Raw genomic sequence first — 57,671 nt, forward strand, 5'->3', positions numbered from 1 at the left:
TGAAATGCAACTGGCTTTACAGATGGTTTCGGGTTATGGAGCCGAATTTAGCGCATGGAGAATGCCTGGCACGGATCCTGCAGCTTACACCAATATGGATAGTTATGTAGAACGGGCTAAATTAGCTGAACAAGGAAAGTTTCAAATGATTTTCATCGCTGACACTCCAGCATTATCCAATAATTTAGGCCCACAGACGCCTATGTTCCCTATGGACCCCATGTTGGCACTGATGGCAGTAGCAAGAGAGACACAACACATTGGGCTTGTGGCTACACTCTCTACAACATTTAACTATCCCTATAACATTGCACGTCAGTTCAAAGCACTGGATGTTATCAGTCATGGACGTGTGGGATGGAATGCGGTTACCACATCCGACCCCCTAGCGGCGGCTAATTTCGGTGCCCGGGTTGAAAATCGCCAAGAGCGCTATGACAAGGCACATGAAAGCATACAAATTGTTCAGGCCTTGTGGGGGAGTTGGGAACCAGACGCTTGGACGTTAGATGTAGAAGGAGGGGAATTTGCGGATATGGACAAAATCCAGCCTATTAACCTTCAGGGTCAATATTATGCATCTCGTGGTCCTTTGCCCATTCCGCCCTCTGAGCAAGGGCAGCCAGTGATTTTCCAGGCAGGGGGAGGAGGTGAAGGATTAGAATTAGCTGGGAAATATGCTTCCGGAGTGTACGCCAATCCTTATGATATTACTTCTGCCCTGGAACACAGACAAGCGATAAGGCAAAGTGCTGCCCGTTTTGGTCGAAACCCCAATGATATCAAAATGTTTGCTGGTTTTATGTTTTCTCTGGCTTCAACGGAGGAAGAAGCTCTGGATCGTCGGAAACAGCTTATGAGCTTTAACCCCCAGGAAATCCCCAGCAGGGTAAGTTACCTCGGATCCATGGTTGGTTTACCCTTATCGGTAAACTCAGTAGATATAGATCAACCTTTAGCGGCAGACTTGTTGAAAAATGCATATGCCAACCCCATGGACCCACGTTCTCCGAGAGCCTTAAAGTTATTAAAAGAAGGACTCTCTGTAAGGGATGTTCTCGCTCACGGGGTCATCAACTATCATCCGGTTGTTGCAGGCACCCCGACACAGGTTGCTGACTTCTTGGAAGAATGGTTTTTGGCTGAAGCATGTGACGGATTCTCAGTCGTGCCCGATGTATCTTTTGATGGCGTTGCAGATTTTGTGAATCAGGTAGTACCTATCTTGCAGGAACGCGGTTTGTTCCATAAGGAATATGAAGGAAAAACACTACGCGAGAATATGGGCGTTCCTTACGAATACGGATTGTAGGAACATGGAATCAACGAATAAAGGAGATTTTTTTAATGAATAACACAATTGAATTGCTTCATAACCATACATCGTTTCGTTCTTACACATCTCAACCCCTAACTGAGGAACAAATAGATGCAATATTTCAGGCAGCAAATCAAACTTCATCGTTCAGTCTTCTGCAGGCGGTATCCATTATACGCATCACAGATCCAGTACTTCGAAAAAAACTCAGACATCTGTGTGTCGATCAACCCTATATTGAAGAAGCGGCCGAATTCTGGATCTTCTGTGCAGATTTCAACCGAAATCATGAAATCGCTCCGGATGTGGATATTGAATATATTGAATTTCTGTTGATTGGTTCATTCGATGCTGGCCTGATGGCACAAAATGCGTTAACCGCGGCTGAATCGCTGGGACTTGGCGGAGTGTTCATTGGTGCGGTCAGAGCTAATATTAGCGAACTATCTGACGCATTGAATTTACCTAAATATGTTATCCCTCTGGTGGGGTTATGTATCGGTAATCCAGCTGGAGATAAGCCGGAACTGAAACCTCGACTCCCTCAATCCATGGTATTGCTTGATAATCAATACCAACCAATGGATCAAGAGAAATTAGCAATCTATGATGAGACCATGCTGAAGTACTATGAAAATCGTCCGACGAGAGCCCCTTTCACCGTAAAAAAAGTAAAAGGATGGAGTGACCATATCCAGGATCACCTCGAGAGAAGTATCCAACCGCAAATGATGGCCTATTTGAACAAGCAAGGTTTTGCCAAAAAATAAGGACTAAACCAATATTTCGGGTGAAACTTGGATAGGAAAAGGCCCTTAAAGACGACACTAAGGTGAATTGACACCTGTATATCTCCATGATACATTTAGTCTGCTAAATATAATTCGGATGTTAGGGAGGGATCGTTCATGACAGATACAGTAGATTGTGAAATTCGACAGTCTTTAGATCGAATTTCCTCCCAAATGCGACGAAATTATAGTGAATCTCTTCGGGAACTTAATCTCTATGTAGGACAAGATAATTTGTTGTATCGGCTGTGGTTGGGTGATGGGGTAACCCAGATGCAACTAAGTGAACATATGAAATGCGAACCACCAACGGTTACAAACATGGTCAAATCACTGGAACAGAACGGATTTATATATCGCAAACGTGATGTACAGGATGCAAGGATCATGCGTATCTTTCTAACCGATAAGGGCAAAGAATTAGAAAAACCGGTTGAGCATAAATGGAGAGAGCAACAAGAGAAACTACTTCAATCCATTTCTTCGGAAGATCGGCTGATATTGAGACAATTCATGCAACAAATGGAGCGAAATATCTTATAACTTATGCCAAGATTAACGTAATCTAAATAAATGAACGAAACAGAGCCGCTATTATAGCGGCTTTTTTTATTGCCAATAGCTATATTTTCTTGCCCGGAACAAGAATTTGTACTGTCAGTTTCGGAATTCACGATTACATCTTTAATGCTGGGATAAGATTGTGATAATTCAAGTTAATTTTGTTCATTTAGATGCTTAAGAGATTACAGTACACTGAAAGAACATACAAACGGAACACACTAAACATGAAAATATGAGGAATTATAATTCGTTGGAGGTTTTAACGTGAAGACCAAAAATATCTGGTTTAATCAACCTGCTGGAACATGGGAAGAGGCATTACCTATCGGAAATGGAACTCTTGGAGGCATGATTTTTGGAAAAACACAGATCGAGAGAATTCAGCTTAATGAAGATAGTCTGTGGTATGGTGGTCCGATGCAGCGGAATAATCCTCAAGCACTTGAATCTTTATCTCAGATCAGAAGCTTGATTTTTGACGGTAAGATTAGGGAAGCAGAAGAACTCGCAGCAGATACTCTGGTAGGTGTTCCTGACGGGCAAAGGCATTATGAGCCATTAGGGGACTTCTATATCGCTATGGATCACAGTGAACATGAACCAAATGGATATCAAAGACATCTCGATCTGGAACAAGGCAAGGTAAACGTGAATTATACCGCAGATCAATCCATTTACAGCCGAGAATATTTTGCTAGCTACCCGGATCAAGTGCTCGTTGTTCATCTCAAATCTAGCGTGCCTGGAAAGTTATCTTTCTCCACTGTTTTTGGCAGGGGAACCGTTCTGGAATCAACATCCTATTCCGATATTCTTAAGCATCCTGTTGGTTTCCAATCCTATCTGGACCGGATCGAGAAGCGTGGAACGAATGACTTGATCATCCGGGGAAGAAGTGGGGGAGAAGAAGGAATCCGTTTTTGTTGTGCGATTCGCCTTATATCTGAAGGAGGGCAGGTTCATTATTCAAGCGGCCAGCTTTCTCTGAAAGATGGTAATTCAGCGACTATTCTAATCACGGCTTGCACGGATTTCCGAGTACCTAAGGAACAACTTGAAGCGGAGTGCCTCCGAAGAATTGAGGCCGCTTCAACAAAGCCATATAGCGAACTGCTCGCCGATCATGTCTCGGACTATCAATCCTTATTCGAAAAGATGGATATACATCTCGAAGATAAAAATAAAGATGTGAGATGTTCCGAACTTCCAATCGATCAGCGCCTTGAGCGGCTTAGAGCTGGTAAGCATGATCCAGAACTGATGAGTCTATACTTTCAATTTGGTCGCTATCTGCTTATCTCAAGCAGCCGTCCAGGTTCTTTACCGACAAACCTTCAAGGGATATGGAATAAAGACATGCTTCCTGTATGGGATAGCAAATATACGATTAATATTAATACACAGATGAACTACTGGCCTGCAGAAAGCTGCAATCTGTCTGAATGTCACGTTCCATTGTTTGATTTTATAGATCGACTGCAAGTCCGGGGAAAGGAAACCGCTAGAACCATGTATGGATGCAAAGGGTTCGTTGCTCATCACAATTCGGATATCTGGGCAGACGCTGCTCCGCAGGATGTATGCATGACATCGACGTTTTGGACCATGGGGGGAGCATGGCTTTCATTACATCTATGGGACCACTATGAATACAATAAGGATGTTCAATTTCTCAAAAAAGTTTACGCCACGATGAAAGATGCGGCTATCTTTATTCTGGATTATCTAATCGAGGATCCTTCCGGCAATTGGGTGATATGTCCTTCGTCCTCACCGGAAAATCGCTATATATTAGATAATGGAGAGTCGGGAGCTTTATGTTTTGGTGCTTCAATGGACAATCAGATTATTAGAGAACTCTTCACGCGTTGCATTGAAAGCACCCAAATTTTGCGAGAAGATCAGGAATTCGGAGAATTACTCCGTAGTGCTTTAACCAAAATTCCGGAGACCTCCATTGGAAAACATGGTCAGATCCAAGAGTGGAGTAACGATTATGATGAATTGGAACCTGGTCACAGACATATTTCCCATTTATTCGCTTTGCATCCTGGAACGCAAATTACGTTGCAATCAACGCCTGATCTCGCCAAGGCAGCTCGAGTAACACTCGACAGAAGACTGGAACACGGTGGTGGACACACAGGATGGAGCAGGGCGTGGATTCTCAACATGTGGGCACGATTAGAGGAGTCGGAACTTGCACACGATAACATCGTGGAACTTCTACGTTCCTCCACGTTACCCAATCTGTTTTGTGACCATCCTCCATTTCAAATTGATGGGAACTTTGGAGGTACTGCAGGTATAGCAGAGATGCTTCTTCAGAGTCATAACGAAGTAATCAGATTGTTACCTGCTTTGCCATCAGCTTGGCCAAAAGGATATATTCGTGGTATTCGGGCTCGTGGCGGATTTGAAATAGATCTGGAATGGAATAATGGTCGTCTATTCAATACCAGAATTCGCTCTATTGCAGAATCAAGAGTAACCGTATCCTATCTGGACCAAAAGATAGAATTAACCTTTCCTGGCCCCAATTCAATAATTGAACTAAGAGGATACGACTGGAATAACAAATAAGAACTTACTGATTACCTGAGCGAATGCCGGCTGACAAAACTGTCGTGCGAATTCGCTCTTTTTATTTGCTGAGATAAGATTTAGGCAAGAGTTGGCGTGTTTTTGCTCAATGCAAATAAGATTTCGACAGCTCTATACGGCGACTAGCGACGAAGATAACAACAGCTCATTCTGGATTGGATCAAACAGGTATTCTGAGGTCATATCAGATATATGACCTCCTTATCGTTTCGCGCAATAAATATAGCCGTTTGTGCAATGAAATTGCAGACATGAACCTATAAAATGTAACCATCCTAGCATGATGGACACCATCGGGTGGGGTTGTCAGACCTATAATCGTTATGATCAAGAATTCGGCTATGGCAAAAAAGGATGGATGTCTGAACGCTTCTGTCATTCGGAAGGACTGGTCACTGAAAAATATGCGGATGGTACACCAGCCAGCACCTGGTTTTGCCTGATGCCATGGGCCAGTGGATCGATCATCGAAGGCCTCGTTGGCGACTATTGGGATTATGCACGACATGAATGAATGTATTTTGCAATAACTACAACAGTCACCATATTAGATTCATTCCGCCGATAGGGAGAGACGCTACCGGCGGTTTATTTTCGTTGGAGGAAAGGGGACAAACGGATGTTAAAAGTATTACTGGTAGATGACGAGATGTATGTACGAAAAGGGCTGTATGAACTCATAAATTGGATGGATCTTAACATGGAGATTATCGGAGAGGCAGAGAACGGTGCAGAGGCATTAAATCTGATTAAATGCCTGCAACCAGACGTGATTATAACAGATATCCGCATGCCAATTCTGGATGGACTGGAACTTATACGTGCCGTAGAGAAAATGCCACATCTGGAACCTGTGTTCATTATCATCAGTGGTTATCATGACTTCAAATATGCACAGCAGGCAATCAGGTACGGCGTTCATGACTATATCTTAAAGCCTATTGATGATGAAGAACTGACGGCGACGTTGCAGAAGTCGGCAAATCTGATTTGCAATAAAAGAAAACATATTCTTTTGGCTGAGGGACAGGCCAGTAACATCATGCTGGAGGATGTGATCAAAGGCCATGTACAGAAGGAGGATGAACATCGATATGCTGAGATGCTTGGGATCAATCGTAACTCCAGTCTGCTCATGACTTTGATTGAACTTCAGACCGGATTAGATGCAATTAAAATTACGATTGAACAGCTACGTGAAGCAGTACATTCTCTGGAGAGTAATTTATGCAAAATGTTCATCAGTGAGCAACAACGCGGCACGTTTGCTTTATTACTGTTGTGGCCTGATCATCATCAAGGGGGCTCGGCGTTACAAGATAAACTGCTTAATATTCATATAACACTGAGCAAAAGGTTTAACCTGGATATCGGTCTTTACGCAGGAACACTCGTCAAAGAAATTGGTGATGTCCCACAATCCCTTATGGCGGCTGAAGAAGCAGCCAAGCATAAATATGCTGAAACTGGTGGTGTCGTACGTTATACGGAGATCAAGGACAAACCACTGTTTGTTTTCAATGTATACCAGGACGAGGTGGATCAATTAATTCTGAGCCTGGAAGAGGGGAATAGGTCAGCTTATCACAAGATTGTAGAAGAGAAATTCAAATTGTTTCATATGAATCGATTTTCTACTCAGGCTGTATCGGGTTCTCTTTTGCGTTATATAACGGGTATTCTCGCTGTGGTCCATGAAATGGGTGGTAATGATGAAGGGTTACAGCAGCTGAAGAAGCTAGCACAACAAAGTCATGACGGTTGGAATTTACGACTATTGAAGAATGCATTTCTCACCGCGCTGGAGGAAGCCGAGGATTATGTCTCTCATCTGCGGATGGAACGATCCAAAGGGGATATCAGCAAGATCAAACGATATATTGATGCAAATTATACGGAGAACATCAATCTCAAAAGCATTGCTGCGCTCTTCTACATGAATCCCGTTTATCTAGGGCGATTATTCCGCAAAAGTTACAATCAATACTTCAATGACTATCTGCTGAACCTGCGGATTCATGAGGCGAAGAAGTTACTGCGCCAAACGGATCTGAGAATGTACGAGGTCGCTGCACGTGTAGGATTTCAGAATGCGGATTATTTTGTAACCCAGTTTGAGAAATTGGTTAAGTTATCGCCTACAGAGTATCGCAATCTCCTTATGGGAAATGAGCAGCGAGGTGCACAATGCCAAGATGGAACCTGAATTACATGAAGCTTCGAGATAAGCTACTGCTCATGTATGTCTTATCTGTGTTTATTCCCATCGTTGTCACCAATGTGGTGTTTTACAATGTCACATCCGCCAATATTCGTAGTCAGAAAACTCGTGATGCCGGCATGGCCTTGAACAATCTGAAGAACGACCTTCGGGTAACCATTGATCAGGGCGTCGGACTCTCTTATTCGTTATATACTGACCCTGTATTCAATGACACTATTTCCCGTTCATTTCAAAGTCATTTTGAGTATATTGACGCTTATAATTCCTATCTAAAAGGGCAATTCTCCGGTCAAATGAATCAGGGAATTCGCTGGTATCAAGTGTATACCGATAATTCTACCATTTTATCTTCCGGTTATATTGATCGTTTAACTGACGATGTCCGCAACTCGGACTGGTACGTTCAATTTCAGGCATACTCCGCCCCTTATCCGGCATTGATCTCATCGGATCAGATGTTAAGTCTGGTTCAAAGGCTCGACAATCTGGACACTGGGGGGAGAGAGCAGTTACTTAAAATTGACCTGAATATGGATATGATCAAGCAGTATTTCCACAACAGCGGATTTGATGGAAAAGTGTATCTTCTTGATCCGGGGGGACACATCCAATTTTCAAATGATCCTACAGCAGAAGAAGCTCAGATAGGGAAACGTTACAGCGAGATCCAGTTTCCGAACAAAATGATTCCCTTTGAACTTACGTTTACAGGTATTAACTATCTGGAAGGGTGGTCCCTACATGGAGTGATGGATGAAGAAATTGTGTTGAAGGAGGTGCGAAAGTCCCGTTCCTTCGTCGTATGGCTGGCTTGCATTAATTTTGTCTTGCCTTCTATTATCATCGCGGCGATGTCCAGATCCATCCATGTCAGGCTGGTACGTATTCTAAAACATATGAAAAAAGTGAAAACACAGAATTTTCAGACGATTCCGCCTGAAGATGCAAGAGATGAAATAGGTCAACTCACGATGGAATTTAATCGAATGACCGAGACGATCCATAACCTGATTCATGAGGTATATCTCGCCGACATCCAAAAGAAAGACCTGGAGTTGAAGCAGCAGGAAGCACAACTTCATGCGCTCCATAGTCAGATCAACCCACATTTTTTGTTTAATACGCTGGAGTCGGTACGTATGAGGAGCCTCATCAAAGGTGAGAAAGAGACTGCCAAAATCGTGCATAACATGGCCAAGATGTTCCGAAAGTCGATTAGTTGGAATCAGAATGATGTGACAGTGAAGGAAGAATTGGAACTCATCGAGAGTTTTTTGCAAATTCAAAAATACCGCTTTGGAGAAAAACTCCAATATACCATTGAGGCAGATCCTGCGGTACTGATGTACCGAATCCCCAAGATGGTTATCCTTCCCTTTGTTGAGAATGCAAGTATTCATGGAATTGAGTCATCTCCGGGAGTAGGCATCATTCAACTCTTCGTTTCAATGGAAAATGACCAGCTCCATATCAGACTAACGGATAACGGTATAGGGATGTCACAAGCTAAATTGGAAGAGTTGCTAAGTTACCTAGATCAAAACACCGATATGGGAGAGCATGTTGGCATGAAAAATGCGTATAGTCGCTTAAAACTTTGTTATAAAAATCACTTTACATTCGATATCCAGACATGGGAAGGAGAAGGTACGCGTATCCAAATTAAGCTTCCACTTGATCCATCAGCCATGCCAGGCGACTAAATACGAGGGATATACTTTTCTAAGTAGGAGGTACACTTTCATGGGTAACTTTGAAAGCGCTATCTTGATATATTGAGAAGGCTTAAAGACACAAACAATACTTTAAGGGGGCATTTGCTACATGTTTAGAAAAAAAAACATTATAACAGGTCTGGCCATTTTACTGGCTGTAACCCTGGCAGGTTGTAATAAAGCCAGCCCGGAAGCCTCCTATCCTGACAGTAATGACAACACCCCGGTCACCTTTAAATATTTCACGTTTGGCGGTGGCAAGAAGGACATTCTGGCAAGCAGCACGACCATTGGCAAGAAGCTACAGGAACAAACGGGCGTTGACTGGAAGATGGAATATCTGGTGGGCGACGGTGCAACCAAGGCAGGTGTAATGATTGCGAGTGGGGATTACCCCGACATCATCGACTCCAGTGGTGAAATGGCCAAATTGATGGATGCAGGTTCTTTTATCCCGCTGGATGAACTGATCGATCAATACGGGCCTAACATCAAGCGGGTATACGGGTCTTATATGGACAAATTCAGACAGGAGGATGGAAAGATATACTTCTTGCCATACACTGCCAACATCGGTTATGTGTCAGAGCCTAATTTTCAGACCGGCTTTTATATTCAGCGTGCTGTGTTAAAAGAGTTTAACTATCCCAAGATCAAAACGCTGGACGAATATTTTGACTTGATTGAGCAATACAAGCAAAAGCATCCGCAGATCGATGGAAAAGAAACCATCGGCTTCGCCACACTTGCTGGTGAATCGGGCAGCTTTTTCACCCTGCTAAATCCGGCTATGCATCTGGCAGGTTATCCAAACGATGGCAGTGTGATGGTGGATATGCAGAGTCATGAAGCCAAACTGGTAGCCGGATCTGATTATCAGAAACAATGGATTCAGAAGCTGAGCGAGGTTAACGCACAGGGGATGTTTGATCCAGAATCCTTCACAATGAACCAGGATCAGTATCTCGCCAAGTTGACGTCCGGTCGGGTGCTGGGATATTTCAGTTACTCCTGGCAGGTTGGAGACGCAACGAACAACCTCAAGAAGGCTGGTATTGACGATAAACGATACGTATCTCTACCGATCGTATTTGATGACAGTGTCAAAGACCAGTATGTGGACCCGCCAGGTTTTGTGAACAACTACGGTGTCGGAATTACCGTAAATGCCAAAGATCCCGTGCGAATTATTAAATATTTTGATAATTTGCTCAAGGAAGAAAACCAGATTCTGGTTCAATGGGGTGTTGAGAACGAGACGTATAGTGTGAATGATGAGGGTCGCTTTTACTTTGAAAATGATGACCAACGCAAGGCACATGAAGATCCGGAATTAAGTCGTAAATTCGGCTTTGACTATTTTAATTACAGCTGGCCTCGTTACGGCAATAACTCCGTGCTGGAGGATGGCAACGCCTATGGACCGGGCAATCAACCAGAAGTGGCTACCTTTAGTTACACGGACGGTGACAAGCTGTTGTTAGAGAAATATGGTGTGGAGACATTCACAGAACTATTCAGCACACCGGATGAGCGTCCTTGGTCTCCTGCTTGGTCCATTGCACTGGAGCAGGGCTCTCCTGAACAGATTTTTATCACCAAGGCAGAAGACCTCCAGAAGAAATATTTACCCAAAATGATTATGGATTCGCCTTCCACTTTCGAGAACACTTGGAATGAATATATGAGTCAATTGAATCAACTCGACAAGAAAACATACGAAGCTACGATAACACAGGCAGTTAAGGATCGTGTAGCTGGCAAATGGTGAGTGCAATCCATAAGGGAAAACACGGAACGGGGGAATATTCACATGTTAAAACCAAAATTTAGAACAGCGGGTTTAGCTGTATTACTAACAGCTTTGCTGGCTGGATGCAGTCAGAACAACTCGTCATCATCACCTTCAGACACAGGTGATGATGAGAACAGTCCAGTCACGTTCTCGTATTACATGTTCTCTCCAGGCAAGAAGGATGTTCTGGCAAGCGAAACTACCATCGGTAAAGCGTTGCAAGAGCAGACGGGTGTGGACTGGAAGATGGAATATCTGGTAGGTGATAGTGCTACAAAAGCCGGTGTCATGATTGCCAGTGGAGACTATCCTGATGTCATTAGCTCCAGTGGTGAGATGTCCAAGTTACTGGATGCAGGTGCCTATATTCCGCTGGATGATCTGATTGAGGAATACGGTCCTAATATCAAAAGGGTGTATGGACCATATTTCGATAAAATGAAAAATGCCGAAGATGGAAAAATCTATGCCCTGCCTTATACGGCTAATCAGGGTGAGTATTCAGGTAGTCCAAATGTGGGCGGAGGAGCTTTCTGGATTCAACGATCTGTGCTCAAAGAGTTTGATTATCCCAAGATCACTACACTGGATGAATATTTTGATCTAATTCAGGATTATAAGGAAAAACATCCAACTGTCGACGGTGCAGACACAATCGGATTTGTGTCACTTGCGGGTGTGGCCAATAACTTCTTCACCTTGCAAAATCCAGCGATGCATCTCGCCGGTTATCCGAACGATGGCAGTGTCATGGTGGACATGACAACCCATGAAGCAAAAGTCGTCGCGGGAACAGATGCTCAGAAAAAATGGATTCAGAAGTTAAATGAAATCAATGCTCAAGGCATGCTTGATCCAGAATCCTTTACGATGAACAAAGACCAGTATTTGGCCAAGCTGACTTCGGGTCGTGTGCTAGGATACTTCAATTACGGCTGGCAAATTGGAGATGCGTCGAAAAACCTGCTCTCGGCAGGCATTGATGAGAAGCGCTACGCTCCACTTCCGATTGTGTTTGATGAAGGAATTAAGGATCAGTATGTTGATCCTCCGGGCTTTGTCAACAACTATGCAACAGGCATCTCGGTGAATGCCAAAGACCCTGTTCGTATCATCAAATATTTTGATAATTTGCTGAAGGAAGAGAATCAGGTTCTGGTGCAATGGGGAATCAAGGATGAGACGTACAGTGTGGATGAAAAGGGCCGATTCTATTATGCAAATGAAGATCAACGCAAGGCTCATGATGATCTGGAGCTCAGCCGTAAATTCGGGTTCACCTACTTTGGGACAGACTGGCCGAAATATGGCGGTGAATCTACACTAACCGATGGTAACGCTTATAGCCCTGGCAACCAGCCGGAAGTGGCCGCTGCATCTTACACCGAGGGAGATAAGAAATTCCTTGAAGCCTACGGTATCCAAACCTTTAGTGAATTGTTTAACAAACCGGAAGAGCGGCCTTGGTTCCCGGCATGGTCCATCGCATTGGAGCAAGGATCACCTGAACAGATCTTCACGACCAAATCGGATGATCTGCAACGTAAATACTTGCCGGAGATGATCTTGGGAGCGCCATCGAATTTTGATAAATTGTGGGATGCCTACATGGCTGAACTGAACAAATTGGATAAAGCTGGTTATGAAGCGACCATTACCAAAGTTGTGAAGGATCGTGTAGCAGGAAAATGGTAATACGAACACTTTAAGTGCGTGTTCAATAAGACCGGTTTTCAGTACCAAGAAGATGGGATGAAGCTAGAAATGGAGTAGCGGAGCGGAGGGAAAACTACGTGAGCAACGGACATTTCGGCTGAATTCCATATTCGATGCTGATGATGCCGCAAGGCGTCTTTCGTAATCAAAAGCGGACTTTTTGAACAACCTCTTTAAAACAAACTGTTACATGCGCAGGAGAAGACGAAAGAGCATAAACTCCGGCTTCTCCTCGCATGAATAACAGCACAGGAAAGGAGCAGGTTCACCGTGGAGAAACCTAATGTCTCCCTTAACTCGATGCCTCCGGCCTCGAGTCCGAAGGGAACCAGAGCACACTCGTTCTTTAAGCGACTTGTGCAGCAACGAACGCTTGCCTGGATGTGTATTCCTTTTGTCATCTGGGCTTTTATCTTCAAGTACCTGCCGTTATGGGGATGGACCATGGCTTTTCAGAATTTCAAACCGGCAAGGTCCTTCTCGGATCAGCAATGGGTAGGTTGGCAACATTTTAGTACGTTATTTGAAGACAATACCTTCTACCGGGTGCTGCGAAATACACTCGTTATGAGTTCCATTAAACTGGTGTTGGGATTTGTGACAGCAATTACGCTGGCTCTCTTGTTGAATGAGCTGAAAAATGTCATATTTAAACGTTTTGTGCAAACCGTCAGTTATCTGCCTCACTTTATCTCGTGGGTTGTTGCTTCCAGCATTGTATTAACAGTCCTGTCACCAGACGGAATTATCAATCTGCTGCTGATGAAGCTTCACCTGATTGACAGTCCGGTACTATGGATGGGGAAAGGAGAATACTTCTGGGGTATTCTGGGGGCAACTGAGGTCTGGAAAGATGTCGGTTGGAACACCATTATCTATCTGGCAGCAATTACGGCAATTGATCCTGCGCAATATGAGGCTGCCGAGATTGATGGAGCCAGTCGCTTCAAACGGATGTTATATATCACCCTGCCTGGCTTGAAACCGGTTATTGTGATCTTGTTGATCATGAACATGGGAAGTATTCTTGAATCCGGATTCGAACCGCAATATCTGCTGGGTAACGGGATGAATATGGACTATTCGGAGAATCTGGACATCTTTGTACTCAAATATGGATTAGGGATGGGGAACTTTTCCTTAGGTACAGCAGCTGGCATATTCAAAACGGTGGTCAGCTTCATCTTCCTTTTCTCAGCGAACTATATAGCGAAAAAAATGGGAGAGAGCAGACTATTCTAAAAGGAGGCCTATGCCATGCGTAAAGGAAACACATCTCGCTTGCGGAATAGCAGCACCGGGGATCGAGCGTTTGACACTTTTAACATCATCTTCATGGTATGTCTGATGATTGTGACGATCTATCCCTTTGTTAATATGATTGCCGTATCTTTCAATAATGCAAATGATGCCATTCGGGGTGGAATATATCTATGGCCTCGTGTATGGACACTGGACAACTACAAATACATTTTTGGCGAATCCGATATTTATCACGCAACTCTGATCTCGGCGCTGCGTACGATCATTGGAACCGTGGTGTCCGTCTTCTGTACAGCCATGCTCGCGTATACGGTTAGTCGTCAGGAATTTGTGCTTCGCAAGTTTGTTACAATGTTTTTTGTATTCACCATGTATTTCAGCGGGGGGTTGATCCCCGGTTATCTGCTGATTCGAGACCTTGGATTGATCGGTTCCTTCTGGGTATATATCATTCCGGGTGTAATCGGTGTCTTCAATATGATCGTCATCCGTTCATTTATTGAGGGTCTTCCTGAAGGCATTCTGGAGTCAGCCCGTATTGACGGGGCAGGGGAGTTCACGACATTTATCCGCGTTGTCCTGCCGCTAACAATTCCCGCAATGGCAACCGTATCACTCTTTGTAGCTGTGGGACAATGGAATTCCTGGTTCGATGTATTCCTGTACAACTCTTCCAATAAAGAATTAAGCACATTGCAATATGAGTTGATGAAGATTCTGCAAACTTCGACAACCTCAGCGACTTCATCAGCAAGTGATGCTTATCAGTCTGCCGAAAGCAATGCAACGGCGGTCACACCAACCTCGATTCGAGCGACCATGACCATTATTGCAAGTGTTCCTATTCTGATGGTGTATCCGTTCTTACAGAAATACTTTGTCCAGGGTATGACGATTGGTGGCGTGAAGGGATAGTCATGACCTGAATATAATTTCATTGAACTTATGAAAACGCAACAAACTATACCGTAGTAACGTCTATTCATCCATAGAATACAACAGGAGTGAAACAAATGCATGTAAAATGGATGACGATTATTGGTGCCGTTGTTGGCTCTATGCTTATAGGGGTGGGAACGGCAGCTGCGGAAGAAACGTTTGTTGATCTAAAGTATTCAAAGTGGGCAGAGGATGGCATCACGTATATGGCGAAACGGGGAACAGTAGCCGGATACGGCAATGGGATCTTCAAGCCAGAGGCACTTGTGACAAGGGCACAAGCTGTCACTTTTATGGTGCGCGAGCTCTATTCAGATCAGCTTCAAAGAGCAGTGGAAGGCACAACTTATTCCGATGTTCCAACTACACATCCTTTCCATCGAGAAATCATGATAGCTGCTAAAAATGGACTTGCAAGTGGTTTTCCTAACGGAACTTTCCGTCCGGATGTACCACTTAGCCGCGCAGAGACTGCGGCCTTCCTTACACGGGCATATGCACTCGTGGAAGGTAAGAACGCCGCAAAATGGACAGACACGGACAGGCATTGGGCAGCAGCACCCATTCTTATTATGAGTTCAAACGGCTTGGTCGGCGGTTATTCAGATGCCACCTTCCGTCCGAACCAAGCTGTCACGCGCGCTGAATATGCCGTATTTATGGCGAGAGTAATTCGCTTCGAACGTGAAGTGGCCATTCGGACACAAGATTGGGACAAACTGATATCCTATATGACGGTAAGTGAGCAAGTTGGTCAGATGCTTATGCCCGACATTAGGCAATGGAATAATAAAGCGACAACGACTGTCAATGAGGGGCTGAAGCGCACTATTCATGATCAGGACTTAGGCGGACTCATTCTATTTGACAAAAATATTGCAGACGTGACGCAGCTTACAACGTTCACACATGATATACAAAGAGAAGCAGGTGACATTCCTCTATTTCTTAGCATTGACCAAGAAGGAGGCGTTATTAAACGAATACCAGGAGGTACGAACCTTCCCGGTCAGATGGCGCTTGGCGCAACTGGAGATGCAACACTAGCCGAAGCAGCTGGTCAGCTGACAGGGAAGGAGCTGAAGGCACTGGGACTGCAGATTAATTTTGCGCCAGTGCTGGACATCAATAGCAATCCAGATAACCCCATCATTGGTATACGGTCGTTTGGCTCGGATGCGGATTTGGTGACACGGCTTGGTCTGGCAACAATAAAAGGGCTACAGCAATCAGGGGTGATGGCGGCAGTTAAGCATTTTCCGGGACATGGAGATACAACGGTAGATTCCCATCTTGGTATGCCTGTGCTTGCCCATAACCGAGAACGGCTTGATGCGGTCGAATTAAAACCGTTTCGGGCTGCGATTGAAAATGGGGTAGAGATGATTATGACCGCGCATATTGCTTTCCCTGCCATAGACAACGAACATGTCACTTCGCTCAAAGACGGTGAACGTGTGCCGATTCCTGCCACCTTATCGAAAAAGGTACTGACAGGACTTCTTCGCGGAGAGCTTGGATACGAAGGTCTCATTGTGTCTGATGCCTTTACAATGAATGCAATTGCAGAGCATTTTGGGGAGAATCAATCGGTAGAACGCGCCGTTTCCGCAGGTGTTGATATCATCCTTATGCCAAAAGATTCAGCAGCGGCCCATCAAACGCTGGTAAACGCGGTGAACAATGGAACGATCAAGGATGAAACCATACATGCATCTGTGAAACGAATCTTGGAGATGAAAGCGAAATATGGTTTATTTGAACGCAGTCAAACTCTTGCGCAAAAGCTAACTCAGCTTAACGGTATCATCGGATCGAAGGCGCACCGAGCAGTGGAGCAGACAATCGCAGAGCGAGCGGTCACTGTACTCAGCAGTCGCGAAGGTGTGCTTCCTGATCCAATTCAGCAAGGCGACCGGGTTGTTATTGTCGCAGCCGAGCAGGAACAGGCGAAACAGCTTGAGAAACAACTGTTGCAAGCCGCTAATAACCTGTCGTTAAAGACTGAAATATCACTTGTTGGACAAGGCAACATGAATGAAACGCTCCAGGCGATTGGCAAAGCCAATTATGTCATTCTTGCTTCTTACCAATTCCGCAATGTGGCCAGCCAGTTCGGGTGGAGTGATTATCAAACCTTGATTAATGCAATGAACAAGAGTAATCAGCGATACACGCTGTTGTCTCTCGGTAACCCTTACGAAACGATCTATTTGCAGAACGTGCGCTCAGGAATTGCTGTGTATGGAAAGCAGGAGCCAAATACGTCTGCCGGGATCAAAGTATTGCTTGGTCAACTAAAAGCTGGAGGACAATTACCCGTACTAACGGATTAACGCTTAATTAATGAAGAAAAAAACGGATTCCAGCATACGGAATCCGTTTTTTATTTCAAACTTTTGTTTTATCGAACCATGTACCATGCCATCACTCGGGTATTTCTTCGCTACAAACAAAATGGAGCAGCATCTTCACAAATTGCTCCGTCATCCGCATATCCAATGAATTATCATGAGCACCACGAATAGTTACCATGCGCTGGAGCATGCCCATCATCGTTGTGAAGATAAACTGAGCCAGATCCAGCGGAGGAGATGGGTTCTTAATACTGCCGTCAACAACACCTTGGGATAAAGCGTCCATCAGGAAATGATTTTCTTTCCCGTTCTGGTTGAACTTATCATACTCTTCTCTTAATTCAGGGCTAAAATCATACATCTCATAGTTGATATCAAACAATTGAATAAACCGGATGTAGTCTGGATGATTCTCGGCATAAACAACCCATGCATTCAACATAACCGTGAGTTGTTCCCGCCCGTTTAAGTCCTTCGTTGAAGCACGGCTAACCTCATCCGTTAAATGTTCGATCAGTTGCATCTGAATGGCTAGAAGAAGTTCATCCATTGACTGGAAATGTTTATAAAAGGTCACTCTACTAAGTTCAGCTTTCGTACATACATCCTTAATCTTCACCTGGAGCAATCCATATTTCAAAAAAAGCTCCTTACCTGCTGCAATCAAATCATCACGATGTTTATTTCCCAATTGTTGATGCCAGTTTTCATTCACTTGTATACAATTGTCCTTTCTTCGAACGAAATGCGTTCAAGGTCAGTCCGAGAGAAGCGAGTAGCATAATTGCACCAAAAATATACGGGAAGTTTATGTTTTTGTCAAACAATAGTCCTGCGATCAGCGGCCCAATCACCGTGCCGAGACTGGAAAATGTAGTATTCAGACCCGATGCATAACCTTGCCGATCTCCTGCATTTTTGGATATTAACGTGCTGACCGAAGGTCGTAAAAACGAATTAAAGGCAAAGAATAACGCAGAAGCGAACAACAGAAACACAAGGTTGACCTTAATTAACATTAACAATAAAGCTATGGGTGTGATTATTAAGGAGAGACGGATCAACTTAACTTCACCTATTCTCTGTACGAACCAATCCAAAAGCCAGATCTGCACAACGATACCGATAATTGCGCCCAAAGTAATAATGATGGAGATTGTTGCAGCGTCGAATCCGTATTTTTGCTCTGCAAAAAGCGCGAATACTGTCTCATAACTCATGAGACCAAAGGTCATGACAAGCAACACAATCAAGTATTTGAAATAGGGGACTTTAAAAGAACTCCAGATTTTCTTGCCCAAGTGATCTCCTTTTTGAAGACGGATGGAGACCGTTCTTTTCTCGGGGGGAAGTGTCTCAGGCAATAGCAGCGTCATCAGGGCCGCAATCAGTCCCAGACCCGCTGCGAAGAAATAGGGCATGCGGATGCCCATCTCGGCGATGAGACCGCCCAGACCAGGTCCGAGAACCATCCCCAAGTTCATAGCTGCGCCGAAATAGCCCATGCCTTTTGCACGTGTCTCTGGCGTTGTAATATCGGCGACGTATGCGAGGTTGGCAGGAACCATTAAACCAAGACTGATTCCACCGATAAACCGTGCGACATAGAGGAACGGTAATGACGTCGACAGCGCAAAGATGATATCTGAAATGACAGACAGAAACATACCTGCGATGATCAACTTTTTGCGTCCAAATCGATCAGACAGTTGTCCCCCGAGAGGTGAAAAGAAGAATTGAGCAGCACCAAAGGCTGCAACTAAAAATCCTGCTACTGTGCCTCCCGCATGAAAAAGCTTCAAATACTCCGGCAATATGGGGATGATCATCCCTTGCCCCAATAAAGCGATAAACAGATTTAACATCAGAATGAACAGTGGAAAGCGAACTGATTTTGGTAATGTACTCATGTACGTCATTAACCCCTTCATTTACAACTTGTTAACCTTTACATTGTGTAAACCATTTTAAATGATTTGAAGGAAATATGTAAATCTTTTTTTTTAGTGAAGCAGTCTAATGAGTAGAGTTATAATTGAATTCATACGGAGGTGGGAACACGTGAAATTAGAGGAATTGTTTACGGTACATGTGAACATCGAAGAATCATTTGATTTACAGAATAGCGAAGATGATTCGGTTGTCATGATTACTTTTACAGGCAGCGTAACCGGAAAGTACTTTGAGGGAATTGTGCTGGGTGGAGGAGTGGATACGCAGATCATCGGGAAGAATGGTGACCCGCATACGCTATCGGCAAGATACATGCTCCAAGGGACCGACAACACAGGTCATTCCTGCAAAATTTATATCGAAAATAACGGAAATATTGATAAAACGCTGAAAACTGCTTTATTTCGTACTTCCCCCAAAATGATTACAGACAGCAAAGCCTTATCCTTCTTGAACCGTGAGACACTTATTGGAGAAGGTCATCCGACGGAGTCAGGGATAGATATAAAAATATATAGAAAACCGCTGTAATGCGGGGCAAATAGCAATTATCTTTTTATTGTATGGCAGAGAAGATAGCTTTCTATAATGAAAAGTCAGAGTCGCTAAGGAGCGGCTCTTTTTGTTGTATGAGACTTTACGTCAATATTTATATGTACTCTTTTACAATTAATTAACATAGGATGGATACGGCGCAGACACTGCTCACCTATAGTATGATGAGCGAAAATAAACCAATATCAGGCGGAATAAGGAGAAAACTATTCATTATGATGATCAAAAAAATCGGGATTTCAGTAGCATCACTCGCCATCTTAACGTCTGTAAGTGTATTTGACGCATATGGTGCAGGCTCCAAACGCATGATCGAAGTTTCTGAACAATCGGCTAATGTGGTTGTGAACGGTCAAAGGGTGGAAGGCGAATCATTTCTCTACAATGGGGTTACTTATGTACCTGCAAGAGCGATTGGTGAAGCCTTGGGGCAAGAGGTAGACTGGGATAACAACACCCAATCGGTATTTGTTGGAGCTAAAATTAACGATCAGCAGGGATACCGCGGTACCAAAACGCCATATCCTTTTAAGGAAACAAGTTATACAAAAGCTCCTATTGGATATGAACCCATATTTATTAACTACATAGGGAGACATGGTTCCAGACATCTATCCAGTTCCAAGTACGACAAGACGTTATTTGAACTGCTCGACATCGCTGAAAAGGACGGGCAGATCACTAATCTGGGCAAAGAGCTGAAGAAGGAAATTGGCAATCTGATGAAGGTTGAAAAAGATCATTATGGATTGTTATCCACTACGGGTGGGGAAGAATTGAAAGGAATAGGGGCCAGAGTTGGGCAGAATTTCAAAGAACTATTTACATCGGATAAAAAAGTGATTGCACAAGCAACCTTCAAAGATCGAACGCCGCAGAGCAGAGATCAGTTTATTGACGGGTTAAAGGAAAGCTTGGGAGATAACAAGGTTGACATTCTGGCTTCAGCTTTTGAAGAAGGGAAAGACCCCTATCTACGGCCCTACGACCTAGCGACAAAGTATAATGAGTACGTAGAAGATGGAGACTGGGTTAAGTTATACGAGGATTATGTCACACAGAGCACTGGAACGCTTTATGCAAAAGAGGTCCTTCTGCAATTTTTCTCTGATGACTTCTATCAACGGCTGAACGCTGGAGAGTTTGAACTGAAAGATGAGAAGGGAAAAGTGAAGCTCAGCAACCCAACCGAGGCTGCTTCTAATTTATACGAACTCTACATCATATCTTCGAATATTAAAGGAGAAGGTGACTTCGAATTCGGGCGGTATTTCACGGCTAATCAGTTGAGATGGTACGAGAGCATTGACAATATCAATGACTTTTATGAAAAAGGTCCATCTTTAACGTCAACGGATCTGCCGCAAAATATCATTTCACCTCTGTTCAAAGAGTTGATCGTGTCTACCGAACAGTCCATTCAGCAGAAAGACACGGCTGGTATATTTCGTTTTGCTCACGCAGAAACCATCATTCCACTATCTTCATTCCTGGATATCGCAGGAGCTAATGTGAGTATCGACAAACCGCAGGACGTGACCCAAAACTGGAATGGCTCGGTTATCTCACCGATGGGAGCAAATATCCAATGGATTCTGTATTCCAATGGTAAGGATGTTCTCGTGAAAATGCTTAGAAATGAAGAAGAGATCGCGTTCCCGATTGAAACAAAGACCTATCCATACTATAAATGGGAAGATGTGAAGACATATTACGAAAACAAACTGCAGAAGGTAGGCGTAAGCTTGGACAGCAGTTTGGAAGACAACATTGAGCTATTACAGAAGAAATTCTAGTTGGTGAACGATATGCATTTTATATGAAAATAAAGACGAAGATGAAGAAAGCAACTCCTTTTCATGGAGCTGCTTTCTTTTTTTGCATTTTGAATGAAATGGACCAATAAAAAAATCCTAAAACAAAATGTGACCAAATGCCGTCCGTAAGAGTGTTAGAGGTATAAAGGAGGGCATAACAACCATGCAGCGATCAGTGCCCCAGCTGGGCGATCATGTGATGAAAGTCTATGAGACATACGCGGATACGCTGTTCCGGATTGCCATGGTGCACCTCGGCAGACGAGAAGACGCGGAGGAAGCCACTCAGGATACCTTCATCAAACTAATAGAAAAAGCCCCTACATTCAACGATGCGGAGCATCAAAAAGCATGGTTGATTCGGGTCATCACCAATCATTGCAAATCCTTATTAGGCAGAGGCTGGCGCAAACGGGAGGTCAAGCTGGAGGGAGTCGATGCTCTTACAACAGACAACCCTGAAGATCACGCGCTGATCGAACTTGTGCTGTCACTGCCCGTCAAGTATAGATCGGTGGTTCATCTGTATTATTACGAAGATTATCCGATCCGAGAAATCAGCGAGATCCTGGAGATTAGCGAATCAGCAGTGAAAATGAGATTGAAACGAGGAAGACAGCTGTTAAAACTGGAGCTGGAAGGAGAGGAACTGTAATGAACGAAGAACAATTCAAACAAAACTACAAGAAAGCGGTGGATCATATGAAAACAAACGAGCAAATGAAAAAACGGGTAGAGCAATCCTTAAACACGCAACATCAGGGACCAAAACGTCAACGTAAACCACTATACATTGCAGCAAGTGTTGTTATCGCTGCCAGCATTGGATTGGCTGCGCCAAGTGTATGGCAACAATTCAATGGACCAGCCGCACCAACACCACAGGTGGCAGCGGTGACTCCAGGCGCTTCGTTTGACCCGATCGTGATTCCGAAGATGGAGTTGCCGAGTTCACAGGGCAAAGGCGCGATGGCTGATATGATGCAACTGGTTGTATATGGAGGAAACGTATATACGCAGTCCCCAACATTGCTTGAAGGCGCAAATGCACTCAACCTGCGGGGTGAGAAGCTTGGCACTACAACTGGTGGCATCAATGAACTGAGCGGCCAGGATAAATATACGGAGCTTGCTTCCAACATTGGCGAAGCAGACATCTATGCGGTCAATGGCTATGACAAGGACTTCCGCATCATGTCCTACACCGAGATCGATGGTCAGGTGTATGCTCAGTTATTCGACAAGAACAACGGGATCACCATTGGTACTGGTGCCGACCTGATCGGCAAGCTTCATCTCGAAGGCAACATCGCCTCGGCGCAATGGGAGACGTTTAACAGCTGGAATAATGGATTGCAGCAGCTTCAACCGTTAGCAGCGGATGAATCACTGGAAAGCTTCATCTCATCGCTAAATGCTGCCAAACCAATCGCAACGAGCCCAGAGTTGGAAGAGAACCTCTACGGCAAGGAAGATCGCAAGATCATCTATCTCACGCTGGAAGATAAAACGCAGGTCCCACTGGTTCTATTCGGTGAAGGTCTGGTGCGTTATGGTAATGTTCCGGCATTCCTGGAAGTGGAGAAAGGCGCTTTCCAATCATTCTGGAACAGCTTGGGCGAGTAAGGTGAAGACAGTAATATGGCTGCACCAAGAAGAGCGAACAGGGCACGCAAGTGCTTTGTTCGCTTTTTTCATCAACAAACAATCATTTGATAGGATTAGGCAATAAAATGATATGAATAGGATATGGATTCTTTCCTCTTTCAATATAAAATGGGTACACCTAGTTTTAACTAAAAAGAAACAGGAGGTTAGATGAATATGAATCGAATCGAAAAGAGCCAGGAAACATATAAAAGGTTATTCGGCGAGGGAGTTCCAGCGGCATATGCTACAGATCCTGAATTTCAGGACATATTAAGTCGCTTCATATTTGGTGAAATTTTTGATCAAGGTACTCTTGACGATAAGCAACGAGAGCTTATTACTTTGGTCGTACTGGCTACTAATCAAACGTTGCCACAGCTCAAAGCACATACTCGTGCAGCGCTAAATGTTGGGTTGACTCCAACGGAGATCCAAGAAGCAATCTATCAATGCGCACCTTATTTGGGATTCCCCAAAACCTTAAATGCCATATCGGAAATGAATGAAGTGTTCAAAGAGCGAAATGTTGCACTGCCTCTTGAAAGTCAAAAACGGGTTGAAGAAGATAATCGCTTTGACAAAGGACTTGGTATTCAAAAAGAGATTTTTGGCGATATTATTGAGAAAAACCGGGAAAATGCCCCGTCAAATCAGAAGCATATACAGGACTATCTTTCAGCATTTTGTTTTGGAGACTTCTATACCCGCGGAGGTCTGGATCTGAAAACACGAGAGCTCCTTACCCTTTGTATACTAAGTGCACTCGGAGGTGCGGATAGTCAAGTCAAAGCACACGTTCAGGGTAACATCAATGTTGGCAATAATAAAGAAACCATGATCACCGCTCTAACTCACTGCCTTCCCTACATGGGATTTCCTAGAACACTAAATGCTTTAGCCTGCGTTAATGAGATCATTCCAGAGAAATAATCTTCTTTATTTGAAACAACAGACAGTTGATTATCCCAATCAACTGTCTTCTTCTGGTTAACAGGAAGGTATAGTAAAGAAATGAATGATTCAGTAGATACTTAAATGAACGTAAATCAGGAGGAATTATGGAGTTAAGAGTACTTCGATATTTTTTGACAGTAGCTCGAGTAGAAAATATCACACATGCTGCAACGATCTTACATGTGACACAGCCAACGTTAAGCAGACAGTTGGCTGATCTGGAAAAAAATTTAGAAACTCAATTGTTTATACGAGGTAAAAGTAAAATAACACTTACAGATGCAGGCATGCTTCTACGTCAAAGAGCAGAAGAAATTCTCACTCTTGCGGATAAAACAGAGAAAGAGTTTAAAGATCAGAACAATCTGGTTGGAGGAACCATATCGATCGGGAGTGTTGAATCATTAACGTCCAATGTTATTTTACAATTATTAAAAGACTTCAATATGGAGTATCCGCAGGTTAAATATCACATCTATAGTGGAACGGGGGATGACATAAAGGAGCGAATCGATAAAGGACTGCTCGATGTGGGCATTTTGTTAGAGCCCATTCACATTGAGAAATACGATTTCATCAGACTGCCCCAGAAGGAACGCTGGGGAGTCCTTATGAAGACCTCATCACCTCTTGCCCAGAAAGAATATGTCACTTCAACCGATTTAGCCGGAGTGCCTCTGCTCATATCCAGCCGATCTGTCGTACAGAATGAGATTGCAAGCTGGTTTGCCGATGAGTATGCACATTTAAACTTTGTTGCGACCTATAATTTAATATCTAACATACTTAACCTCGTAGAGGAGGGGTTAGGGACGGCCATCTGTATTGAGGGTGCGCTTGCAATGAAGCAGTCTGACACATTATGCTTCAGACCTTTTCAACCGGAACTTCAGTTTCCAACAGTGATTGTCTGGAAAAAACATAAGGTATTCAGTCAAACGGAGGTACGTTTTTTGGAACATATCAGGCATGCCTTTCAGGCATAATAAAGTATGAATTATAGGTATTGGCTATAGCTGTTTATCAGATGATATTTTAAAGGTGTAATGAATGCAGCCTTTATGTATTTCAGATAAATAGCTTTTTTTATTGCAAAGAGAAGTTATTTAGAGCGCTTTTGGTCTCATTCATTTAGATGGCAACAACAAGAGGGGGCATTATTGGATGAGCAAGAAATACGAGAAGTTGGCTCAAGATATTGTAGAGAAAGTGGGCGGTAGTGAGAATGTATCCACTCTGACTCACTGTATGACTAGGCTTAGATTTGCACTGAATGATACTAATAAAGCAGATCAAAAAGCGCTTAAATCGTTTGACGGTGTTATTGATGCGGTTGAGAGCGGCGGACAATTTCAAGTCGTCATCGGCACACATGTTGAAGACGTTTACAAAGAAGTGATCAAGCATCTTCAACCTAACGCGAGTTCATCGGGTGAACCAACTGATGTTAAGAAAGTTAGTATTTTGGGGAAATTAATCGATTTCGTCTCGGGGACATTTAGTCCGATTGTCCCTGCTATAGCTGGGGCTGGTATGATCAAGGCATTACTCGCTCTACTTATTTTGTTCAACTGGATTTCAAAAGATTCCCAAACCTACTATATCGTAAGTCTTATGTCAGATGCTATTTTCTACTTTTTACCATTCTTGCTGGCGTTTTCAGCTGCAAACAAACTAAAATGCAGTCCCGTCTTAGCACTCGTTTTAGCCGGTGTTTTACTCCATCCCAACTTGACGCAATTGCGTTTGGATGGGTCTGACGTAAGTGTTTTTGGAATCCCGCTAACTCTTGTATCTTATAGTTCTTCTGTAGTTCCAATTCTCTTAATCGTTTGGTCACAATCATATATTGAATCGTTGTTTAAAAGGATCATTCCGAATGCAGTGAAAGTTATTTTTGTTCCCATGAGCACTATTTTAGTAACGGGAATTCTTGCCTTAACCGTGTTGGGACCACTGGGGTCATTTTTCGGAACGTATTTAGCGATGGGCTTTGACTTCTTGGCCGCACATGGTAGCTGGCTGGTTATTTTCCTGGTTGCAACCTTCTGGCCAATACTGGTTATGTTTGGGCTGCACCATAATATTGTTCCTCTATCCATTGCTCAAATCACCACATCAGGTTATGAGAATATCCTCGGTCCTGGAGCGATGATCAATTGTATAGGTCAAGGTGTTGCGGCATTAGTTGTAGGGATGAGAACCAAGGATAAAGCATTAAAACAAATTTCTGCTTCCAGTGGGATCACCGCGTTGATGGGAATCACGGAACCAGCTCTTTACGGCGTAAATTTACCGAAGAGATACCCACTTGTCGCGGGTATGATTGGAGCTGCTAGTGGGGGACTCTTTGCAGGGCTAATGGATGTTTCTCGTTACGCAACAGGCGCTTCAGGAATCCCGGCGATTCCTCTGTACATTGGTGAAAATATCTGGAATCTATATAACATTTTGATCGCACTTGTTATAACAACTGTCGTAACTGCTGTACTTACCTATTTGCTCAGTTTGAAATATGAAAAAGATGCACCTTCACAGAACACTGTTTCAAATGCGAACGAAGGGAGTGGGGTTGCGGATGAAGTCATTACAATTAAAGATTCTGTTATTGCAACGCCACTTAAAGGTCAGCTTATTCAACTTCAGGATGTACAAGATACAGCGTTTGCCTCAGAGGCAATGGGTAAAGGAATTGCTATTGAACCTAGCGAGGGGAAAGTCATTGCTCCATTTGATGGTATGATTGTATCTCTATTTCCTAAGAAACATGCTATTGGACTATTATCCGATGAAGGAGTCGAAATTCTTATTCATGTCGGCTTAAATACGGTAAAGCTGAACGGAAAATATTTTGAAGCGTTCGTTGAAGAAGGTCAGAGAATTACAAAAGGACAGACCTTGCTGACTTTTGATCTGGACAAAATCAGACAAGAAGGATATGTCACTCAAACGCCCGTTATTGTAACCAATTCGTATAGTTACTCGGATGTGATCGCAGAGACTAGTCCCCAAAATATTGATTTTAACAATACATTGTTGGTTGTCAAAGCTTAACAAAACTACAGGTTAGGAGTGTGTTTTAATGACTTTAAGAAAAGACTTTTTGTGGGGTGGGGCAGTTGCTGCTAACCAATGTGAAGGTGGATATGCAGAAGGCAACAAGGGACTATCCACAGTTGATGTAATCCCGGCAGGGAAAGATCGTGTTCCTGTCATGCGAGGACAGTTAAAAATGTTGGAGTGTGATCAAGAACATTTTTATCCGAGTCATGAGGCTATTGATTTTTATCATCGGTATAAAGAAGACATTGCTTTATTTGCAGAGATGGGCTTTACGTGTTTCCGTTTATCTTTGGCATGGACTCGGATCTACCCTAATGGAGATGACGAGTTACCCAACGAAGAGGGTTTGAAATTCTATGAAAATGTATTTGACGAATGTTTGAAGTATGGCATTGAGCCGTTAGTCACCATTACCCATTTTGATGTCCCTATTCATTTGGTGAAAACTATTGGATCGTGGAGAAGTCGAAAAATGGTGGATTATTATGAGAGACTGTGTGAAACGATCTTCACCCGTTATAAAGATAAAGTGAAGTATTGGCTTACCTTTAATGAAATTAACATGCTGTTGCATCTACCTTTTGGCAGCTCAGGCCTAGTGTTTGAAGAAGGTGAGAATGAGGATGCTGTGAAGTATCAGGCGGCTCATCATCAATTGATCGCAAGTGCAAAAGTAACTGAAATTGCGCGTAGAATTAACCCGGAAATTAAGATTGGCTGTATGTTAGCAGGTGCCAACACTTACCCGTATACATGTGCACCAGATGATGTCTGGAAAGCCATGACAAGAGATCGCGAGCACTACTTCTTCGTCGATGTACAATCCCGAGGAGAATACCCAAACTATGCCAAGAAAATGTTAGAACGAATGAATATTCATTTAGCCATGGAAGACGGGGACGAGGAATGTTTGAAAAATAATACGGTTGATTTCGTTTCGTTCAGTTATTATGGTTCACGATTAACCAGTGCAGATCCGGAAGTAAACACACAAACGGCAGCTAACCTGTTTCCGACACTGCGCAATCCTCATTTGAAAACGAGTGAATGGGGATGGCAAATCGATCCTGAAGGTCTAAGAATTACAATGAACTCCTTGTATGACCGCTATCAAAAGCCACTATTCATCGTTGAAAATGGCTTAGGAGCGATAGATACTCCTGATGAGACGGGATATGTTGCTGATGATTATAGAATCGAGTATCTGCGTCAACACATCCAAGCTTTCATAACAGCAGTGGAAGAAGATGGCGTAGAGTTGTTGGGTTACACGTCGTGGGGTTGCATTGATCTAGTAAGCTCAAGTTCTGGAGAGATGAGTAAACGATACGGTTTCATACATGTCGACAAAGATGACGCTGGAAATGGTACGTTGAAACGCAGCAAGAAAAAATCCTTTGAATGGTTCAAAAAAGTTATTCAAAGTAACGGCAAAGAACTCTAATCGACTGAGCAGTAACGTATGAAGTCATCGACTTATGCGTTACTGCTTTATCCATTTATCGCAGCATTAAGGCTAACTATCGGCCATATGGAGCAAATACAAACATTAGGAGTTGGTTTTTTATAATATCCATGGAGAAGCTTAAAACATATTCGTTATTGTCCGTTGCGTTATTAATTTCTTCAGGTCCAGTGATTGCCGCTAACATTCCTGCGATAACCAATGATTTTCCAGAGATATCGGTAACACATGTAGGATTATTAACGACCATACCTTCATTATTTGTCATTCTTGGTGTGTTAATTGCTAATCGACTTGAACTTCTTATTGGGAAGAAAGCAACTATACTAACTGGATTAGGAGTTGTTCTCATTGCGGGAGTATTCCCTGCATTGTATCATGACCTTTTTCCGTTGCTGTTCATTTCTCGCTGTTTGTTTGGGTTAGGTGTAGGTTTATTTAACCGGCTCATCATTCAGATGATCAGTGATATGTATCATAAGAATCCAGCTAAACAAGCAACCGTAATTGGCTTAGAAAGTGCCTTTGAGGGATTAGGAGGCATTTGTCTGACACTACTCGTTGGTCAACTATTGAAAATGGGCTGGCACACATCATTTTATGTCTACGCCCTGGCACTTCCTATTTTCATTGCATTCCTGATTTTCGTTCCTTCTGATAAAAAAGAGCTTAATAGAAGAGAAGAGGTCAGCACGAATCCAAGCCACACAAATAATAAAAAAGCCCTTCAAGTCATGATTGGCTATGGTCTCTTATTATTTGTAATAGTAGCTATTTTCATCAATTATAATTTACAGATTACTCCTTTGATTTTGGAAAAAAAAATCGGAACTGCGACAAATGGAAGCAACATGATTGCATTTATAGGTTTGGGAGCTTTTGTTGCCGGCTTTTCTTTTGGGAAAGTATACAAAACACTCGGTAACTATATCGTTCCATTATCGATTCTGTTACTTGGAAGCTCGATGTTCGTTACGACGATCTCGCAAAGTATCATGCTTACTACCGTGTGCTCAATGATCATCGGGTTTTCATTCCGCTGTATAATGCCCTATTTATTGCATACTTTTGCACAACAAATCGCCAAAATGGCAAAGCTGGGTACGACCATTGTTCTAATCGCGTATAACTTGGGAGCCACACTTTCACCGTATGAAGGAAGGTTAATTACGCAATTATTACAACTAGATACAGTGCAATCATTAGTCTCAAGTAATGCAATAATTCTATTATGGATTTCAGCAGTTAGTTTGGGAGTAGTAACCCTTCATCGCAAAAAGAAGAATATTCAACAAACATAGAAAACAGGGAACTTCATGATATGGAGTTCCCTTGTTTTAGAGTAAGTTGTATGAACCGTTTAATTAGAATTTTTGTAATACACCAAGTGATCGGTCCATTCATTATTTTCGTGTATAAACCCTTTACGTAGACATTCAAATTCCATACCAACACTCTCTGCCAGTTTCATGGAAGGGGTGTTATCCACATTAATATGAGCTTCTATGCGGTGAAATTTCAGATGTTCGAATGCACTCCTCTGGATTGAATTTATGCTCATGGCATAGCACTGAAGTAGTCCATAACCACGCTGCGAAACTCTAAAGCGGCTTTGGAAATATACCTGTTTTTGTGCGAAAGTAGAGCGATTTCCCGAACGAGCTGGTGTTCCTCTACCTGAAGATATCTAATGCGCTCATGCGGGTTTCTGGCTGTGCTAGGTATAAACGCGAGACCGATCTCCGCTTCAACAAGGGCTGTTAATCTTGCAGGCTCATCACCTTCATACACATACTTTGGTAGGAAACCAGCGGATTGACATACGGAATCTACCATATCACGAACCCCATACCCTTGCTTCACCCCAACAAACCACTCGTCCTTAAGCTCGGATAATTTAATGCTGCTTCGGTATGCATATCGATGACCCATAGGAATAGCGACTACAATCGGATCGTCATATAGTATCTGACATTCGATATCGTCACCTTGAATCGGAGGGGAGGAGAGACAAAAGTCCACCTCGCCCCGATGTAGGAGTCTGGACATGTTTTCTAACGAAACCATTTGCACATGGAACTGAATATCCGGCTTGTTTTTCCGGAATTCCCGCAGTATACCTGGCAATGTGCTCGCCGTAGTCACCGCCAATTGCAGTGTACCCTGATCCGGGTTGGAGAGGTCAGCGATTTCCCGCTTTCCTTGTTCCAATTCAAATAAGGCTTTTTCAGTTCGCTGAAGAAATGTTCTTCCAAAGTCGTTTAATCGCAGCTTTCTCCCGATTCGATCAAATAAAGGGACTCCCAAGTCGTCCTCTAATCGTTGTATCGTTTTGCTCAGGGAGGATTGCGTGACATGCAGCTTTCCCGCAGCTTCCGTAACATGTTCGCATCGGGCCACCGTCAGGAAATATTTTAGTTGAAGAAGCTCCATTTGCACCATCACTTCATTCCTTCTAGTTCATCAAATCATAACATATAATGCGTTGGAATAAATGAATACGTTCAAGTAAGATAACAGCAGAAGAGAGAGAGGTGCACCAATGAACGTTCGAAATAAAGGATTGATGTTAGCTGTTGGACTCGGAATTATGTTGAATCCGTTGAATTCCTCCATGATTTCGGTGGCAATCTCCAGGTTACAACAAGTGTATCAACTTAATTTTACAGCCGTTTCGTGGATTATTTTATCATTTTACATTGCCAGTGCTGTCGCTCAACCCGTCATGGGCAAGTGTAGTGATTTGTTTGGCCGGAGGAAGATCTTCCTCATGGGTCTTGTTATTGTTTTTGTATCGTCCATGTTAGCTCCGTGGTCTCCCAGTTTTTCGTGGCTCATTGTATTCCGGATTGTTCAATCAATTGGCACAAGCATGATGGTGGCCGTCGGAATGGCGATTGTCAGAATGAACGTGACTGAAAAACAAGCCTCCGCCTTGTCCACCTTGGCTATATTCCTTTCTGGAGCGGCTGCAATTGGACCTTTTATTGGTGGAGTATTGATTCATTGGTGGGACTGGCACAGCATATTCTTCGTTAATATTCCGTTTGTCTTGGCGAGTTTTTGGTTCGCCTGGAAAACAATCCCGAAGGACGAGCAATCTCCGTCTATCTCTGGTCACATGTCCATTCGGCAATGGCTCGCGTTAATTGACGCACCAGGTATCCTGATGTTTACGGTAGCTTTGGTGACTCTGCTCATCGGTTTACTTTCAGTAAATTCCACAGGAGATATTTCAACATGGCATCTGCTGACAGGGGGGATCGGGTTAATCGCACTCGTCATGTTCTTCCGACATGAATTAAAAGCAGCCACGCCTTTTATCCCTCTGCGAACGTTTGCCTCATATCCGGAGATGACTTGGGTGAATGTGCAATACATGCTGGTGAACATCCTGTTTTACGCACTTTTTTTTGGAGTTCCTACGTATTTGAAGCAGGTACGTCATCTCAACGAAGTTCATACAGGAATGAGCATGCTAGCTTTGGGGTTATGTTCAGTCATTATTGCTCCGATCGCAGGGCGCTGGATTGACAGATCAGGATCACGGCCAGCTCTGATCGTATCCGCTTCTTTAATGACATTTGGATCTATATTGATCGTTGTTATGAATGAAACTTCTCCAATCTTCATAATCATTGTTGCTTTAGCTTTATTTGGAATAAGTAATGGCCTAAACGCGGTCGGCATGCAAGCAGCACTGTTTAAAAGCACACCGAAAGAAATGATCGGAGTGGCATCGGGTATTTTTAATACATCACGCTACCTGGGGACCATTTTATCGTCGTTATTGATTGGAATTGTTATGGGGGATACATTCAATGTGACAGGATTTCAGAAGCTTGGAATCATCCTTACGGTATTAGCTGCATCACTGATCATCATGAGCGTACGTCGCGAGGCAGGTTTAGTGAGTCCGGAGCAAGTAAGCAAGTAAAATAGAGAATCTTCCGTGCAATAACACGTTTACACCCAATGAATCAATAGCTCCATTGGGTGTATTTTTTGACTTTCACCAAGTTGTCAGAAAGAGTTGATCCTTTCTTGAACGTTTAGGGTAGAAGACGTGTCTTTGATTGAATTAGGTAAAAATAAAGATATAATAATTTTGATTAATAGGCTTGGTTAGTACTTTAAGTGCATTAATATCAGATTTTAATAGGCATCCAATGCTTGTTATTATCGGGGGCCTACAGGAGTAAACGCATTATAGGTGTGGCAAGATATCGTCATACCTAACTTTGTGAAATTTTTCGCAACTCTGCATTGAGCTTGGCCAAATCTGATATTGAATGTTTCTAAATTGAACAGAGTTTGAAAGGAGGCAACACAAAGAATGGCTATTGATACGGTTTTATGGAGCAGGCTAGTGACTGGTTTGACGCTCGGGTTCCACGTGATTTTTGCAACGCTTGGTGTCGGCGTACCTTTGATGATTGCTATTGCAGAGTTCATCGGCATTCGGAAGAAGGATCACCATTACATACTTATGGCAAAGAGGTGGTCCAGAGGGTTTGTCATTTCTGTCGCGGTTGGTGTCGTGACAGGCACAGCGATCTCACTACAGTTGGCCTTGGTATGGCCGAATTTTATGAAACTTGCCGGGAATGTCATTGCACTGCCGCTATTTATGGAAGTATTTGCATTCTTTTTTGAAGCAATATTCCTGGGCATTTATCTGTACACGTGGGATCGGTTCAAAAATCCGTATATCCACTGGTTGCTGACCATCCCAATTGTCGCCGGGGCAGGCATGTCTGCTGTTTTTATTACAACAGTGAACGGCTTCATGAACCAGCCTGAAGGTTTTGTCATGGAAGCAGGTCAATTCATGGCAGTGAACCCCGTGCAAGCGATGCTGAATACAGCGACGTTCTCCAAAGTGTTCCATGTATTAAGCTCGGCTTATCTGACAGGAGCTGCTCTGTTAGCAGGAATAGCAGCCTTTGCGATGCTGAGAAAAGGAGTGTCGGCCTACCACAAAAAAGGTTTGAATCTCATGATGGCCGTTGTGCTGGTATTCAGTTTGTTAAATTCTTTAGCTGGAGATGTGTCTGCCAAGTTTTTGGCTGAGCATCAGCCGGAGAAGCTCGCAGCTGCCGAGTGGCATTTCGAGACGGAAAGCGGCGCGGATTTGATTTTTTTGGGATGGCTGAATGCAGAACATGAAATTATAGGCGCTCTTCATTTGCCGAAACTGCTCAGTTTCCTTGCCTTTGGAGACTTTAACGCCGAGGTAACCGGGCTGAACGAATTTCCACCAGATGAACACCCGCCCTTACTTGTGCATTATTTGTTTGATCTAATGGCTGGTATTGGATTCGCTCTGCTTGCTATATCAAGTCTGTACTTCCTGTTTGTATTCTGGAAGAAACGTAATCAGTTTAACAAGTGGATGCTTCGTATGGTTGCACTGAGTGCACCGCTTGCTTTTCTGGCCGTTGAGATGGGTTGGTTCTATGCAGAGATCGGGCGGCAGCCATGGATCATCCGAGGTTATATGCGGGTAGAAGAGGCCGCTACTTCTTCACCGAGTGTGAGAATTTTATTTTTCGTCTTCTTGCTTCTCTACATCCTGCTAGGCGTTATGTGTGTCGTCGTACTGAGACGGTTGTTCAATAACAATCCTGCTGAACTCGAGATGGAGAAATGGTTGAAGGAGAAGCATGATCAATCAGCCAAGAAAGGGGATCAGGCCTGATGAGTTATGAATTAATTGGTATTTCGGTACTCTGGCTGTTCTTGTACGGCTATCTTATTGTAGCTTCCATTGATTTTGGAGCAGGTTTCTTTGCCTTTTATGCACGCCTGACAAAGCAGGATCATCTGATTAATCGTCTGATCTCCCGTTATCTATCACCTGTCTGGGAGATCACCAATGTATTTTTTGTCTTTTTCTATATTGGTATCGTCGGATTTTTCCCGGACACGGCCTATTATTATGGCTCCGCGCTGCTTGTTCCAGGAAGTATTGCCGTCATTCTACTTGCCATTCGTGGGTCGTTCTATGCTTTCGAAAATTATGGTTCCAAAAAAAGTATCGTGTATTTGTTCTTATACGGAGCTACGGGTCTACTTATTCCAGCGTCATTGTCAGTGGCACTGACCCTGTCTGAAGGTGGCTTTATTTTGAAGCAGGGAGATACCGTTTCCCTGGATTACTGGGCGCTATTTACGAATCCATTATCGTGGAGCATCGTTGGACTGGCGATCGTGTCCGTATTGTTCATTAGCGGATCATTTCTCACATTTTACGCTTCTCGCGCAGAGGACCATTCGGCATTGAAGCTGATGCGGAACTATGCTTTGTTCTGGAGCACACCGACCATTATTCTCGCGCTGACTGCATTTATATATTTGGGTCAACACAATGAGCGTCATTTTCAAAATATGATGGATTTATGGTGGCTGCTGGCGCTTTCCGTTGCGTTTTTCATGATTGCCATGTGGCTGTTATATAACGGACGCCGTTATGGTTTAGCTTTTATATGCATCATGCTGCAATTTCTCACAGCCTTTTTTGCTTACGGGATTGGGCAATATCCTTACATTCTCGATCCATACATCACCATTCAGAGTAGCGCCACATCACCTGCAATGGGCTTTGCACTCGTCGTTGTGTTTATCGGTGGTCTGTGCTTGTTAATTCCTTCTCTAATCCTGGTCTTCAAACTGTTCCTGTTTGATGCGGATTATGTGAAAGGGAAAAAATAAAGGAGGAGCGTTCAATGAAAAGGAGAGGCAAATCCAATCTGATCTCGCAGCAAATGTCTTTACAACGAAAAAACAGACTTCTCCTTGCGATCATTTCGCTGGCCCTTGGTGTAGCTATTATAAGCCAGGCCACCTTGGTGGCTGAAGCAGTCCAGCGAATCTTTGTAGAGAAAGCTTCCTTTTCATCAGTGATGCTGTTGCTTGTCCTATTACTGGTTGTTATGGCTGTACGCTCACTGTTGTCGTATGGCAATGGGAAAGTGGGCTTGCATATGGCAGCACGCGCCAAGACAAATATGCGAGCATCTGTGTTGCAGAACCTGACCCGCGCTTCCATGCCTTCAACCCTGAGTGGACAGACGGGAGGAAAGGTCAGTGTTGCTTTGGATGCTGTAGATGAGGCTGACAGTTATTTCAGTCAATATATGCCTCGAATGATGGAAGCTGCGATGATCCCGATTCTGATTCTGGTTGTTACGTTTACGCAGCACTCTAACACAGGCTGGATTATGTTGTTTACGGCACCGTTTATCCCGCTGTTCATGATCTTGGTTGGGCTCAAGACAAAGAACAAATCAGAAGAAAAATACGCGCAACTGGCTGAGTTTTCCGGTACATTTCTGGATTCGCTTCAAGGGCTGGTTACGTTAAAAATATTCGGACGGGCTAAACGTCAACAGCAGGAGATTGAACGCAGCAGTCTGGGGTATCGTGATGCCACCATGGGCATTTTGAAGATTGCATTTACAAATACGTTTATGCTGGAATCGATCGTGATGTTAAGCATTGGTATTGTCGCGCTTGAACTGGCTATTCAATTACTGGTTTTCAAATCGATGAGCTTCCACACGGCCTTTCTCGTGTTGTTACTCGTCCCTGAGTTTTACAGTCTGTTGAAGAATACAGGAACGGCTTTCCACAGCGGGCGAACCAGTATGGGGGCCATTCGCAAGGTGGAACAGATGCTCGCGGACACTAGTGTCAAGAGCACACAAACGAAGCCTGAAGAAGGACCGGATCAAAGCGAATTAACCGATGTCGATGCAATTGCAAAGATGGAAGAGCTTCGTACAGCTCGTGCCGAGTTGATAACAATGCCACCAACCATTGAACTGAACGATGTCCGATTCCAGTACACACCTGATTCCTTTGGACTTGAGACAGGACAGATCTCGATTGGACCGGGAGAACAGATTGCTATTGTAGGCAAAAGTGGCTCAGGTAAAACCACGCTGCTTCATCTCATTGCCGGTTTACTGAAACCAGATTCGGGAGCGGTTCTGGTTAACGGAAGCCAGCTTTCGCAACAGGATGAGGCTGCTTGGTTTGAACGTGTTAGCTACATTACACAGCATCCGTATATTTTTGCAGGTACATTTGCGGAAAATATTGCGATTGGGGCGGGGCGGAACGTCTCCAGAACTGAAATTGAGCAGGCGGCAGAGGAAGCAGGACTTGCTGGCGTTGTTGCACAATTGGAGCAGGGACTGGACACATTTGTTGGTGAAGGTGGCCGGGGGCTGTCTGGTGGGGAAAAGCAGCGACTTGCCTTAGCACGTGCTTTTCTGAAGAGACCATCCGTCATTTTGTTCGACGAACCCACCGTTGGTCTGGATCTACACACCGAGCGGGTATTGCAACAATCCATTGCGGCATTAGCCAAAACGGCAACGATGATTACTGTGGCTCACCGTTTATATACAATTCAACATGCGGACAACATTTTGTTTATGGATAGTGGGGTATTGGTGGATTCAGGACATCATGAAGCGCTTCTGGCGCGCCTGCCTCAATATGCGGAGATGGTGGATGTACAACGGAAAGGTGGGTTAGTATGAATGAGCTGACGATTCTGTCAAAAGCGATGATTCAGGAGCGCAAGGATATCTTACTTTCGATATTGGGCGGATTTATCGCCGGCATAGCAGGGGTAGCTCTCTTTTCCGCGAGTGGGTATATGATATCGCAAACGGTATTTGCTCCACCGCTGTACACCTTAATTGTACTCACTTCCATGGTCAAACTGCTTGGTTTCCTTCGAGCGGCGAGCCGCTACGGAGAACGCTTGTATTCGCACAGGGCAACATTTTCCATGCTGAGCCGCTTGCGGACGTCCTTTTTTGCCAAACTGATCCCGGTAACGCCAGGTATATTGAACAAAAATCGAAGCGGGGATCTGCTTGCGCGGATCGTGGGTGATGTGGAAAGCTTGCAAAATTACTTTTTGCGGGTCGCGTATCCACCCATCATGGTCGTTATGGTGTTTTTGGCTACCATGTTGTTCACTTCGGCCTTTTCGATCTGGATTGCGTGTTTGTTAGTACTAGGTATGCTGATTACGGCATTTGTTGTACCAGGTATTGTCTTGTTAGGTCAGCGAAAAATACACGGACGTGTCCGCCAGCAACGGGCCTTGCTGTCCACGGAAGTAACCGAAGTATTGTATGGTTTCAGGGATTTGAAAGTATACGGCCAATTGGAACAGCGTGAGCTACAGCTTCAACAGGCTTCCGCTGCATTGGCAACGGAACAGAAACAAGCCGCTTCGCACCTGCTGCGCGGGCAATCCATGCACGTTTTTGTGACGTATCTTGTTACATGGGGAGTGCTGGCACTGAGCGCCTTTTTAATTGTGAATGGAGCGTTTGCCGGTGTATTCCTCGCCATGCTGATCCTGGCCACGCAGACCGTGTTCGAAGAAGCTGCGGCAATGGCTATATTACCTTTGTATAAGCAGGACAGTGAACACGCCGCTCAGCGACTGGCGGAAACGGTGCCAACCTCCGATGTGCATCCTGTACAGCCAAGCAGTGAATTGTCAGCCGATCAGGCGGTTTCGATTGAACTATCCGGTGTTAACTTCCAATATGAAGGGGAATGGAGACCAGCGCTGAGGGAGCTCTCTCTGCAACTTGCAGCAGGCTCCAAAACAGCAATTGTCGGGCCGAGCGGGTCAGGTAAGTCAACGATTATCGATTTGTTACTCAAGCTGCGTGCACCAACGTCTGGCGATATACGATTAAACGATGTTCCGGTGCAGCAACTGAATGAAGAGAGCATATGGCAAAGGGCAAATGTTGTGTTGCAGCAAAGTCATTTTTTCCGGGGAACCATCCGGGACAACCTGTTGCTGAATGGAGAAGAACATTCGGATGAACAACTGTTGGCTGTGCTGGATAAAGTCCAACTACCGAATAAGTTGTTGACCGACATGGTGTATGAAAAAGGGGAAAACCTGTCGGATGGCGAGAAGCAGCGGTTGGCTCTCGCACGGGCCATGCTGCGCAAAGGACGGTTATGGCTTCTGGACGAACCAACTTCTTCACTGGATTACGTCACAGAGCAACGTGTATTGCAGCATCTTCTGGCACAGGCATCCGAAGATACACTTCTCCTGATCTGCCATCGGCTGACGGGATTGGAAGAGATGGATCGGATTGTGGTCATGGACAAAGGCAAGATTGTAGAATCAGGTTCCTTCTCCGAGCTGATGGAGCAAAAAGGCTATTTTTATGAAATGAAACAAATTGAACGACAAATGATTGGAGACGTCGGGGCGTAAGAATCTAGTCTATTGAGTAGACAATACGGTCGATTGTCGTTAATGAAGAAAACTTCAATAAATCAATTTTTATAAATTTAACTAAACCCCAAAGGATGCGGTGCATATACTCCTTGGGGTTTGTTTTGATATAATAGTTTTTTATGTCTATAAAGGAGATGGAAGATGGGAAAATATAAGTGGGATATTGTTTTTTTATTTGGCCGTATTTTTATTTGTTGTGTACATGAAGATGAATGACCAATCTCTGTTTTGGATACTTGGAGTCGTTCTCACCGCTACTCTGATCATGTTTACCATTCGTATTTTTTATCCTCTGGGTTGGGAAACACGCATGGACCGCGTCGAGGCTTTTCTACGCAGACAGGAGAATACCCCAAAGCTTTATATCTATTACGCTCTTGCAAACAGACTTGATGATGAATTGGAACACACAATAGAGCGCATCAGAAATGAGGACACCAATAAAAGGACCCAAGCAGTCTATAATGCAGCTTACGGCTCCTATCGCAACGACTTGGTAGCTGTTCGTACTGCGGTGCAGAATATGCGTAGATCGGATTATCGTACATATTATGAAACGTATTTGCTTATGGAAGAAGGAAGAAGTGAGCAGGCGAGGGAACACTTGAAATCCATTAACAAGGTCTGGATGAGATCTTCGCTTCTTGCAGCGATCGAACTAAAAGCGGGACAACGCGAAACTGCGATTCAGCTATTACAGGAAGCAATGCATGCTGTCAGAGGTGTCCATCGTTATATGATATTTAAGGAATCAGAGAGATACTAAGGGTGAACAAAAATCTTCCTTGGCATATAGTACAACTGACACGGATAAAAGCTTGTTCCATATAGGAGCAGGCTTTTATCTTTTGTCTTAAAGGAAGGTCAGGAAGGACAAGAGTATACAGAGGCGCTAAACTGTTCGGCATAGTGGAGAACACCCGAATTAAAATGCTCTCCAACCAGTTAGACTATATGATGAGAATCTTAAAGTCTTTTAGTAACCTTCACATAACCGCAGATGATTCAGCCGTTTTATTTTTCTTCGCAAGCGGTTTTTTCCTTAGTGTCCTATCATACAGATATGGCTTTCCGTGATATTCCCGTGCATGCTTTTGTTTCTGCTTTTTATGTATATCAACCTTGATCTCAAGATTGGCAACGTTGTTCTGGAATTCAGTAGCAATTCGTTTGCACCATTTCAATCCACTTTCTTCAGATGCACTGAAATGAACACGTAATAGATATCCGTTCACCGTTAATTCAAACTTGTATAAATTCATGATATGTATCCTTTCCAGGCGGGCATGTTATGTTACACCAAATACGATAATCTGATTATAACAGGAACGTATGTTCTGTAAAAGTGTTATTTATGATACCCGCAATTCAATAAGGTTCGCTAGACATCTTTGCAACAGTTCGTTTAATGGTAAAATATCTAAAAATGGTTCATGTTGGGGGATACGCATGTATAAACTGATGATCGTAGATGATGAATTGCTCATGCGGGTTGGAATTCGTTCCATGCTGAATTGGGAAGAGTACAATTTCTATGTTGTTGGTGAGGCGGGAAATGGAAAAGAGGCATTAAGCCTTGCGCTTGAAGTGATGCCTGATCTAATTATTACAGATATTAAGATGCCGATTATGGATGGGCTACAGCTTATACAAGAGGCCTCCTGCGTACTGAAAACCTGTAAGTATGTCATCCTGAGTAATTTTGACGAATTTCATTATGTGAAAGAGGCGCTAAAACTTGGCGCTTCAGATTACTTGATTAAAAGTGAGATCACCGAATCCTCCCTTATTGACCTCCTGAGCACTGTTGGACAGAAACTGCAAAGTGAACATGTTCACCCAACCAACACACCCTCTATAACACAGGACTATTCCAAGAGCCTAAGATATCTAAAGGATAGTTTCTTCCAAGATATTGTAAGCGGATTCATTAGTGAGGAGGATATCGTCACCAAAGCGGAAGAACTACATTTTCGTATACGTTCGGACCAGTTGGTTGTCATGAAGTTCATCGTGAACTATTACGAGGATGCAAAGCGGAAATATGTTGAGAAGGGGGAAAAGCTGCTCCGATTTTCGATTCTTAATATTATGGAAGAGATCATTCCATCGAAGTGGGAGAAAGAGATTTTTGTTGAAAGTTCCTCAGAATATTGGGTGATCGTCAATGTACTTCCTGAGAGCCAATCTGTACACGCCGACTTGAATAAACTATGTAATAAATTGCTGTCTTCGATCAAGGATTTTATGAATCTATCGCTCACGGCTGGGGTAAGTAGAATGACTTCCGGTTTCCTTCACATCAGGAAAGCCTGTCAAGAGGCGGAAACGGCTCTACAACAGAGTTTCTTCACAGGAAGCAACCAGGTGTTGTATTACAATGATATGGTTCAATCCCCAGATCGACATGAAGTTAAAGGGGCTTTAAGCCCGCAACAAGAACGAGATTTGTTGAAGTTATGGGTAAGCAAAGACAACAAAATGGCGGAAGAGTTCCTTGAAGGAATCCGATCCAATCTGGAACAGCTACGAGCAGATGAGAATAGCATTCGCAAGCAATATATTATGGTAATGGAAACGATACATTCCCATCTATCCCGAGCTACGGAAAGAGGTGCCCCTTCTTTAACAGAAAAATCACCCTACGAAATCGTTCTAAAGGGGGAGTATTGGGAGGATATCCACCAAGATATGCTTGCTCATATTGCATATTACTTCCAAACCGATTCCCAAATCAAACAGGAAAGCACTTACACCGATCTCGCCACTGAATTGATCGACAAGTATTATGCGGAAGATATCTCACTGCAAAGTATCGCTAGCCAAATCAGTGTGAATCCGTCGTATCTCAGCCGTGTGTTCAAACAGGAACGAGGAGAGAACTTTATCACGTACTTGACCCGAGTTCGAATTGAACATGCCAAGGCGTATCTATTGAGCAGAGGAATGAGAGTGTATGAAATCGCAGAAAAGGTGGGTTACCATAATTACACGTACTTCAGTAAGATTTTCAAAAAATCGGTAGGTGTCACTCCTGAGGAATATCGAGAATTACAGCAGGGATGAATGTAATCGGTGAATAGAGGTGCAGCATATGAAGCATGTTCGGCCCTTCCGAATCAAGTACAAAATTATGGTGATCTGTATGACGGTCATTATCCTTCCGGTATTGGTGATGACAATCAATTCGTATTACTCCTCAGAGCGGTTGTTGGCACAGAACTATACAACGTTGCTAAACGATCTGGCCAAACAGACGAATATTCGCATTGATGAGTTCCTCAAGGAGATTGAGAAAATTTCGCTGCTAGCCAGCAATGGGCTTAGTGACAATCTGTCTGCGACTCATGAAGGGAGTTTTCCGATCCAGGATTTCCTGCGAGAGGGTGATAAACAACATGAGATTGCCGCATACAATATTCTGATGAATTATATCATGATGAAAGATCGCGTATTCTCCATTTACCTCTACAATATGAACGGGGGGCAAGACCTTTTTGTCAGTCCACATCAACCCATTGATCCAAACTTCAAAGTAGCAAACGAATTGTGGTTTAAAAAGTTCATGCATGATAAGGATCGAACCATTACCCTCACAACACGAATTGATGAGCAATTGGAGAATAAAATACTGGCAGTGTCACACGCTCGCAAAATTCATGATGTGACTAGTGGAAAACTGCTTGGCGTGATTGTTGTCAGCATTGATATCAAATTCATCGAAATCGTCAATCGAAACTTGCAGGAAGGGCTGCGCTCCAGATTCATGATCGTTGATGAGGATGACAAGATCGTATATAACGTGAATGAACGATTAATCGGGACACTGTTCCGGGACAACGTTCGTCCGCCTGAATCACTAAATGTCGTGGTGACCAGTCCCCTTAGTCAGCAAAAATGGACAACGTACTTATATATGCCTTTGGATGAGCTGACTGCTGATGGCATAATATTGGGCCGTAATCTGGTGACGCTTGCCATTGTCATTGTTCTTTTTGCTGCCGTCATATCCATCTTTTTATCTCACGTGATCACAACTCCCATTAAAAAACTGCTACGGAATATTGCTCTAGTCGAGAAAGGTCAGTTTGAACAAGTTGAACCTATTGGATCAAGAGACGAGATTGGACATTTATCCATTCGATTTAACAGAATGTCGCACGAATTGAAGCGAATGGTCGAACGGATGCAGCAGGAAGAAATAGAGAAAGCGAAGGTCGAGATGCGTGCGCTCCATGACCAGATCAAGCCCCATTTTCTGTATAACACACTTGGGTCGGTGAAATGGATTGCCACAATGCAGCAGGCTGATAAAATCGTGGAAATGACCGATGCACTAATCTCGATGCTTCGCTATGCAACAAAATCCGATGGAACCCTCGTAACCATTCGTGAAGAACTCGATAATATAGCTAATTACGTAACGATTCAGAATGTCAGGTACTATGATTGTATTCAAATGAGATATGAGGTTGAGGATAGACTGCTGGATTATCGCATGCCCAAAATGATCCTGCAGCCGATTGTGGAGAATGCGATTTTTCATGGTCTGGCCGAACTGGAAGAAGACGGAATCATCACCATTCGGATTCAATCACAGCTGGATGAAGTTGTGATCCAAGTCTGCGATAATGGTGTTGGTATGGATCATCATACGATGCAGAATCTATTGGAAGAGAAGCCCGGTGCAAGTAGGGGAACGAATGGGATTGGATTGCATAATGTGCAGCGGCGGATTCAGCTTCATTTTGGGAAACCCTATGGAATACAGGTGGAGAGTAAAATGGGTGAAGGCACCATTTTCTCCATTCTGCTGCCTGCCATCATAGAAGCCAAATAGTCATACATGCTTGCATTTATGCATCTCATAATGCGGCACAGCGATCATAAACATAAGTTTAGATATAAACAAAGGGCTCGCAGTATGAACTGCGAGCCCTTTTGTTCACCCTTTGACGCTACCTAGCACCAAACCTTTGGTGAAATATTTCTGCAAGAATGGGTACACGAGTAAAATCGGAATCGCACCCAGGAACATCTGAGCGGCGCGCCCCGTTCTGGCGTTCATCATGGACAACAGCTGCGTATAATCTGACCCAGATTTCAGCATGATTTGCTCAAAACTTTGCAGGAGGGTCTGGAGGTAACTTTGTAATGGATAATTGTCTGGATTGTTCATATAGATAATGCCATCGAACCACGAATTCCAGTGGGCAACGATACTGAACAAACCAACCGTAGCGAGAGCGGGCTTGAGAAGTGGGAGTAGAATACGAAGCAATACCTGTACAGGCCCAGCACCATCGATAATGGCTGATTCTTCAATCTCTTCGGGCAGCCCCCGAATGAAATTCATGAGGATAATCATGCTGAATACGGGGAGGGCCCCAGGCAGGATCAGAGACCAGATGGAATCGATCAGTCCCATTTTGACAACCACGAGATAGGTTGGAATTAGTCCTCCACTGAATAACATGGTTATTATGAAAAATCCCATATAGATATTACGCCCCATCAATTTTTGTTTGGATTTGGAGAGGGGATAAGCCGTGAGTACGATCAGAACCAGATTCACCACCGTTCCGATAACGGTTCGTTGAATGGCTACCCAGAGAGAGGAGAAAAATGATCCTCCAGTTAATGCAAATTCATAGGCTTTTGTCGTAAATTCCACAGGCCAGAACGTAACACTCCCCGCAGATACAGCTGCGCTGCTGCTGAATGAAACAGCCAGCAGGTTGATAAACGGCAGAATACATAGGAGAGAGATTAGAAGCAGTATGGTGTAGTTTATGATAAGAAACACACGTCTGCTCATACTTTTATCATAGATCATAATGTAAGTTCCTCCTTCTTAGAAGATACGATAGCCAGCCACTCTGTAAGCTAGGATGTACGATACAGCAACGAGAACACTGGAAATGATCGATTTAAATAACCCAACAGCGGTACCAATCGAATACTGTGCCTGTTGAATTCCTAAACGGTAGACATAGGTATCAATAATATCACCAGTCTGATAGACAACAGGGGAGTAGAGATTATAGATTTGGTCAAAGCCAGCATTGAGTACGTTTCCAAGTGAAAGTACGGTCATTAAAACAATGGTTGGCATGAGTAGAGGCAACGTAATGTAGATGGTTTGTTTCCACCGTTTCGCTCCGTCGATCACCGCGGCTTCGTAAAGTCCCGGATCAATACTGGTCAGGGCTGCCAAATAAACAACCGTGCCAAACCCGAAACCTTTCCATATGTCACTCACAATCATCGTCCAAGGAAAAATAGAGGGTGTGCCAAGAAAGGAGATCGGTGCAATACCAAATACACTTAGAAATGTATTGATAATGCCGTCGGAGCTAAGGATATCCAGCATGATGCCAGCCATAATGACCCAAGAGAGGAAGTTCGGAATGTAGACAAGTGTTTGAAATGTACGTTTAATTCCACTGTGTAGTACCTCGTTAAGCAATAATGCGAAAATTACGGGTACGATTATACCACCGATAATCTTAAAGACAGACATGTACAATGTATTCCAGATCGTTCTTACGAAGTTCGGCTGATTAAATATGTGGGTAAAATTATCCCATCCTACCCATGGCGAGTTAAAGCCAAGGCCCGGATTGTACTTCTGAAACGCAATAACAAGTCCGTAGAAAGGGATGTAACAAAAGATGAAGACCAAGACCAGGCTAGGAATCAACATGAGATGGTAAGGACTCTGCTGCTTCCATTTTCTCAACATACATATTCCTCCGTTCCTTGTACGCCAAATGTAATCGCTATCAAATAAAGGGGAGGGATGACCCTCATCCCCTCTTTGTGACAAACGAAATTATTTCTTCCCGTAGGCTTCATTAACTGCCTGAGTTGCGTCATCGCCCCCGGCTGCAAGCCAATTCTGGACAATAACATCGAAATAATCGATACTTTCGCTACCCATAATGATCTTGGTGAAACCTTCGGTCAGGATATCATCCAAGGTTGTTCCGTAGCTTGAAAGTATTTCTGGCGTAACACCCCATAAGGCCGTCTTTGTATAGTTCTCGCTGTCCAGTACTTTCTTGGCAAGACCATACGCATTCTTTGGAGCCCCTTGTTGCAAATAATCACCAACTGCTCCTGGGGTTGCATTCTCCATGAATTCCACACTGTTGTTATATTTTTGCCACATACCCGAAGTTGTGAGTCCACTGGTATCCTTGGATTGAAGGGCAGCGGAGACCGCCTCAAATTGCTCGTAATCGGAATTCGGATTAAGTACACGGAATGCTCCAACAACATGTGCAATATCGTTGTCCAGCAAGGCGGATAACGTTTCTGTGGATTCCTTGCCATTGCCTTCATCCACAATATAAGCATAGTCGTTCAAAATTTTGATCACTTCTTCAGGGCTCTTAAATCCCTTTTTCATAACGATATAATTGTTGTTGGCGAAGAAAATAGATTGTTTGGCTTCTTTTCCATCAACGGTAGGGATGATATAAGGGTAGAAGATAGCGTCCTTACCCAGATTGGATACTGTGTCGACACCCGGATTATAACCCCACCATTGGTAATAAGGTTGCATTCCCACTTTGCCGGCTACGATATCCGCGTTCATCGCATTAAAGTCTTTGATTGCAAATTCGGGATCAATAATGCCTCGCTTGTACCATTCTGACCACTCAGCCAGCGCATTTTTCATCTCAGGCTGCACGGAGCCGTACACGAGTTTTCCAGTGCTATCCTCCATCCACATATCCGGATGCGCATTCCATGCAATGGCCAGCAGGTTGAGGTAATCCAACGATTGGTCTACCGCTATACCATAACCGCCGTGTTTCTCCATGAATTTTAGTGCGATATTTTTGATGTCTTCCACAGATTTTGGATCTTGGACTCCCAATTCTTCTTTCCAGTCGTTCCGAATCCAGATGAAGTCTGGTTGTTCAATTAATCCCCAGTGCATCTGTGGTATCCCGTATAGCTTACCGTCCTTCTTTCCAGATTCGTAACTGTCTGCATCTGCTTCCATGTAACCTTTGAGACGATCTGAAGCGTGTTGATCAAAGACCTCGGAAAGGTCCATGACCATATCTGCTTCGACTAACTGTCTCAGTTGTGATGGATTAACTCTGAATACGTCAGGAAGATCGTTCGATGCGATAGCCAAATTGAGTTTTGTATCGTACTCATCGCTGACCCAGTCTGTTTTGACGTTGATATTAAACTTCTCTTTGTATCGCTTAATCCATACATTGTTGGTGATATCGTCGCCCTTTGGATATTTTGCTGAAGTGTATTCTGATGTTACGGTGTGAATGGTTGTCGTTCCAGCCTCGTTGGAATCCGTGTCCGTCGTTGAACCTTTATCGGCACCGCTTCCATTGCTACAGGCTGCGAGTAATAAGGTTGACATGCACACAGACAAGACTAAGGCTTTTGTTTTCTTGTTCATTTCTTTTCCCCCTTATCAGTCATATTTCAATAACGCTTACTTGAAAATATTCTAAACGAGAAAGGGGGAACGTGATATAAAGGTTATTGACGAGAACTGGTATCTTTTTTTACTTTTGAGTTGTAGCGGAGAAAAGAATAATGAGCTTTGTGCACTTTTTTTACTTTGTGCTCCTTCTTTTTTTACTCATGACTCCAAAAATTGCTTTAGATGACGATCGATAACGAGTGAATCCTCTTCGTTTGCTCCGATTCCAAAGCAGTGTCCCCACTTGGACTCTATAGGTTGATACACCGCGTTTGGCATATGCTGAGCATCATACGAACTGTCTTCTGGCGTGAAGAACAAGTCACTTGATCCTGGCATAACGAGTGCAGGAGCAGTGATCTTGCTTAACGCCTGTTCGAAGTTGCCGTCATCTACGGGATTATCGCTAATGTCTCCATAGATTCCTGTACGTAACATGGTAATCAAGTCGTTAGCATCGAAGGGAAGAAATACTTGATCCCAGTAATCTTCTACATAAGATTTCAAGGAGTCGTACCCCTCAGATTGGTACAATTTCTCCAAATAGTATGCCTGCGAGAACCCCCATGGAGCATAAGCTCTTCCCATCGCTGCGAGACCGGCAACCGGAGGGCGTTCATATCTACCATTTTTATAAACTGAATCTGCCTGTAACGCCGCGATCATTGCTTCGAATACCAACTGTGTATGGGGTCTGCTCTTTGCCGTTCCGCCAAAGGGGGCAATACGTTCGACCATCTCAGGATAACTAGTTCCCCATTGATAAACCTGCATGGCTCCTAGAGACCAGCCCACAACAAGTTTGATTTTGGAGATACCGAATTTTTGAGTGATGAGTTGATGTTGGGCATGCACATTGTCATACATGGAGATCATAGGGAAGTTGTTCTTATCATATGGGGCAGGGGTATTACTTGGAGAAGACGATAACCCGTTACCTAACATATTGGGCACAACGATAAAATAACGACTGGGGTCCAGTGCTTTGTCCGTTCCAATTAACCATTCATTATCTGTGTGAATTCCAGCAAACCATGTTGGGACAACAATAACATTGTCCTTTGCCGCATTTAAGTTTCCATAGGTCTTGTAAGCGATAAAGGCTTGAGGGAGCTGTTGTCCCGATTGAAGTAATGTATCTCCAAGGTTATATGTTTCATAATCGTTCATAGATTGATTCTCCTTATAAAATAGTAATAACTTGATTTCACTCTACAATACGTCTATTATCAATTCAACGAAACGTTATCGAACATATCATTCATTTATTTTGAACTTAGGAGGTGTCTGACTCATGGAAATACGCCAGCTAAAAACCTTTTGGACACTTGCATCGACGTGCAGCTTTAGTCAAACTGCTGAATTATTGAGCTATGTACCCTCTACCATAACCATGCAAATCAAATCGCTAGAAGAAGAGCTTGGGGTGAAATTGCTGGATCGATTAGGTAAAAAGGTCGTGTTAACGGATGCTGGCCAACAGTTTCTGCCGTATGCCACTAAGATTTTAAACGATGTAGAGGAAGCAAAATGCATATCCAGTCAGCACGGAGAATTGGCGGGAACGGTTGTGATCGGAGCAGACGAAGTGCTGTGTGCATATCTTCTTCCAGCCTTGTTCAAACGCTTTCGAGCGGACTATCCTGGTGTGCGGTTATTGTTCCGCCCCTTGTCTGGGCAAGAGCTTAAATCAAGTCTGAGAGAAGGGCATGCCGATGTCGTTTTTGTATTGGATGAGCCTATGAATTCCAAAGACCTTCATTCAGAGTTTTTAAAGGATGAGACCTTTCAAATGGTGGTTTCTCCCGATCATATGTTAGCATCGCGTTCCAAGTTGGTCATTGATGACTTCCACAAACAGCATTTTTTGCTGACCGAAAAGAACTGTTCGTATCGCACTCATTTTGATCAATCCATAACAAAGAAAGGTGTGGATGCTCTGACAGAGCTGGAGTTTCATAGTGTAGAAGCCATTAAACAATGTGTTGCGGCTGGTCTAGGGATCGCTTTATTACCTGAAATGGCTTTGAAGAAAGAGTTGAGCGATGGGGAAGTGGTTGCTCTGCCGTGGGATTTATCAGATATATCCTTTTCTGCGCAAATGCTCTGGCATCGGGAAAAATGGATCTCTCCGTCTATGGCTGCTTTCATGGAGGTCGCCAAGAGTGAGTTGATTTGATTGTTCAGAATTTGTTTAGATGTATGTGTTAAAATATTCTTCATGGAGATCGTGAGGTTAAATGGAATAAACCTTCAACAACATGATACAGATATATATGGGGGATTAGCAATGGAGAGAAAGATTAGAAATTCTGCAAAAGCATTGATCATTAAAGACGGGAGAATGCTTGCAATGAAGCAGGATGATAATGATGAAGTCATCTACATTCTGCCTGGTGGGAGCCAGAATGCAGGTGAAACCCTGACGGATGCGGTGAAGCGTGAAGTTGCGGAAGAAATCGGAATAGATGTAGAACCGTTATCACTGGAATTCGTCATTGAAGGGGTATACGGTGAAGCTCTTCATCGTGTAGATTTTGTTTTTTTATGCGAGTACATAGGTTTGATGGACCAAGATAGTTCTATTCTGCCAAGTGACGAAAATCAGGTGGAATATGAATGGCTTGAAATTAAAAATATAAACGAACTACCTTTATTTCCTTCAAAATTACGAAAGCAGATCATTAGATTGGTTGAGGGAGAAAAAACGGTTATGTATTTAGGAAATGAGGAAGATGACGACCTGAACAGTTAGATGTGTACACGTCGTAAACAAGCGGCCGTCTTGTATTTATAAAGGAAAGGCTATTTCAAAGGACATGATGGTCCAGTGAAATAGCCTTTTTGTCGTTGAACAAAGTGTACAGAGCGATTCAAAAATGGACATCTATGCTAAGGGGTTACATTAGGCCAGGAGTTATAGTTCTTGTTGCTTCACGCCTGCTGTCATATTTTTCTGACCCCACATTACCATGGATTCAATTAAAGGAACCAATTCCTTGCCTGATTCTGTGAGCGAATACTCCACTCTCGGTGGCACCTCGTTATATTGCTCCCGATGCACGATGCCGTAATGAATCAAATCCTTCAAACAGTTCGTTAACATCGTTCCGGTAATGCCAGGCAGTCTTCTTTTTAATTCATTGTAACGTATACAGTCATTTTCACTGAGGATTGCCAGGATCGGTAGATTCCACTTGCCTCCAATGACCTGAAATGCATAAGTCGCTGGACATAACTGATCGAAATTAAACTCGTATTTCACTTGATAACCTCCAATAGTATACTTTTTGATACTAAGTCAGAAAAAGAATCGTACTTGTTCAGAAGATTGTAGACATTATAATCAAACTAACACAAGAAAATCAATTCATAAGACAATATAAAGGCGGGATAAACGTGGGTAACGAATCAATGATGTGTGATCTGGAAACAGGCGTATGTGGTGTGAATGAGGAAGAGGCGATGCAAGAAATCAATCTGAATCATGTTGAGAAAAGGATAACTCTATATTACGCAACAGATCCGATCTGCTCTCACTGCTGGGCGCTTGAGCCTGTGCTTCATCGGTTTATTGAGGAATACGGCCATTATTTTACGCTGCAAATCAAAATGGGTGGGCTATTGGCTAACTGGAATGGTTTCTCAGATGGCGCTAACGGGATTCAGAAACCTTCGGACGTTGCAGCGCATTGGAAGGAAGTGGGTGAACATTCACGCATGCCCATCGACGGTTCCTTATGGCACGATAATCCAATACTTTCTTCCTATCCGCCATCTCGCGTATTTAAGGTCATTCAGAGTACACACCCTGGTAAAGAGCAGGACTTCTTAAGACGTGCGCGTGAAGCCGTGTTTGTATTTAATCGAAATATTGGAGAAGATGATGTGCTGACGGATATCGTCAATCAACTGGGCTTGAATGGAAAAGAAATAGTTGAGGCGGCTGCAGAGCAATCTGCACAAGAGTTATTAGAGGAAGACTTTGAGAATGTCGCTAGTTTGGGAGTTAGAGGTTTCCCATCTATTATCATTGTGAATGAAGAGAACCAGGGTATAAAAATTGTCGGAGCCCGTTCTCTTGAAACATATGTGCAAGCACTTCAGCAGGTGCTTGGTGGTGATCTGAAACCCAAACAGATAAACTCGTTGGAGCAGAAAATCAATGAGGGACACCTTCTTTTTTCTAAAGAAATTGAGGTCTTGTACAGTATCGAAAAGAGTGATATTGAATCATATGTGAAATCTGAATTGGCAGAGCACACATATCGTATGGGTCATATTTTGAATGAGATGTATATTGAGCATATCTGAGGCAGGAGCCATGTCAGAATCTTCCTGCTTTCGGCACACGGATGTGTTATTCGCACAGGCAAGTCGTCCACCCATTGCGTAGACTGAAGTAGATCAAGTCAAGTGAGGTGAATTCCATGGCTAAAACCAATGAAATACACGTCCGGGTGAAACGGCTCAAGGATCGCCCAGTCTGCGTGACTCTTCATAATGGCGAGACGTACGTCGGGTACATCTCTGGTGTTAACAGCGAAGGCGTAGTGCTTACCGGGGGCGGAAAGCTTACACAGGCCGCAATCACAGCACCCTCATCTGAAGGCAGTGCTCGCAAAACCAAACCTAAAACCGGGGCTACGAGAAAAACAGCATCCTCTCGAAACCGTAAACGGGTGAACAGCACACGTAAGTCGCAAGTACGATCCCGGTCGATGTCTCGCTCAACGTCTAGGCAAGCCCAGGTATCCTCTTTCATGCCTATGCTAGGCTCACTGTTAGGTGGCTTTGGCGGTGCAGGGTCGATTGGAGGTATGTTAGGCGGTGGCATGCGGTTGTTTGGCATGATCCAGCGGTTTACACCTGTGGTCAAAATGGGGTATGGCATGATTAAGCAGATTCAGCCATTTATGGGGGCAGTTCAAGGGCTGATGACTCCAGCAAGCCAAGCAGCTCAGGCTGAAACCGAAGGTGAAGAGGAAGCACAACAAGGATAATACTTGAAATGAAAATCGTGAAATAGAACATAACCTTCTTTTCATTTGGGAAGGAAGTATTGCTAGTGTGTTGGGTGATTTGATCTCTTTCAGATCTGTTCTGTTCTGTTCCTTATCTTCTCCGCTAGATGCTTCACTGCAAGCTGCTCTCCGTACGGCAAACGGAGGGTGGCTTATTTCTTATGCTGTATAAGAAGTTTGAACCAGCTCAATATAGCATGCTTGCTCAGCGCTAACGAACCTTAGAAACCGTATTCGGGTCAATATCAAGCCATTAAAATTCTAACAAACATGACAAACCCTATTTGCTGCAAAATGCAAGCTAGAGTGAGAAAACGGCACTGATTCTGCAGCATAACTTCTCCTGTGTTCGTTAGAATTAAAATCCGCCCGAATCGGGTTAAATAAGTCTCCCTGTGTTCGTTAAATTCTTTCGTTGCGAGGAATAAAAAATGAGGTTTCCAATACGCACCACACGTCTAACTTTGGAACTGTGTAGTTCGGCCGACTACCCTCATGCAGCAAAAAGCACCGCGCGCAGGGAGCTGCACGCGGTGCGAAAAACAATGCTGATGTTGCAGAGTAAGAGAGAATTCTATCCCGCTCTTATTATTTATTATGCCTGTTTGGTTTTGAGGCGAATCACGTTCCATGATGCTTTGTTCAAGACTGCTTGCACTTTACCCTGATCAACCGTAGTATATCCGCCGTTGTGAGGAACAACGTTACGTGGGTTTTCTTTGGTATTGGTGGCTTTCAAGTCGTTGTTCTCCAATACGATATGCTCCACAAATGTGGTTTCTCCGAAGGAACGCAGATCCACATTCAGTTCCAACTTCTCATCCAGATGTCTGTTCACCGCAAAGATTGTGATCGTGCCGTTTTCTTCATCATGCACACTGATCGCTTCGAGATAAGGCACATCTGTAAAGTCTTTGGAATCATATTTAGGTGAAGTTGTGATGGATCGCAACACCGTACCACGGCCGAAGTTGGATGCGTGCATGAATGGGAAATACGTCGTCTGGAACCAGATTGCTCCGTTATTTTCCGTCATGATTGGTGCAATGGTGTTAATCAACTGAGCAAGGCAAGCCATTTTTACACGGTCGGCGTGCTTGAGTATGGTAATCAGATAACAGCCCACAGCTAGTGCATCTTCATGTGTATACACATCTTCAAACTCTGGAGGCGCAATCTGCCACCGTTCTTCCATACGGCTTGTGCCGATGGATTTCCAGACATTCCATTCATCCAGAGACAGCATTAATTTCTTTTTGCTGCGTTTCTTGGCTTGTACAAAATCACAGATCGAAGCCACACTATCAATAAATTGATCCAGATCCAGCGATGTCGCCAGGAAGTCATACGTGTTGTCTTTATTATTGTTGTAATACTGATGCAGGGACAAGTAGTCCACATTTTCATAGGTGAGATCCAGCACGGTTGCTTCCCAATCTGCAAATGTACTCATGTCACGGCTGGAACTGCCGCAAGCAACAAGCTCGATATCCGGGTCTACCCATTTCATCGCTTTAGCGGTCTCATTCGCAATACGTCCATATTCATATGCAGTCATTGCACCAATCTGCCAAGGGCCGTCCATTTCGTTGCCTAGACACCAGGTTTTGAATTTATGCGGGTCCTTGTAACCGTGAGAGATACGCAGATCACTCCAGTATGTGCCGGATGGGTGGTTGCAGTATTCGATCAGGTTTCTGGCCGCATCAATGCCGCGAGTACCCAGATTTACAGCCATCATCACTTCGGTTCCAACCAGTTTGGCCCAATCTGCAAATTCGTTTGTTCCTACCGCATTTGTTTCAATCGTCCACCATGCCAGTTCAAGTCTGCGTTTGCGCTCGGCTACCGGACCAACGCCGTCCTCCCAATTGTAACCGGATACGAAATTGCCGCCCGGATAACGAACAATTGGCACATTCAGAGCCTTGATCGCTTCAATAGCATCCTGACGGAAACCTTGAGCATCTGCCGTGGGATGACCTGGATCATAAATTCCGCCGTATACGGCCCGTCCCAGATGTTCTATAAATGAACCATAGACACGCGGATCTACTTCCGCAATCTGAAAGTCTTTATCGATAAGCATTTTGGATGTAAGCATGGTAAGTACCTCCATTGGATGAATTCATATTTTTGAAAGAATTAACAGTGGTATTGAATTCGCTTAAAAGCAAAATCAAATCATTGATTTGTTATCTAATATGTATCATAATGCTTATATATTGAGCAAGTTCATTTTTATGAGTTCGCAAAATAACGAATCCTGAAATTGAAATAGATCGATTTTACTCAAAAAAGGAAGTGAACATCATGATGCTTGGGACAGATGCAGCTTCATTGCTAATTTACGAGGCACTGGCAAGTGAAGCCCGTTTAAACATTGTGCGCCTGCTGCTACAAAACAGGGAAATGCATATCAATGCGCTTGCCCAAGAGCTTTTTCTGAGCAAAGCTATTGTAAGTACACATGTAAGCAAGCTGCAAAAAGCCGGAATTGTCGGTAGCCGAATGAAACGGGAGAACGGTGGAACCTATAAATACTGTTTTATCGTACGAGAGTTCATGACTATTAACCTGTCACCAGAGCCTGTTGATGCTCCCTACCATGAAATATCCATACCGGTAGGTCAGTATACAGATTATGAAGCGTGGCCGACCTGCGGGATTGCGACAACTACGCAGATGATTGGACAGTACGACACACCGGCCTGCTTCATGGACCCAGATCGGGTCAATGCAGGTATTCTTTGGTTGGCACGAGGTTTTCTGGAATATAAGATTCCCAATTATCTGAATACAGAACAGCATCTCCAGGAAATTGAAATTTCACTCGAACTCAGTTCGGAAGCACCCCAAGTTAATGAAAACTGGCCTTCCGACATCCGTTTTTCCCTTAATGGTCATCACCTCGGAACCTGGACAAGCCCAGGGGATTTTGGAGATCGGAAGGGCAAACATACACCGTTATGGTGGAAATTGGACGTCAACCAGTATGGTGTACTGAAGGTGCTGCGTATTAACGGAGAAGGGACGTTTATGGATAGCCAGCGCATCTCAGATGTGCGTATCCATGATCTGGAGCTGGATTCATCCACTTACTGGACGTTTGGATTAAGACCGGAAGAAGGGGTGCCCGGTCGAGGCGGACTTACGTTGTTCGGGAAAGGGTTTGGCAACTACGATCAGGACATTTTGATACGGTACTATTACGAGGCTGCTGAGTTATAAATTTGGCTAGTAAAATGTGGAATATTAGGATAAGATGTAACCATCTGAACAAAAAGGAGCGTTTTTAAATGTCTAACAAGGTGATTTTGCTTTAGGTTCACAGAAGGATATTTGCGTTACAGGGATTCCTTTTGTGGACATTGCAGTGCGGGAAACCGTCCAAACAATGTTTACTGGAGGAGATTATTATTAATTTTAACGAAGCTGTTAACATCAGCAATACACATGTACTGACGCTGGTAACCGAGCTGTTTGACCTGGAGGGTTACAATATTCAGCTTATTCCGCCTCATGAGGGTGGACGTAATGTGGTTTACACTTGCGAGCAAGAGGGGCGTGAATCGCTAATTCTACGGGTGTCTTTTTTGCCTGACAGAAAGCGGGAAGATTACATTGCCGAACTGGAGTATGTCCGGTATCTGTTTGAGCACGGTGCAAGTGTCTCGAATGTAGTCAGCTCGAAAAAGGGCGATCTGTTAGAAGAGGTCACTTATGGTGAGCATACGTTCTTTATCTGTATGTTTGTGAAGGCCACAGGGAAGTTGCTGGTAGAGAACCATTATCAGTACCGGGAAGGCGTTCCACTTAGCGAATACTATTATAATAGCGGTAAAGTTCTGGGCAGAATGCATCAGCTATCGAAAGGGTACACTCCCGTCCATCGCCGGCATCATTTGATTGACAATTACAGCGGTGAATATATCGATAACCTAGTACCTGAATCATTTCCTCTACTTAAGGAGAAGATGGTTGAGCTTCTGAATACCTTAGAAGGTTTGGATACAAACCAAGAGACATTCGGAATGATCCATTTTGATTATAACGATGGGAATTACTCAATCAATTTTGATACCGGTCAGATCACCGTGTATGATTTTGATAATTCATGCTTCGGTTGGTATATGTATGATCTGGCAGATCTATGGACGCACGGCGTCGGCTGGATTCAATTTGAGCCGAATGCGGATAAACGCAAACAGTTCATGGATGACTATTTCCAAACCGCCCTCGCTGGATATACTTCCGAGACCAAGATCGAAGATTCGATGCTGGAGAAGCTACCTTTATTTATTCAAGTCACTCTCTTGGAGAATATTCTAGGTCAATTTGAGGAAATGCAGCGTGCTGGCGAAGAACTGGAAGCTAACGAAGAACTGTTGTATCTCATTAAATGTCTGGAAGAGGATATACCGTATAAAGGATTTTTCCATGAGATGTATTCCAATGAAGCTCCTTTTGAGTACGAGGGACGCTGAAGGGACCTGTACGTAAACTAAACCCTGAATAACCAAGGGTTCATCAAGTGGGGAGGCAGCCGGATCGACCGGTTGCCTCTTTGTTTGTCTGCGGTATGTTATTCAAATTTGGAAGGGGGCACGTTGTAGAATTTTTTGAATGCTTTGGAGAACGTAAAGGGATCGGGATAACCCAGAAATCCGGCAATTTGCTGGATCGTATATTTTTTCTCATACAGATAGTCTCTGGCCCGGTTCATTTTGATCTGATTGATATACTGCCCCGGTGTGATACCGAGAATTTTTTTGAACAACGAAATAAAATATTTCTCAGAGACGCCGGCAATATCTGCAAGTTCGTTAATTCGGATGGCACGATGCAAATTCGCATCCACGTATGGGAAGACATTTTGCAGAACCTCCAGACTTCCTTCGATCTTCCTCGGTTTTCGGTCTTTCAGAAACTCACCGTGATATAAGCCTTGCCTATGCAATTCCAAAATTTTGGCGATGACGAGAAGCAGAGAGGCTTTCAAATAAAGTGGACTGGCGGAAGCGCCGCTACTCTGCTTGAATCTTCGATAGGACGAGGTGAACAGCGTTGATTCCTCATGAATCAGATTGCCAAGTACGATGCCAGGGAGCTGAAACTCGCCGAGAATCCGCTTCTG

The 57,671-nt window shown here is 43.7% G+C and carries 47 protein-coding genes (2 of these 47 cut by a window edge); 35 read left to right on the top strand and 12 right to left on the bottom strand.

What is annotated here, in order from left to right:
• The 12 genes from MHI55_RS15715 to MHI55_RS15770 all read left to right on the top strand — a co-directional run.
• A protein-coding gene (locus tag MHI55_RS15715; RefSeq protein ID WP_340390513.1) for an NtaA/DmoA family FMN-dependent monooxygenase crosses the window boundary here: on the top strand, window positions 1–1,312 show its 3' portion. It extends 14 nt beyond the left edge of the window; only the last 1,312 of its 1,326 coding nucleotides appear in the window; its start codon lies beyond the left edge, outside the window; the stop codon is at window positions 1,310–1,312.
• Window positions 1,313–1,347: 35 nt separating this feature from the next.
• Window positions 1,348–2,088, top strand: coding sequence for an oxygen-insensitive NADPH nitroreductase (gene nfsA / locus MHI55_RS15720; RefSeq protein ID WP_036671143.1), 741 nt, complete (start codon window positions 1,348–1,350; stop codon window positions 2,086–2,088).
• A gap of 138 nt (window positions 2,089–2,226) precedes the next feature.
• Complete coding sequence (locus MHI55_RS15725) at window positions 2,227–2,652, top strand: MarR family transcriptional regulator (RefSeq protein WP_036671145.1); 426 nt, start codon at window positions 2,227–2,229, stop codon at window positions 2,650–2,652.
• Window positions 2,653–2,937: 285 nt separating this feature from the next.
• Complete coding sequence (locus MHI55_RS15730; protein ID WP_076317887.1) at window positions 2,938–5,256, top strand: glycoside hydrolase family 95 protein; 2,319 nt, start codon at window positions 2,938–2,940, stop codon at window positions 5,254–5,256.
• A gap of 301 nt (window positions 5,257–5,557) precedes the next feature.
• Window positions 5,558–5,791 carry a hypothetical protein gene (locus tag MHI55_RS15735; protein ID WP_256721215.1) on the top strand — a complete coding sequence of 78 codons (234 nt, stop codon included), beginning with the start codon at window positions 5,558–5,560 and terminating at the stop codon, window positions 5,789–5,791.
• A 105-nt stretch (window positions 5,792–5,896) separates the two neighbouring features.
• Window positions 5,897–7,483 (top strand): response regulator, encoded by a 1,587-nt coding sequence (locus MHI55_RS15740; protein WP_340390514.1) that lies wholly within the window; start codon window positions 5,897–5,899, stop codon window positions 7,481–7,483.
• A 5-nt stretch (window positions 7,484–7,488) separates the two neighbouring features.
• On the top strand, window positions 7,489–9,204 hold the full coding sequence (locus MHI55_RS15745) for a sensor histidine kinase (protein WP_340390515.1): 1,716 nt from the start codon (window positions 7,489–7,491) through the stop codon (window positions 9,202–9,204).
• Between the two features lie 121 nt (window positions 9,205–9,325).
• Entirely contained in the window at window positions 9,326–10,987 is a 1,662-nt protein-coding gene (locus tag MHI55_RS15750) for an ABC transporter substrate-binding protein (protein ID WP_036615821.1), read from the top strand.
• 42 nt (window positions 10,988–11,029) lie between these two features.
• Entirely contained in the window at window positions 11,030–12,706 is a 1,677-nt protein-coding gene (locus MHI55_RS15755; protein ID WP_340390516.1) for an ABC transporter substrate-binding protein, read from the top strand.
• A 321-nt stretch (window positions 12,707–13,027) separates the two neighbouring features.
• A complete protein-coding gene (locus tag MHI55_RS15760) occupies window positions 13,028–13,969 on the top strand; it encodes an ABC transporter permease subunit (RefSeq protein ID WP_047844314.1) in 942 nt (313 codons plus the stop codon).
• Between the two features lie 15 nt (window positions 13,970–13,984).
• Window positions 13,985–14,905 carry a carbohydrate ABC transporter permease gene (locus MHI55_RS15765; RefSeq protein ID WP_036615816.1) on the top strand — a complete coding sequence of 307 codons (921 nt, stop codon included), beginning with the start codon at window positions 13,985–13,987 and terminating at the stop codon, window positions 14,903–14,905.
• A 98-nt stretch (window positions 14,906–15,003) separates the two neighbouring features.
• On the top strand, window positions 15,004–17,265 hold the full coding sequence (locus tag MHI55_RS15770) for a glycoside hydrolase family 3 N-terminal domain-containing protein (RefSeq protein WP_340390517.1): 2,262 nt from the start codon (window positions 15,004–15,006) through the stop codon (window positions 17,263–17,265).
• Window positions 17,266–17,356: 91 nt separating this feature from the next.
• Here the strand turns inward: MHI55_RS15770 and MHI55_RS15775 are convergent, their stop codons facing one another.
• Together MHI55_RS15775 and MHI55_RS15780 are read right to left on the bottom strand one after the other, a co-directional pair.
• Complete coding sequence (locus MHI55_RS15775) at window positions 17,357–17,977, bottom strand: TetR/AcrR family transcriptional regulator (protein ID WP_243391223.1); 621 nt, start codon at window positions 17,975–17,977, stop codon at window positions 17,357–17,359.
• A gap of 16 nt (window positions 17,978–17,993) precedes the next feature.
• On the bottom strand, window positions 17,994–19,196 hold the full coding sequence (locus MHI55_RS15780; RefSeq protein ID WP_074095099.1) for an MFS transporter: 1,203 nt from the start codon (window positions 19,194–19,196) through the stop codon (window positions 17,994–17,996).
• Window positions 19,197–19,347: 151 nt separating this feature from the next.
• Between MHI55_RS15780 and MHI55_RS15785 the strand changes: the two genes are divergently transcribed.
• The 9 genes from MHI55_RS15785 (at window position 19,348) to MHI55_RS15825 (ending at window position 30,044) form a co-directional block, all read left to right on the top strand.
• Complete coding sequence (locus tag MHI55_RS15785; protein WP_253508464.1) at window positions 19,348–19,770, top strand: DUF3237 domain-containing protein; 423 nt, start codon at window positions 19,348–19,350, stop codon at window positions 19,768–19,770.
• A gap of 239 nt (window positions 19,771–20,009) precedes the next feature.
• Window positions 20,010–21,590: a histidine-type phosphatase gene (locus MHI55_RS15790; protein ID WP_340390518.1), complete on the top strand. Its 1,581-nt coding sequence runs from the start codon at window positions 20,010–20,012 to the stop codon at window positions 21,588–21,590.
• A 184-nt stretch (window positions 21,591–21,774) separates the two neighbouring features.
• Window positions 21,775–22,266, top strand: coding sequence for a sigma-70 family RNA polymerase sigma factor (locus MHI55_RS15795; RefSeq protein WP_340390519.1), 492 nt, complete (start codon window positions 21,775–21,777; stop codon window positions 22,264–22,266).
• Complete coding sequence (locus MHI55_RS15800) at window positions 22,266–23,237, top strand: hypothetical protein (RefSeq protein WP_340390520.1); 972 nt, start codon at window positions 22,266–22,268, stop codon at window positions 23,235–23,237. The genes MHI55_RS15795 and MHI55_RS15800 overlap by 1 nt, the downstream gene beginning before the upstream one ends.
• Before the next feature lie 198 nt (window positions 23,238–23,435).
• Entirely contained in the window at window positions 23,436–24,191 is a 756-nt protein-coding gene (locus tag MHI55_RS15805; RefSeq protein ID WP_282321407.1) for a carboxymuconolactone decarboxylase family protein, read from the top strand.
• 128 nt (window positions 24,192–24,319) lie between these two features.
• Window positions 24,320–25,201 (top strand): LysR family transcriptional regulator, encoded by an 882-nt coding sequence (locus MHI55_RS15810; RefSeq protein ID WP_036615799.1) that lies wholly within the window; start codon window positions 24,320–24,322, stop codon window positions 25,199–25,201.
• Window positions 25,202–25,379: 178 nt separating this feature from the next.
• Entirely contained in the window at window positions 25,380–27,269 is a 1,890-nt protein-coding gene (locus MHI55_RS15815) for a beta-glucoside-specific PTS transporter subunit IIABC (RefSeq protein ID WP_340390521.1), read from the top strand.
• 28 nt (window positions 27,270–27,297) lie between these two features.
• The gene (locus tag MHI55_RS15820) at window positions 27,298–28,722 is read left to right on the top strand and encodes a 6-phospho-beta-glucosidase (protein ID WP_340390522.1); all 1,425 of its coding nucleotides are present in this window, start codon (window positions 27,298–27,300) and stop codon (window positions 28,720–28,722) included.
• Window positions 28,723–28,853: 131 nt separating this feature from the next.
• The gene (locus tag MHI55_RS15825; RefSeq protein ID WP_340390523.1) at window positions 28,854–30,044 is read left to right on the top strand and encodes an MFS transporter; all 1,191 of its coding nucleotides are present in this window, start codon (window positions 28,854–28,856) and stop codon (window positions 30,042–30,044) included.
• Window positions 30,045–30,103: 59 nt separating this feature from the next.
• Here the strand turns inward: MHI55_RS15825 and MHI55_RS15830 are convergent, their stop codons facing one another.
• On the bottom strand, window positions 30,104–30,304 hold the full coding sequence (locus MHI55_RS15830) for a GNAT family protein (protein WP_340390524.1): 201 nt from the start codon (window positions 30,302–30,304) through the stop codon (window positions 30,104–30,106).
• Window positions 30,301–31,176 (bottom strand): LysR family transcriptional regulator, encoded by an 876-nt coding sequence (locus MHI55_RS15835; RefSeq protein ID WP_340390610.1) that lies wholly within the window; start codon window positions 31,174–31,176, stop codon window positions 30,301–30,303. Before MHI55_RS15835 ends, MHI55_RS15830 begins: the two co-directional genes overlap by 4 nt.
• 109 nt (window positions 31,177–31,285) lie before the next feature.
• Here MHI55_RS15835 and MHI55_RS15840 point away from each other — a divergent pair, with 109 nt between their 5' ends.
• The 6 genes from MHI55_RS15840 to MHI55_RS15865 all read left to right on the top strand — a co-directional run bounded on the left by MHI55_RS15840 (window position 31,286) and on the right by MHI55_RS15865 (window position 39,809).
• Entirely contained in the window at window positions 31,286–32,680 is a 1,395-nt protein-coding gene (locus MHI55_RS15840; RefSeq protein ID WP_340390525.1) for an MFS transporter, read from the top strand.
• 399 nt (window positions 32,681–33,079) lie between these two features.
• A complete protein-coding gene (locus MHI55_RS15845; RefSeq protein ID WP_036615789.1) occupies window positions 33,080–34,444 on the top strand; it encodes a cytochrome ubiquinol oxidase subunit I in 1,365 nt (454 codons plus the stop codon).
• Window positions 34,444–35,457 carry a cytochrome d ubiquinol oxidase subunit II gene (locus MHI55_RS15850; protein ID WP_179086461.1) on the top strand — a complete coding sequence of 338 codons (1,014 nt, stop codon included), beginning with the start codon at window positions 34,444–34,446 and terminating at the stop codon, window positions 35,455–35,457. Before MHI55_RS15845 ends, MHI55_RS15850 begins: the two co-directional genes overlap by 1 nt.
• 14 nt (window positions 35,458–35,471) lie before the next feature.
• Window positions 35,472–37,295: a thiol reductant ABC exporter subunit CydD gene (gene cydD, locus MHI55_RS15855; RefSeq protein ID WP_340390526.1), complete on the top strand. Its 1,824-nt coding sequence runs from the start codon at window positions 35,472–35,474 to the stop codon at window positions 37,293–37,295.
• Entirely contained in the window at window positions 37,292–39,019 is a 1,728-nt protein-coding gene (gene cydC / locus MHI55_RS15860) for a thiol reductant ABC exporter subunit CydC (RefSeq protein WP_340390527.1), read from the top strand. The genes cydD and cydC overlap by 4 nt, the downstream gene beginning before the upstream one ends.
• 226 nt (window positions 39,020–39,245) lie before the next feature.
• Window positions 39,246–39,809, top strand: a complete 564-nt coding sequence (locus MHI55_RS15865) for a hypothetical protein (protein WP_340390528.1) — start codon at window positions 39,246–39,248, stop codon at window positions 39,807–39,809.
• 220 nt (window positions 39,810–40,029) lie between these two features.
• Here MHI55_RS15865 and MHI55_RS15870 read toward each other — a convergent pair whose 3' ends face one another.
• Window positions 40,030–40,305, bottom strand: coding sequence for a hypothetical protein (locus MHI55_RS15870; protein WP_340030341.1), 276 nt, complete (start codon window positions 40,303–40,305; stop codon window positions 40,030–40,032).
• A gap of 187 nt (window positions 40,306–40,492) precedes the next feature.
• Here MHI55_RS15870 and MHI55_RS15875 point away from each other — a divergent pair, with 187 nt between their 5' ends.
• Window positions 40,493–42,109, top strand: coding sequence for a helix-turn-helix domain-containing protein (locus MHI55_RS15875; RefSeq protein WP_164783284.1), 1,617 nt, complete (start codon window positions 40,493–40,495; stop codon window positions 42,107–42,109).
• 28 nt (window positions 42,110–42,137) lie between these two features.
• Window positions 42,138–43,883 carry a sensor histidine kinase gene (locus MHI55_RS15880; RefSeq protein WP_340390529.1) on the top strand — a complete coding sequence of 582 codons (1,746 nt, stop codon included), beginning with the start codon at window positions 42,138–42,140 and terminating at the stop codon, window positions 43,881–43,883.
• Window positions 43,884–43,988: 105 nt separating this feature from the next.
• On the opposite strand, the gene MHI55_RS15885 is transcribed toward MHI55_RS15880, so the two are convergent.
• The 4 genes from MHI55_RS15885 to MHI55_RS15900 form a co-directional block, all read right to left on the bottom strand.
• The gene (locus MHI55_RS15885) at window positions 43,989–44,879 is read right to left on the bottom strand and encodes a carbohydrate ABC transporter permease (protein WP_100526293.1); all 891 of its coding nucleotides are present in this window, start codon (window positions 44,877–44,879) and stop codon (window positions 43,989–43,991) included.
• Window positions 44,880–44,897: 18 nt separating this feature from the next.
• Entirely contained in the window at window positions 44,898–45,788 is an 891-nt protein-coding gene (locus MHI55_RS15890; RefSeq protein ID WP_340390530.1) for an ABC transporter permease subunit, read from the bottom strand.
• 90 nt (window positions 45,789–45,878) lie between these two features.
• Window positions 45,879–47,483, bottom strand: a complete 1,605-nt coding sequence (locus tag MHI55_RS15895; protein WP_340390531.1) for a hypothetical protein — start codon at window positions 47,481–47,483, stop codon at window positions 45,879–45,881.
• A 186-nt stretch (window positions 47,484–47,669) separates the two neighbouring features.
• On the bottom strand, window positions 47,670–48,680 hold the full coding sequence (locus MHI55_RS15900) for an alpha/beta fold hydrolase (protein ID WP_340390532.1): 1,011 nt from the start codon (window positions 48,678–48,680) through the stop codon (window positions 47,670–47,672).
• 124 nt (window positions 48,681–48,804) lie between these two features.
• Between MHI55_RS15900 and MHI55_RS15905 the strand changes: the two genes are divergently transcribed.
• Window positions 48,805–49,689: a LysR family transcriptional regulator gene (locus MHI55_RS15905; RefSeq protein ID WP_340390533.1), complete on the top strand. Its 885-nt coding sequence runs from the start codon at window positions 48,805–48,807 to the stop codon at window positions 49,687–49,689.
• A gap of 111 nt (window positions 49,690–49,800) precedes the next feature.
• Window positions 49,801–50,265 (top strand): NUDIX domain-containing protein, encoded by a 465-nt coding sequence (locus MHI55_RS15910; protein WP_165980276.1) that lies wholly within the window; start codon window positions 49,801–49,803, stop codon window positions 50,263–50,265.
• A gap of 162 nt (window positions 50,266–50,427) precedes the next feature.
• Here the strand turns inward: MHI55_RS15910 and MHI55_RS15915 are convergent, their stop codons facing one another.
• On the bottom strand, window positions 50,428–50,775 hold the full coding sequence (locus MHI55_RS15915) for a helix-turn-helix domain-containing protein (protein ID WP_340390534.1): 348 nt from the start codon (window positions 50,773–50,775) through the stop codon (window positions 50,428–50,430).
• Window positions 50,776–50,909: 134 nt separating this feature from the next.
• On the opposite strand from MHI55_RS15915, the gene MHI55_RS15920 reads away from it, so the two are divergent.
• The gene (locus MHI55_RS15920; RefSeq protein WP_340390535.1) at window positions 50,910–51,824 is read left to right on the top strand and encodes a DsbA family protein; all 915 of its coding nucleotides are present in this window, start codon (window positions 50,910–50,912) and stop codon (window positions 51,822–51,824) included.
• A 116-nt stretch (window positions 51,825–51,940) separates the two neighbouring features.
• Window positions 51,941–52,513: a hypothetical protein gene (locus tag MHI55_RS15925; RefSeq protein WP_340390536.1), complete on the top strand. Its 573-nt coding sequence runs from the start codon at window positions 51,941–51,943 to the stop codon at window positions 52,511–52,513.
• 616 nt (window positions 52,514–53,129) lie between these two features.
• On the opposite strand, the gene MHI55_RS15930 is transcribed toward MHI55_RS15925, so the two are convergent.
• Window positions 53,130–54,638, bottom strand: a complete 1,509-nt coding sequence (locus MHI55_RS15930) for an alpha-N-arabinofuranosidase (RefSeq protein WP_047843004.1) — start codon at window positions 54,636–54,638, stop codon at window positions 53,130–53,132.
• A gap of 209 nt (window positions 54,639–54,847) precedes the next feature.
• Between MHI55_RS15930 and MHI55_RS15935 the strand changes: the two genes are divergently transcribed.
• Entirely contained in the window at window positions 54,848–55,765 is a 918-nt protein-coding gene (locus MHI55_RS15935; protein ID WP_340390537.1) for an ArsR family transcriptional regulator, read from the top strand.
• Window positions 55,766–55,896: 131 nt separating this feature from the next.
• Window positions 55,897–57,021: a phosphotransferase gene (locus MHI55_RS15940; protein ID WP_340390538.1), complete on the top strand. Its 1,125-nt coding sequence runs from the start codon at window positions 55,897–55,899 to the stop codon at window positions 57,019–57,021.
• Between the two features lie 98 nt (window positions 57,022–57,119).
• Here MHI55_RS15940 and MHI55_RS15945 read toward each other — a convergent pair whose 3' ends face one another.
• Window positions 57,120–57,671: the 3' portion of an AraC family transcriptional regulator gene (locus MHI55_RS15945; protein WP_340390539.1), read on the bottom strand. Its footprint extends 300 nt past the window's final position; only the last 552 of its 852 coding nucleotides appear in the window; its start codon lies off the right edge, out of view; its stop codon occupies window positions 57,120–57,122.

The sequence above is a fragment of the Paenibacillus sp. FSL E2-0151 genome (assembly GCF_037993015.1).
Taxonomy (GTDB): Bacteria; Bacillota; Bacilli; order Paenibacillales; family Paenibacillaceae; genus Paenibacillus; species Paenibacillus amylolyticus.

What these genes read in the sequence shown, in the direction of transcription:
- nfsA (WP_036671143.1), top strand. Translation starts at nt 1,348, where the DNA reads ATGAATAACACAATTGAATTGCTTCATAACCATACATCGTTTCGTTCT.
- MHI55_RS15725 (WP_036671145.1), top strand. Translation starts at nt 2,227, where the DNA reads ATGACAGATACAGTAGATTGTGAAATTCGACAGTCTTTAGATCGAATT.
- MHI55_RS15735 (WP_256721215.1), top strand. Translation starts at nt 5,558, where the DNA reads ATGATGGACACCATCGGGTGGGGTTGTCAGACCTATAATCGTTATGAT.
- MHI55_RS15740 (WP_340390514.1), top strand. Translation starts at nt 5,897, where the DNA reads ATGTTAAAAGTATTACTGGTAGATGACGAGATGTATGTACGAAAAGGG.
- MHI55_RS15745 (WP_340390515.1), top strand. Translation starts at nt 7,489, where the DNA reads ATGAAGCTTCGAGATAAGCTACTGCTCATGTATGTCTTATCTGTGTTT.
- MHI55_RS15750 (WP_036615821.1), top strand. Translation starts at nt 9,326, where the DNA reads ATGTTTAGAAAAAAAAACATTATAACAGGTCTGGCCATTTTACTGGCT.
- MHI55_RS15755 (WP_340390516.1), top strand. Translation starts at nt 11,030, where the DNA reads ATGTTAAAACCAAAATTTAGAACAGCGGGTTTAGCTGTATTACTAACA.
- MHI55_RS15760 (WP_047844314.1), top strand. Translation starts at nt 13,028, where the DNA reads ATGCCTCCGGCCTCGAGTCCGAAGGGAACCAGAGCACACTCGTTCTTT.
- MHI55_RS15765 (WP_036615816.1), top strand. Translation starts at nt 13,985, where the DNA reads ATGCGTAAAGGAAACACATCTCGCTTGCGGAATAGCAGCACCGGGGAT.
- MHI55_RS15770 (WP_340390517.1), top strand. Translation starts at nt 15,004, where the DNA reads ATGCATGTAAAATGGATGACGATTATTGGTGCCGTTGTTGGCTCTATG.
- MHI55_RS15780 (WP_074095099.1), bottom strand. Translation starts at nt 19,196, where the DNA reads ATGAGTACATTACCAAAATCAGTTCGCTTTCCACTGTTCATTCTGATG.
- MHI55_RS15790 (WP_340390518.1), top strand. Translation starts at nt 20,010, where the DNA reads ATGATGATCAAAAAAATCGGGATTTCAGTAGCATCACTCGCCATCTTA.
- MHI55_RS15795 (WP_340390519.1), top strand. Translation starts at nt 21,775, where the DNA reads ATGCAGCGATCAGTGCCCCAGCTGGGCGATCATGTGATGAAAGTCTAT.
- MHI55_RS15800 (WP_340390520.1), top strand. Translation starts at nt 22,266, where the DNA reads ATGAACGAAGAACAATTCAAACAAAACTACAAGAAAGCGGTGGATCAT.
- MHI55_RS15805 (WP_282321407.1), top strand. Translation starts at nt 23,436, where the DNA reads ATGAATCGAATCGAAAAGAGCCAGGAAACATATAAAAGGTTATTCGGC.
- MHI55_RS15810 (WP_036615799.1), top strand. Translation starts at nt 24,320, where the DNA reads ATGGAGTTAAGAGTACTTCGATATTTTTTGACAGTAGCTCGAGTAGAA.
- MHI55_RS15815 (WP_340390521.1), top strand. Translation starts at nt 25,380, where the DNA reads ATGAGCAAGAAATACGAGAAGTTGGCTCAAGATATTGTAGAGAAAGTG.
- MHI55_RS15820 (WP_340390522.1), top strand. Translation starts at nt 27,298, where the DNA reads ATGACTTTAAGAAAAGACTTTTTGTGGGGTGGGGCAGTTGCTGCTAAC.
- MHI55_RS15825 (WP_340390523.1), top strand. Translation starts at nt 28,854, where the DNA reads ATGGAGAAGCTTAAAACATATTCGTTATTGTCCGTTGCGTTATTAATT.
- MHI55_RS15830 (WP_340390524.1), bottom strand. Translation starts at nt 30,304, where the DNA reads ATGAGCATAAATTCAATCCAGAGGAGTGCATTCGAACATCTGAAATTT.
- MHI55_RS15835 (WP_340390610.1), bottom strand. Translation starts at nt 31,176, where the DNA reads ATGGAGCTTCTTCAACTAAAATATTTCCTGACGGTGGCCCGATGCGAA.
- MHI55_RS15840 (WP_340390525.1), top strand. Translation starts at nt 31,286, where the DNA reads ATGAACGTTCGAAATAAAGGATTGATGTTAGCTGTTGGACTCGGAATT.
- MHI55_RS15845 (WP_036615789.1), top strand. Translation starts at nt 33,080, where the DNA reads ATGGCTATTGATACGGTTTTATGGAGCAGGCTAGTGACTGGTTTGACG.
- MHI55_RS15850 (WP_179086461.1), top strand. Translation starts at nt 34,444, where the DNA reads ATGAGTTATGAATTAATTGGTATTTCGGTACTCTGGCTGTTCTTGTAC.
- cydD (WP_340390526.1), top strand. Translation starts at nt 35,472, where the DNA reads ATGAAAAGGAGAGGCAAATCCAATCTGATCTCGCAGCAAATGTCTTTA.
- cydC (WP_340390527.1), top strand. Translation starts at nt 37,292, where the DNA reads ATGAATGAGCTGACGATTCTGTCAAAAGCGATGATTCAGGAGCGCAAG.
- MHI55_RS15865 (WP_340390528.1), top strand. Translation starts at nt 39,246, where the DNA reads ATGAAGATGAATGACCAATCTCTGTTTTGGATACTTGGAGTCGTTCTC.
- MHI55_RS15870 (WP_340030341.1), bottom strand. Translation starts at nt 40,305, where the DNA reads ATGAATTTATACAAGTTTGAATTAACGGTGAACGGATATCTATTACGT.
- MHI55_RS15875 (WP_164783284.1), top strand. Translation starts at nt 40,493, where the DNA reads ATGTATAAACTGATGATCGTAGATGATGAATTGCTCATGCGGGTTGGA.
- MHI55_RS15880 (WP_340390529.1), top strand. Translation starts at nt 42,138, where the DNA reads ATGAAGCATGTTCGGCCCTTCCGAATCAAGTACAAAATTATGGTGATC.
- MHI55_RS15885 (WP_100526293.1), bottom strand. Translation starts at nt 44,879, where the DNA reads ATGATCTATGATAAAAGTATGAGCAGACGTGTGTTTCTTATCATAAAC.
- MHI55_RS15890 (WP_340390530.1), bottom strand. Translation starts at nt 45,788, where the DNA reads ATGTTGAGAAAATGGAAGCAGCAGAGTCCTTACCATCTCATGTTGATT.
- MHI55_RS15895 (WP_340390531.1), bottom strand. Translation starts at nt 47,483, where the DNA reads ATGAACAAGAAAACAAAAGCCTTAGTCTTGTCTGTGTGCATGTCAACC.
- MHI55_RS15900 (WP_340390532.1), bottom strand. Translation starts at nt 48,680, where the DNA reads ATGAACGATTATGAAACATATAACCTTGGAGATACATTACTTCAATCG.
- MHI55_RS15905 (WP_340390533.1), top strand. Translation starts at nt 48,805, where the DNA reads ATGGAAATACGCCAGCTAAAAACCTTTTGGACACTTGCATCGACGTGC.
- MHI55_RS15910 (WP_165980276.1), top strand. Translation starts at nt 49,801, where the DNA reads ATGGAGAGAAAGATTAGAAATTCTGCAAAAGCATTGATCATTAAAGAC.
- MHI55_RS15925 (WP_340390536.1), top strand. Translation starts at nt 51,941, where the DNA reads ATGGCTAAAACCAATGAAATACACGTCCGGGTGAAACGGCTCAAGGAT.
- MHI55_RS15930 (WP_047843004.1), bottom strand. Translation starts at nt 54,638, where the DNA reads ATGCTTACATCCAAAATGCTTATCGATAAAGACTTTCAGATTGCGGAA.
- MHI55_RS15935 (WP_340390537.1), top strand. Translation starts at nt 54,848, where the DNA reads ATGATGCTTGGGACAGATGCAGCTTCATTGCTAATTTACGAGGCACTG.